At 59.7% G+C, this 57,671-nt stretch carries 44 protein-coding genes (1 of these 44 running past the window's edge); 25 read left to right on the top strand and 19 right to left on the bottom strand.

The annotated features are described in order from the left end of the window. A protein-coding gene (locus tag NZK35_RS01210; RefSeq protein ID WP_259630777.1) for a hypothetical protein crosses the window boundary here: on the top strand, window positions 1–3,551 show its final stretch. It extends 10,582 nt beyond the left edge of the window; 3,551 of the gene's 14,133 nt are visible here — the last part of the coding sequence; the start codon falls outside the window, past its left edge; it ends in the stop codon at window positions 3,549–3,551. After that, window positions 3,542–9,640: a protein kinase domain-containing protein gene (locus NZK35_RS01205; RefSeq protein ID WP_259630776.1), complete on the top strand. Its 6,099-nt coding sequence runs from the start codon at window positions 3,542–3,544 to the stop codon at window positions 9,638–9,640. The genes NZK35_RS01210 and NZK35_RS01205 overlap by 10 nt, the downstream gene beginning before the upstream one ends. A gap of 95 nt (window positions 9,641–9,735) precedes the next feature. Here the strand turns inward: NZK35_RS01205 and NZK35_RS01200 are convergent, their stop codons facing one another. The 5 genes from NZK35_RS01200 to NZK35_RS01180 all read right to left on the bottom strand — a co-directional run bounded on the left by NZK35_RS01200 (window position 9,736) and on the right by NZK35_RS01180 (window position 15,933). Beyond that, a complete protein-coding gene (locus NZK35_RS01200; protein WP_259630775.1) occupies window positions 9,736–10,644 on the bottom strand; it encodes an FHA domain-containing protein in 909 nt (302 codons plus the stop codon). 79 nt (window positions 10,645–10,723) lie between these two features. Further along, window positions 10,724–12,754, bottom strand: a complete 2,031-nt coding sequence (locus NZK35_RS01195; protein ID WP_259630774.1) for a type VI secretion system Vgr family protein — start codon at window positions 12,752–12,754, stop codon at window positions 10,724–10,726. A 235-nt stretch (window positions 12,755–12,989) separates the two neighbouring features. Further along, window positions 12,990–14,309, bottom strand: a complete 1,320-nt coding sequence (locus NZK35_RS01190; protein WP_259630773.1) for a tetratricopeptide repeat protein — start codon at window positions 14,307–14,309, stop codon at window positions 12,990–12,992. 53 nt (window positions 14,310–14,362) lie between these two features. Further along, on the bottom strand, window positions 14,363–14,965 hold the full coding sequence (locus tag NZK35_RS01185; protein WP_259630772.1) for a hypothetical protein: 603 nt from the start codon (window positions 14,963–14,965) through the stop codon (window positions 14,363–14,365). 5 nt (window positions 14,966–14,970) lie between these two features. Continuing rightward, the gene (locus NZK35_RS01180; RefSeq protein WP_259630771.1) at window positions 14,971–15,933 is read right to left on the bottom strand and encodes a hypothetical protein; all 963 of its coding nucleotides are present in this window, start codon (window positions 15,931–15,933) and stop codon (window positions 14,971–14,973) included. 262 nt (window positions 15,934–16,195) lie between these two features. Between NZK35_RS01180 and NZK35_RS01175 the strand changes: the two genes are divergently transcribed. Together NZK35_RS01175 and NZK35_RS01170 are read left to right on the top strand one after the other, a co-directional pair. Further along, window positions 16,196–17,569, top strand: coding sequence for a tetratricopeptide repeat protein (locus tag NZK35_RS01175; RefSeq protein ID WP_259630770.1), 1,374 nt, complete (start codon window positions 16,196–16,198; stop codon window positions 17,567–17,569). A 37-nt stretch (window positions 17,570–17,606) separates the two neighbouring features. After that, window positions 17,607–19,100 carry a class I SAM-dependent methyltransferase gene (locus NZK35_RS01170; protein WP_259630769.1) on the top strand — a complete coding sequence of 498 codons (1,494 nt, stop codon included), beginning with the start codon at window positions 17,607–17,609 and terminating at the stop codon, window positions 19,098–19,100. A gap of 3 nt (window positions 19,101–19,103) precedes the next feature. Here the strand turns inward: NZK35_RS01170 and NZK35_RS01165 are convergent, their stop codons facing one another. Continuing rightward, window positions 19,104–19,520: a hypothetical protein gene (locus NZK35_RS01165; RefSeq protein WP_259630768.1), complete on the bottom strand. Its 417-nt coding sequence runs from the start codon at window positions 19,518–19,520 to the stop codon at window positions 19,104–19,106. A gap of 224 nt (window positions 19,521–19,744) precedes the next feature. Beyond that, window positions 19,745–20,116 (bottom strand): RNA recognition motif domain-containing protein, encoded by a 372-nt coding sequence (locus tag NZK35_RS01160; protein WP_259630767.1) that lies wholly within the window; start codon window positions 20,114–20,116, stop codon window positions 19,745–19,747. A 375-nt stretch (window positions 20,117–20,491) separates the two neighbouring features. Here NZK35_RS01160 and NZK35_RS01155 point away from each other — a divergent pair, with 375 nt between their 5' ends. The 18 genes from NZK35_RS01155 (at window position 20,492) to NZK35_RS01070 (ending at window position 41,080) form a co-directional block, all read left to right on the top strand. Then, a complete protein-coding gene (locus NZK35_RS01155; protein ID WP_259630766.1) occupies window positions 20,492–21,505 on the top strand; it encodes a metal ABC transporter solute-binding protein, Zn/Mn family in 1,014 nt (337 codons plus the stop codon). A 32-nt stretch (window positions 21,506–21,537) separates the two neighbouring features. Continuing rightward, on the top strand, window positions 21,538–22,371 hold the full coding sequence (locus tag NZK35_RS01150; RefSeq protein WP_259630765.1) for a metal ABC transporter ATP-binding protein: 834 nt from the start codon (window positions 21,538–21,540) through the stop codon (window positions 22,369–22,371). Window positions 22,372–22,510: 139 nt separating this feature from the next. Next, a complete protein-coding gene (locus tag NZK35_RS01145; protein WP_259630764.1) occupies window positions 22,511–24,106 on the top strand; it encodes a metal ABC transporter permease in 1,596 nt (531 codons plus the stop codon). Further along, on the top strand, window positions 24,106–25,461 hold the full coding sequence (locus NZK35_RS01140) for a metal ABC transporter permease (protein WP_259630763.1): 1,356 nt from the start codon (window positions 24,106–24,108) through the stop codon (window positions 25,459–25,461). Before NZK35_RS01145 ends, NZK35_RS01140 begins: the two co-directional genes overlap by 1 nt. A 137-nt stretch (window positions 25,462–25,598) precedes the next feature. Then, window positions 25,599–26,075, top strand: coding sequence for a hypothetical protein (locus tag NZK35_RS01135; RefSeq protein WP_259630762.1), 477 nt, complete (start codon window positions 25,599–25,601; stop codon window positions 26,073–26,075). Beyond that, window positions 26,068–26,496, top strand: coding sequence for a TadE/TadG family type IV pilus assembly protein (locus NZK35_RS01130; RefSeq protein WP_259630761.1), 429 nt, complete (start codon window positions 26,068–26,070; stop codon window positions 26,494–26,496). The genes NZK35_RS01135 and NZK35_RS01130 overlap by 8 nt, the downstream gene beginning before the upstream one ends. A 46-nt stretch (window positions 26,497–26,542) precedes the next feature. Further along, complete coding sequence (locus NZK35_RS01125; protein WP_259630760.1) at window positions 26,543–27,571, top strand: VWA domain-containing protein; 1,029 nt, start codon at window positions 26,543–26,545, stop codon at window positions 27,569–27,571. 47 nt (window positions 27,572–27,618) lie between these two features. Next, window positions 27,619–28,125 carry a TadE family protein gene (locus tag NZK35_RS01120; RefSeq protein WP_259630759.1) on the top strand — a complete coding sequence of 169 codons (507 nt, stop codon included), beginning with the start codon at window positions 27,619–27,621 and terminating at the stop codon, window positions 28,123–28,125. A 156-nt stretch (window positions 28,126–28,281) separates the two neighbouring features. Continuing rightward, on the top strand, window positions 28,282–29,175 hold the full coding sequence (locus NZK35_RS01115) for a GYF domain-containing protein (RefSeq protein ID WP_259630758.1): 894 nt from the start codon (window positions 28,282–28,284) through the stop codon (window positions 29,173–29,175). 135 nt (window positions 29,176–29,310) lie between these two features. Next, window positions 29,311–29,886: a hypothetical protein gene (locus NZK35_RS01110; protein WP_259630757.1), complete on the top strand. Its 576-nt coding sequence runs from the start codon at window positions 29,311–29,313 to the stop codon at window positions 29,884–29,886. A 70-nt stretch (window positions 29,887–29,956) separates the two neighbouring features. Continuing rightward, a complete protein-coding gene (locus NZK35_RS01105; RefSeq protein ID WP_259630756.1) occupies window positions 29,957–31,483 on the top strand; it encodes a hypothetical protein in 1,527 nt (508 codons plus the stop codon). Further along, the gene (locus NZK35_RS34530; protein WP_259630755.1) at window positions 31,480–32,253 is read left to right on the top strand and encodes a CPBP family glutamic-type intramembrane protease; all 774 of its coding nucleotides are present in this window, start codon (window positions 31,480–31,482) and stop codon (window positions 32,251–32,253) included. The genes NZK35_RS01105 and NZK35_RS34530 overlap by 4 nt, the downstream gene beginning before the upstream one ends. An 11-nt stretch (window positions 32,254–32,264) precedes the next feature. Beyond that, window positions 32,265–32,981 carry a methyltransferase domain-containing protein gene (locus tag NZK35_RS01095; RefSeq protein WP_259630754.1) on the top strand — a complete coding sequence of 239 codons (717 nt, stop codon included), beginning with the start codon at window positions 32,265–32,267 and terminating at the stop codon, window positions 32,979–32,981. After that, window positions 32,978–34,213: an NAD(P)/FAD-dependent oxidoreductase gene (locus NZK35_RS01090; RefSeq protein ID WP_259630753.1), complete on the top strand. Its 1,236-nt coding sequence runs from the start codon at window positions 32,978–32,980 to the stop codon at window positions 34,211–34,213. The genes NZK35_RS01095 and NZK35_RS01090 overlap by 4 nt, the downstream gene beginning before the upstream one ends. 799 nt (window positions 34,214–35,012) lie before the next feature. Continuing rightward, window positions 35,013–35,930: a rhomboid family intramembrane serine protease gene (locus NZK35_RS01085; RefSeq protein WP_259630752.1), complete on the top strand. Its 918-nt coding sequence runs from the start codon at window positions 35,013–35,015 to the stop codon at window positions 35,928–35,930. A gap of 117 nt (window positions 35,931–36,047) precedes the next feature. Further along, window positions 36,048–36,704, top strand: a complete 657-nt coding sequence (locus NZK35_RS01080; RefSeq protein ID WP_259630751.1) for a redoxin domain-containing protein — start codon at window positions 36,048–36,050, stop codon at window positions 36,702–36,704. Between the two features lie 159 nt (window positions 36,705–36,863). Next, window positions 36,864–37,733: a sugar phosphate nucleotidyltransferase gene (locus NZK35_RS01075; protein ID WP_259630750.1), complete on the top strand. Its 870-nt coding sequence runs from the start codon at window positions 36,864–36,866 to the stop codon at window positions 37,731–37,733. After that, window positions 37,730–41,080 (top strand): UTP--glucose-1-phosphate uridylyltransferase, encoded by a 3,351-nt coding sequence (locus tag NZK35_RS01070; RefSeq protein ID WP_259630749.1) that lies wholly within the window; start codon window positions 37,730–37,732, stop codon window positions 41,078–41,080. Before NZK35_RS01075 ends, NZK35_RS01070 begins: the two co-directional genes overlap by 4 nt. Window positions 41,081–41,247: 167 nt before the next feature. On the opposite strand, the gene NZK35_RS01065 is transcribed toward NZK35_RS01070, so the two are convergent. After that, window positions 41,248–41,754: a hypothetical protein gene (locus NZK35_RS01065; RefSeq protein WP_259630748.1), complete on the bottom strand. Its 507-nt coding sequence runs from the start codon at window positions 41,752–41,754 to the stop codon at window positions 41,248–41,250. Window positions 41,755–41,767: 13 nt separating this feature from the next. Between NZK35_RS01065 and NZK35_RS01060 the strand changes: the two genes are divergently transcribed. Next, window positions 41,768–42,325, top strand: coding sequence for a hypothetical protein (locus tag NZK35_RS01060; protein ID WP_259630747.1), 558 nt, complete (start codon window positions 41,768–41,770; stop codon window positions 42,323–42,325). A gap of 174 nt (window positions 42,326–42,499) precedes the next feature. Here the strand turns inward: NZK35_RS01060 and NZK35_RS01055 are convergent, their stop codons facing one another. Then, window positions 42,500–43,075, bottom strand: coding sequence for a hypothetical protein (locus NZK35_RS01055; protein ID WP_259630746.1), 576 nt, complete (start codon window positions 43,073–43,075; stop codon window positions 42,500–42,502). A gap of 355 nt (window positions 43,076–43,430) precedes the next feature. On the opposite strand from NZK35_RS01055, the gene NZK35_RS01050 reads away from it, so the two are divergent. Together NZK35_RS01050 and NZK35_RS01045 are read left to right on the top strand one after the other, a co-directional pair. After that, complete coding sequence (locus NZK35_RS01050; protein WP_259630745.1) at window positions 43,431–44,324, top strand: universal stress protein; 894 nt, start codon at window positions 43,431–43,433, stop codon at window positions 44,322–44,324. Between the two features lie 31 nt (window positions 44,325–44,355). Next, on the top strand, window positions 44,356–45,321 hold the full coding sequence (locus NZK35_RS01045) for a universal stress protein (RefSeq protein ID WP_259630744.1): 966 nt from the start codon (window positions 44,356–44,358) through the stop codon (window positions 45,319–45,321). On the opposite strand, the gene NZK35_RS01040 is transcribed toward NZK35_RS01045, so the two are convergent. From NZK35_RS01040 to NZK35_RS00995, 10 genes are all read right to left on the bottom strand, one after another. Next, the gene (locus NZK35_RS01040; protein ID WP_259630743.1) at window positions 45,313–45,831 is read right to left on the bottom strand and encodes a helix-turn-helix transcriptional regulator; all 519 of its coding nucleotides are present in this window, start codon (window positions 45,829–45,831) and stop codon (window positions 45,313–45,315) included. The genes NZK35_RS01045 and NZK35_RS01040 overlap by 9 nt on opposite strands. A gap of 507 nt (window positions 45,832–46,338) precedes the next feature. Continuing rightward, on the bottom strand, window positions 46,339–47,232 hold the full coding sequence (locus NZK35_RS01035; RefSeq protein WP_259630742.1) for a hypothetical protein: 894 nt from the start codon (window positions 47,230–47,232) through the stop codon (window positions 46,339–46,341). Then, window positions 47,229–48,092: a hypothetical protein gene (locus NZK35_RS01030; RefSeq protein WP_259630741.1), complete on the bottom strand. Its 864-nt coding sequence runs from the start codon at window positions 48,090–48,092 to the stop codon at window positions 47,229–47,231. Before NZK35_RS01030 ends, NZK35_RS01035 begins: the two co-directional genes overlap by 4 nt. Before the next feature lie 6 nt (window positions 48,093–48,098). Then, window positions 48,099–49,091, bottom strand: coding sequence for a MotA/TolQ/ExbB proton channel family protein (locus NZK35_RS01025; RefSeq protein WP_259630740.1), 993 nt, complete (start codon window positions 49,089–49,091; stop codon window positions 48,099–48,101). Then, window positions 49,088–51,160: a hypothetical protein gene (locus NZK35_RS01020; RefSeq protein ID WP_259630739.1), complete on the bottom strand. Its 2,073-nt coding sequence runs from the start codon at window positions 51,158–51,160 to the stop codon at window positions 49,088–49,090. Before NZK35_RS01020 ends, NZK35_RS01025 begins: the two co-directional genes overlap by 4 nt. A 58-nt stretch (window positions 51,161–51,218) precedes the next feature. Then, window positions 51,219–51,752: a hypothetical protein gene (locus tag NZK35_RS01015; RefSeq protein WP_259630738.1), complete on the bottom strand. Its 534-nt coding sequence runs from the start codon at window positions 51,750–51,752 to the stop codon at window positions 51,219–51,221. An 8-nt stretch (window positions 51,753–51,760) separates the two neighbouring features. Beyond that, a complete protein-coding gene (locus NZK35_RS01010) occupies window positions 51,761–52,936 on the bottom strand; it encodes a redoxin domain-containing protein (RefSeq protein WP_259630737.1) in 1,176 nt (391 codons plus the stop codon). Between the two features lie 382 nt (window positions 52,937–53,318). Continuing rightward, entirely contained in the window at window positions 53,319–54,659 is a 1,341-nt protein-coding gene (gene astB / locus NZK35_RS01005; protein WP_259630736.1) for an N-succinylarginine dihydrolase, read from the bottom strand. A gap of 393 nt (window positions 54,660–55,052) precedes the next feature. After that, window positions 55,053–56,501: a succinylglutamate-semialdehyde dehydrogenase gene (astD, locus tag NZK35_RS01000; RefSeq protein ID WP_259630735.1), complete on the bottom strand. Its 1,449-nt coding sequence runs from the start codon at window positions 56,499–56,501 to the stop codon at window positions 55,053–55,055. Next, window positions 56,498–57,547: an arginine N-succinyltransferase gene (locus NZK35_RS00995; protein WP_259630734.1), complete on the bottom strand. Its 1,050-nt coding sequence runs from the start codon at window positions 57,545–57,547 to the stop codon at window positions 56,498–56,500. Before NZK35_RS00995 ends, astD begins: the two co-directional genes overlap by 4 nt. Window positions 57,548–57,671 lie beyond the last annotated feature (124 nt).

Below are 57,671 nucleotides of genomic sequence, written 5' to 3'. Positions count from 1 at the left end.
TCGAAGCCGACGCGGTCAATCTATCGATCACGACCGCGGGATCCGCCCAAACGGTCATCGCGCGGGTGCTCAACGGAAACCTGACCATCAGCAGTCCGATCGGTGACGCGAATGACGACCTGACCTTGATCACATCCAACGGCGACGTGGTCGGCGGCGGAACCGTGACCGCCGACCTCTTGACGGTCGATTCCAGCGGCGGCATCGGCAACGGCATCCCATTGCAAACGGACGCCAACACGCTCGACCTGACCTCCGCCGGTATCGGCGCGGCGGGCAACATCAGCGTGGTGCAAGCCGACGCGGCCAATCTGTCGATCTCGACCGACGCCTCGGGGCAGATGATTTCCGTGACGCTGACGACCGGCGACTTCACCGTCGGCGGCGCGATCGGTGACGGAAACGATAGCCTGATGTTCGCGGCGAGCGACGGAAACATCATCGGCGGCGCCGGCACCGTGACCGCCAACGACCTGACGCTCAAGGCCGCCGGCGGGATCGGAATCACGACGCCCGTGACCGCCAACGCAGCGACGTACAACTTGGAAACCCAAGGCGTCGATGCGGCCGGCAACATCGAATTGATCAGTGTCAACAGCTTGAACACCGATCAGGTCACGCTGACGACCGACGGGTCAACGCAAACCATTAATTTGACGGTCTCGACAGGCGATTTGATCGTCGGCGGGGCGCTCGGCAATTCGACGGACCATCTGAATTTGAACACCGGCGCCGGGAACGTTGTCGGGGGCGGCGCGACCGTGTCCGCCGCGACGCTGACAATCATCTCCTCCGGCGGCATCGGGATCGGGACGGCGCTGAGCACCGAGGCAGACACGTTGAACCTGACCACCAACGGAGCCGATGCAGCGGGCGACATCAACGTGATTGAAAATGACGCCGTCGATCTGTCCATCGCGACGGCGGCATCGACGCAGACGGCGAATGTCACCGTTAGCAATGGCAATCTCACCGTCGGCGGACCGATCGGCGATTCCAATGACAATCTGATCTTGATCACCAGCAATGGTGATGTGAACGGCGGGTCGACCGTCACGGCCAACAACTTGACGGTCAACGCAAGCGGAGGAATCGGCATCGACGCATTCCTGCTGACCCACGCCAACACGATCGTGCTCACCTCCGCCGGGTTTGGCTCGGCAGGCGACATCACCGTCGAGGACGTCGGCTCGGCTGATTTCATGATCGGGACCGATGCGTCATCACAAACGATCGACCTGACCACTCGCACGGGAGACTTCAACATCGGTGGTGCGATCGGTGATGTGAATGACAATCTGCGTTTCACCGCCATACTGGGTGACATCAACGGCGGCGGTACGGTGACGGCCAACAGTTTGACGCTGTCCGCCGGCCGCGGCATCGGGGCAATTACGGCAGTCAGAGCCGACGCGGCGAGTTACAGTTTGACGTCGTCGGCAGCAGGTACCGCCGGCAACATCTCACTGGTCGACACCGGCCCGCTCAACACCAGTCAAATCACGACGCTGTCGACCCATGGCACCAGCCAAACCGTCACGCTGACGTCGGAGACGGCGAACTTGACGGTCGATAGCTTGATCGGAGATTCCAACGATGACTTGACGCTAATCGCCGCGGCCGGTGACGTGATCGGTGGCGGCGTCGCGACGGCCGGCACCTTGCGTCTGGTCGCCGCCGGCGGCATCGGGATTGGCAGCCCGCTGGCGGCCGATGCGACGACCTATGAACTGTCCACGAGCGGTGTCGACGCCGCCGGCAACATCACGTTGGTCCACCAGGGCGCATTCAACACCAGCCAACTGGCGACGGTATCGACCGATGCATCGACCCAAACGATCCGTCTGACCGCTTCGTCGAGTCATCTGACCGTCGATGCCGCCTTCAATCACCCCGCCGACAATCTTGAATTGATCGCCTCGGGTGGCGCCGTGCAGACCAGCGGAGCGTCGATTACCGCCAATGCGTTGGCGGTCGATGCGATGACGGGGATCGGGCTCAACACCAATGTCACGTCGTTGACGGCGATCAATCGCGTCGGCGGAGACATCCAGGTCAACGAATCCGACGCCGTCACGATTTTGATGGTCGAACAATTCTCCCCGGGCGAGATCTCGATATCGGCCGGCGGCACCATCGACCTGTCCAGCGGCGGACGCATCCCGAGTCGCATCACGTCGAGCAGCGGTTCAATCAGTCTGGAAGCCGTCGGCACGGCGTCGGATTTAAACGTCAATGCCTGGGTCACCTCGGGGACGGGACAGATCACCTTGCGTGCCGACGACGACCTGGCACTGGGCACGGTGGCCCGAGTCACCACCGGCAGCAACGACGCGGTGTCGGTCACGCTCTCGGCCAACGACGACGGTGCCGGGACCGGCGTTCTGACGCTCAATGATTCCGCCATCGTGGCAACCAACAAAGGGCAAATCAGCGGCGTGCTGGTCAACTCGCCCAATCCGATCAGCGGAACCCAAGTCGGTGAATTACTCGGCGGCACCCAGCGAAACGCCCAGATCGACGTGACGGTGAATGATCCATCGGGGCTGGGGTTTGTCGCCGAAGTGGACTGGCTGGAGGGCAACCCGGGTGACAGCGACCCGTCTCGCCGCAACCCGCTGGAAAAGAGCATCAGCAGCGGTGGGGTCGGCGTGAACTTTCAGCACTCTTACGACGTCGCCCCGAATCAGGGTGACATCAACGTAAACGTCTCGCTGACGTCGATCGCCGACGGTTCGATCGTGTTGAGGCAAAACACGACCGACTTACTGGATCGTCCGGAGTTCACCACCACGGTCACGCTGCGGGTCGAAGGCGCGCTGCTGCCGTTCTCGGCGCCGTTGCCCGAAGCCGACAGCGTCGATTTCGTCCGCACGTTCGAGCAGATCGTCGTCACCACTCCAGCCACCCAACGCATCGTTTTCGTGACGCCTCCGTTGCAGTTCAATAATTCGGTCGGTTCCGCCGTCGTGACCAGCCAGCGCTACTATGTGCTGCGAATCGTTTCGTTCGGTGCCGAGTCGGAGGGGGAAGTCAAGCTTTGGGATTCCCAACCGGGACGCGAGGAGTACAGCCTGCCGGATCTGGAAGACCCGAATTCGGGCGAGGGATTTGAACTGAGCCAATTGCCGGAATTGTTCAAGCGATTGCCCGATGATCGTTATCGAATCTATTTGATCGAAGGTCAAACGGAACGTCTGGTGTTGGACTTCATCATTCGCGACGGACAACCGATTGAATCTCAAAGCGACGACCAACCGGTTTTGGAAAGCGAAGCGAACGAGTCCGACGGGGAGACGGACGCCCAGCCGCCGGAGATTCCCGAGGCTGTACCCGCCGCTGGGCCAAACGCTGTGCCGATCGAGCGTCCCAACCTGAGCAGCGTGGAACGGCTGGGCAGCGTTCCGGTGGTCTCAACGGGCGGCATTGTGCTCGCCGCGGGAATGGCCAAACGTGATGGAAGACGTGATGGAACACGGCGCGTGACGTCAGCGCAAACCGAGCGCGATCGAAATAACATGTCAGCGAGGAGACCAGCGTCATGGCGCTAATCTGTTCTTATTGTGGTTCCGAGTGCAGCCAGCGCGATCAGGCCAATGGGCGTTGCGGAAGCTGTGCGTGTTTCTTCACCGGTCACGAAGAAATCGTCCCCGATGCGCCGGCCGAACAGCCGGTTGCGTCGTCCGACGATGCCGCCTCCTCTCCCTTTTCCGCCCCCAAACCGGCCGCCGAGATTGCTGAGTCCGAACCGGAGCAACCAGGTACGGCACCGGACGCCGCGGCCCCGCCGCCGAGTCAGTTTGATCCGACGGCGATTGAGCCCGATAGGCCGCTGCAGGAGCTTGCCAGCAGCGAGGGGTTGATTCAGCCCCGACGTTTGTCGCCCCAATTTCGACGACGCGTCGAACGCACATGGGAGTCGACGTTCGGCGGCGGCGGAGGAGCAGGCTTCACCGCAGAGAGCACGCTCAGTTCCCATCAACCGTCGACCGAAACGAAGGTCGAAAGCCCGACGCTGAGCATCGCGACGCGAAAAATCACCAAGGGAAAAGGCGGTGCCAAAGGCGCCAGCGAAGGTGACTATGAACTGACCGACGTGATCGGCGAAGGCAGCATGGGGCGTGTCTGGTCGGCCCGCCAGACCTCGCTCGACCGTAACGTCGCGGTCAAGGTTCCGATGCCTGAATTGGCCGGCGCCGGGAGCGTCGGCGAAAGCCAATTCATCTCCGAAGTGGTCGTCACGGGACAACTGGAACACCCCAACATCGTTCCGATTTACGAACTCGGACGCGATTCGACCGGGATCCCCTTCTACTCGATGAAGCACGTTCAAGGGCGGCCGTGGAACGAGTTCATTCACGAGAACACGATTCAGGAGAATCTAGAAATCTTGATGAAGGTCTGTGACGCGATCGCCTTTGCCCACGACCGAAACTTCTTGCACCGAGACATCAAGCCACACAACGTGATGGTCGGCGAGTTCGGTGAAGTCTCGGTGATGGACTGGGGCATCGCGGTTTCGATCACCAAGGATCCCAACCAACCCTGGGCGTCGGTCGCAACCGGACCGGCCGGTACGCCGGCTTACATGGCGCCCGAGATGGCGGCCCACAATCCGTCCGAGCTGGGTGTGGTCAGTGACATCTATCTGTTGGGCGCGGTGCTGTATGAGATCGTCACGGGAACACCGCCACACCCCAAAACCGGCGACACCGGGGAAGCCCTGCTCGCCGCGGCAGCCAACGAAATCATTCCGACGACGCGATCGGGAGAGTTGGTGGACATCGCGCGCCGCGCGATGGCGACCAATCTGGACGACCGATACCAATCCGTCCAAGAGTTGCAAGATGCCATTCGAGAATACCAATCCCATCGTGAGAGCATCAAGCTGTCCCAAAGTGCCGACGAACACTTCGCCCGGGCAAAGGAGCAACAAAGCAGCGACGAATTCGCCCGCGCCCGGTTCGCTTATGAGGAAGCCTTGAAACTCTGGGACGGCAACACCGCCGCTGCCATCGGCATGCGGTTATCGACGCTAGAACACGCCAAAAACGCTCTCGCACAAGAGAACTACGAATTAGGGATTTCCGTTCTCGATTCGAATAATCCCGAGCATCGCGATCTGCTTTCCAAGCTGGAAACCAAGCGGGCGGCGCGACGACGCCTGGCATGGTTTTCAAAAATTGCGGCGGGAACGGCGATCGCTGCGATTCTGAGCGTCGTGGTCGTGACCCTTTACTTCTACATGGAGTCGTTGGAAAACGCCGAGTCGCTGGAAGCCGAACGGGATAAGGCTCGTGAACAAGAAGTGGTCGCGACCAATCTCAAAACGAAGGCGGAAGCCGAAAAAGAAAACGCGGAAATCGCTCGAAACGAAGCCTTCCGGGCACAACGGGAAGCACGACGATTGGAAGCCGAAGCCCGGTTGGAAAAACGCCGCGCCGAAGAAGCACCCTATTCCTCCGAAATCGGATTGGCCGCCGAGTCGATCCGACGCAAGCTCCGCGACAAGGCCGAACGCATCCTCGATAAATTGGATCCGACCAAGCCCGATGCCGATCCGGTGATGTCACAGTTGCGGCACATCGAATGGGGGATCCTGAAACACAGTTGGGGCCCGTCCTCGGTGGCGACGCTGACGGGCAAAGATCATGTCGAGGCGGTCGCCAGTTCCGCCGGCGGCGACGTGCTGGCGGCCGGAACCGATAACGGGGACGTGTTGCTGTGGAAGGACATCACCGGTTTGGACAGCGATGCGGATCCGGTGACGATCCCATTCGGAAACAAGATCAGCGCCCTGGCGATCTCCGATGACGGACACTACCTGGCCGCGGCAGGAATTCGCCGACAGGGTCCGGATGGCGATTCGCGGCAAAGTGATTTCGACGTCTGCGTCTGGGAAATCACATCCGATGGAGTCGCCGAAACGCCTCTGCTGCTGCACGGCCACAAAGCAGAAGTCTTGAGCGTCGCCTTTTCCAGCGACGCGACGGAGGTCGTCACCAGCGCCGCCGACCGCACCGCCGTGGTTTGGGATCGGATCACCGGTGAACGCCTCTCCGTGATGGCCGACCATCTGGACCCCAAGGTTTGGAGTGCGAGGCTTTCCCCCAAAGATGATGACTTGGTCGTGACCGCCTGCGAAGACGGCAGGGTCCGAGTCTGGAGAACCACGACGACGTCCGATGGCGTCGGTGAAGCGAAGAAGCTGTACGATTTTCGCGGTCACGACGGTCCGGTCTACGCCGCCGTGTTCAGCCCCGACGGCCAGTCCGTGCTCTCGGGCGGATACGACCGTAGCCTGCTGCGTTGGAAACTCAGTTCGGCACAAGCCGATGTGGTTGCCGCAGGCACCGAACTGTTGAAAAAACGATTGCAAAGACAGGCCGATGCGAAACAGGGGGACGCCAACCAGCGAGATGAGATCGGCTCGCCCGGCGATCGTCATACCGCCAGCATCCGCAGCATCGCGGTAGGCCGACTGGGCGATCAACAGGTCATCGTCACCGGCGGAAACGACAACACCGTGCGGGTGTGGCGGCCGACCGAAGACAGCTGGAAACTGGACAAGGTGCTTAGCGGACACGGGCGTTGGGTCCGGTCGTGCGTGTTTTCCAATCACGGCAAATACGTCTTGTCGGGCGCCGACGACGGTTTGAAACTCTGGGCCTGGCAGGATTATTCGATGCCCCGGGATCTGATTCCGGATCCGGAGGTTCGCTTGAGCCGCCAACCGAGTGAACGCGGGCTGTCCAGTGCGCTCAAATCCATCTATTCCCGAGACGGTCGTTGGATCGCAACGGTCTATGCCAACGGCACGGTCGAAGTCTGGGACCTCCAAGACCCCGGCCGCGCGACCGGGGAGATGTTGGTCCAGGGCCACGCCATGTTGGCGGCCACCGGCGTGGTCGATCAGCAAGGCGAACGGTTAATGACATCCGCCGGCGACAACACCACGCGTCTGTGGAACGTCACTCGCGGGACTCACACATTGAAGCTTGATGGGACCGGCTATCGAGGCGCCGCAGACGTGGCGTGGCAGCACGATCAGGGGGACGCCCTGGTGGTCACCGGCAGCGATGAACACATGACGCCGGCATGGTTCTGGCGTGTCGACGCAGACGGCAAGGTGTTCAAGACGGCCTTGCTGGGCGACTATGCCCGTGCACAGTTGACCCGGCAAGCCGAAGCGGAGACCAAACGCCGCGGCGCGACTTATTCGGCCGTCTCGCTTCGTACAACGGACGACGGCATTGACGCGATCGATCGTCTGCGACGGCGAATTCCCGATGTGACGATGACCAAGTTCTCACCCGATGGCGGGCGGTTCATGGTCGGCGATTCCTCCGGGCATTGTTTCGTTTTCCAGGTCGACGCCGAATCAAAACGCCCGCGCCAATTGGTCCGTTTTCGGGCACACCGGTCCGCCATCCGTAGCGCCGCGTTTTTGCCTTCGGGACGGTCATTGATCACCGCCGGTGTGGATGGTGAAGTCATCATGTGGAATGCAACGGACGGAACACAGGAAAACAAACTGCCCTGGTCGGGACCGGTGACGGCATTGGATGTTTCCGCCAGTGGCGAGCGGCTGCTGGTCGGACACGCCCCGTTGGAAGGCACCGATTTCCCCCTCGCCGAACTGTTCCGCCTGGAGGGTGAGGAGATTCGACCGGAAGCCAGCTTCTTGCTCACCGATGATGCGGGCCATCGCGATTGGACCGACAACCGGCCGACGGTTCGGTCCGCACGATTCGTGCCGGGAACCGACCGGGCTTTGCTGAGTCTGTTTTTTCCGGCCAAGTCAGGCTCGGAGCGCGGCGCCCCGTCGGGCACCAGCCGCCCCTCACGTTATCGGATCGGCTATTGGAGGTGGAACCATCAGAGCACTGATTTTGCTGAAATGCGTTCATCGCAAATCGGTGAAGTTTCAACCGCATTCATCGTGGGCGACGACTCGCCCCAAACCCAGCTCTTGGTGGTCGGCGGCAAGGGTGCTCGACTGTTGGCCGCCGATGATCAGCGGCCGTTGAGTTTTACGACGCTCAAGAAGAGTTTTCGCCCCGCATCCAAAATCGTTGCCGCCGATTTTTCGTACGATCCCGCCAACGGTCAAAGCAATCGATTGGTGGTCGGCGACAGCGAGGGAAACGTACGCGTTTGGGAACTGGACGCGGGGCGTTGGAGCGAAAACACTAACGCCGCGGTTCACTTGGCGGGCCGGCATGACGGACCGATCGTGTCGACCTATTTCGATCCGAATGATCCGAACCGAATGATCACTGCGGAGCGAAATGGAACCTGGAAACTTTGGCGGTTCGATGCCGAGCAGTGGCACAGTCCACTTGAATCGCCCCCGGATGATGATCGTCGGACATTAAATTTTGCAATGTTTTCGCCCGATGGAAAACGCATCTTGGCCGGGACCGACAGCGGCGCGGCGGTTTGGCAACTCGACGGTGACGGAACCTTGCAGCGTGTGTTGGAAACGTGGCAACCGGGAAAAGTGCAGACGGCCGTGTATGCCGACGACGGCAGTTGGATCGTGACCGGTGACGGGGACCGCGTCGTGGCGTTCTGGGATGTGCGCGGAAATCTGCTTGCACAGATGGATCAGGAAGACGCCAGTGGAACCACCGCGATCGCGCTTTCCTACGACCGACGACGACTGGTCACCGGCCAGGGCAAAGGCATCGGCATCTGGGACACCAGCCGCATCTTAGAGGCCATCGTTGCGAAAGATCCGTCGCAAGGGGAAACCGATGCCGCCTCAGAAACGATCGCGTCGAGCGGTTTGATCAAAGAACTATTCACGCTGAACAAGAAACTGTTCCGGCTGGATGCCGAAAGCGAAGTTAACTCGGAAAGTGATGTCACCTCCATTTCGATTTCGCCCGACGGCCAGAACCTGTTGTCGTCCGGGATGAATGGTCAAACGACAATCTGGGAGGGCGCGCCTCTGTATCCGATCGCGTTTGCGTTTTCGAATGATCAGTTCACGGTGCGACGCAACGCATCATTCAAGCATATCGGCAGATCTGCTTTTCTGAGCGATCCCAGTCGGCTGGCCCGATTTGACGGTGCGGAATTGAAGGTGACGATTCAGGGTGAACGGCTTGCCGGTGAGGCGTTGGCGATTCGACCGATGACCGACTTGTTGGGCGCAACGATCGTGACCGACACGCGGCAAGGACGCACCATGCTTTACCACCGCGCCCATCACCTTGCCGAACCGAAGCTGATCGGAGAACTCGCTTCGGCCGAGGGGCCGGCGGATCGTTTGAGTATCCGATTCAGTGATGCGGTCGATGTCCGGTCGGTGCAAGCGTTGATCGCGGCATTGGCCTACCGGGTCGAATCGTCCACCGCCGATGCAGCAAGCGGCCGCGACGCTGCGAAGGATTCGGAGCAGGATGCCGAAGTCGCTGAAGTGGCCGTGATCACGCGGACCGTCCAGGTCACCTTGTCCGGTTTTCAATACCAGATCGTTGACCCGAGCGGGGCAACGGAGGGGTTGCCAGGGGAATCCCTTCCCAAGCAGTCGCTCAGCGAGACGATCACGATTGAAGTGGAACCGGATCACAATCAAGAGTCCGGGCAAGAAACGCCACTTGCGGAAAGCTTGGCGGCCGGTGCCTGGTGATTCAGATCTCGGTGATCGTGGGGAAGAATGGCAGAATGATTCGGGGCAGAATGATTCGGGGCTGAATGATCGGGGGCGAATGATGAAGCCGACTGCTACGAGGGCAGCGGAACGTCACCGGCGAGAAACTCTTTTCCGATCTCGGTAATTTTTCGGAAGCGATCATTGATCGATGGCACCTCGCCGGTGGTCGCGGTCATCGACATCGCTGCGGCGGCCATTTGGGCGGTCAGTTTTGGATCGGGCGGGACTTCTTCGAACTCAGCCGGCGCCATGCTGCCTTCGCTCCAACACGCCGCCGCGGCGACCAAGCTGGCGGCATTGGCGAATTCTAGGTTTTCGGCAGTCGCCATCGCCGCGCGGCGGTTTTCTTCGCTGGGATCCTTCAGCCAAGTCATCGTCACGTCGAGCGCGGCTCGCTCCTCGCCGGTCAAATCTCTTGAAAAGACTTCGTCGACGGCGCGATAGGCCCAATAAATGGCTTGTCGCTTGGGGAGGTACAGCGAGAGGATTCGGATCGCGTCGGCGAACAAATTGTTCTCCGTCAGAACCTGAAAAAACTCTTCCGGCGAATGACTGGGACGAAAGAGCTGCAACGACTCTTCCTCCAGATCAGTCATTTGACACAGTTCGACGGCGGAGCGTTTCGGCTCGACGGGCTCATCGGTCTGCGGCTCTTCGGGCGTGTGCTGTGGATCACCGGGGCGTTCCTTGACCACGGTTCGAAGTATCGTTTGCCCGGCGACGATCTGATCGCCGTCATCGATCGACGCTTCTGTAACGGGTTCGTTATTGACGAATGTCCCGGCGGAACCCGACAGATCGCGAACCAGGCATTGTTCGGATTGACAATCCAGTTCGAAATGCACTTCGGCCATCTCTCCATCTTCTGGAAAACAGACATCGGCAACGTCACTTCTTCCGAACCGTGCCCGTTCGCCGGACTGCAGCGGGATTTGGCGACCCAGTGCCGGTCCTGCGGTGACCTGAAGAATGACTCTCATGACTGGAGATCCGGAAAGAAAGAAAATGGATCGATGACTAGGAAGCGGATGGACGACGAGACGAAACGTGCAGGACGGATCAGTTAATTTGCACCAGGCTACCCTTTACAGTCACCATGCTGCCGGAGACGCTTGCCATGGGAGCTTTGAGGGTCGCCGACGTATTTCCTTGGACCAGCACCTGAGGCGCCTTGATTGTGATGCCCGAGTTGTCGATTTTGATGCTGCTTCCTCCGACTTTCAGCAGGATCGACTTTGCCGCTTCGGTCTTGTGTGCACCGGCTTTGACCTGCAGCGTGTCGTTACCCTGTGTGATCACGGACGTGCGGTTTCCCGTTTTGATGGTCAAGGCCTCGTCGCCATAGACCGTTGTCGAACGTTTTCCTTTTTCGATGGCGATCGTTGCGTCGCCTTTGCTGACCGTTTGGGTGAAGTTCTTGAGGATCGTGATGGTCTGACTGCCGTCTTTGGCGTCGGCATCACCGATCACGACTTTTTGGTTGTTGAAAATTTCGATCAGCTGATCGCCTTCGTCTTTCTTTTCGAACCCGACTTTCAGGGTGTCGTTGTTTTCGACGACTCGTTCGAAATCTTTTTCGGCGTGAAAGTAGACCTGTTCTTCACCCTTCTTGTCTTCGAAGCGAAGCTCGTTGAAGTTTTGGTCGGTTCCCTCGGATGAACTATGGGTTTTGATGCCACTTTGGGTTCGGTTGTCCGGCAACTTGTAGGGCGGCATCTCATCGGCGTTGTAGACCCGACCGGTGATGATCGGCCGGTCCGGATCGCCTTCGAGAAATTCGACAATCACTTCCTGGCCGATTCGCGGAATGTGAATCGACCCCCAGCGTTTGCCGGCCCAGGACTGGGCGACCCGGACCCAGCAAGAACTGTTCTCGTCCGATTTCCCTTCGCGATCCCAATGGAATTGAACTTTGACGCGTCCATACTTGTCAGTGTAGATCTCCTCACCCTGTCTCCCAACAACGACCGCCGTCTGGGGACCACGAATCCTGGGCAAGGGCGTTTGCCGCTGCGAGCGAAAAACTTGGCTGCTCTTGATTGCCTCGAATGAGCATTCGGGCAAGATTTGGGTTTCGGATTCTCCCGCCGCGTAGTCGCTGGTGCTCAACTCCAAATTGGTCGCAACGGTCAAATACTCCGCGTTTTGATCGTTGCGATAATGACCGGCCAGCGTGAACAACGATCCGGTTTCGAAACCGAGTGCGTTGGAATTGCCTCGTACCCGCTCGAATCTGGCCTCTTGTTCTTCGATGCGACGCTGGGAGTAGCTCGTTCCGTCTGTCGATTTGGTGTATTCCCCCGGGTAGTCAAACATCTCAAAATTCGACATCTCGTGCTTGAGAATCGTCTTTGACTTCGCCAACAGGTCCGCCTTGGGGCTTTCAAAATTATAGTCGTTGAGGACATACGCACCGGTTTGGACTTCTTTGCAGGCAGACCAATGATGGACGTGCTCGATTTCCCGCAACCGCCCTTCATCGGGCGGAAAAAACGGGACGGTCGCGTAGCCGTCGGCCGGCGAATGCGCCGTGACACCATCGGCCAAAACCATTTCGTGTTTTGAGTCATCGTGCGTGAAGTAATAGTAAATCCCTTCCTGTTCCATCAAACGATTGACGAAATCGAAATCGGATTCGCGGTACTGAACGCAATAGTTCCAGCGTCGGTAGGTTTCACCGAACCGTTCGACAAAGTCGGTGAACCCATGATCGCGAAACACGGTCGTGATGATCTCGGGGACCGTCTTTTCCTGAAAGATTCGGCAGTTGGTGTTGCGTGTCAAGAACCACAGCCAAGGCACCAGGGTGGCGCGGTACACCGAGAGTTCGCCGTGGCTTCCCGCCCACGAAAAACGGTTGATCAGGCCGTGGAAGTGACGCGTCGAACCATTCGGACGCAACACCGAGACGCAAGCCGGTGTGCCGAGCAGATCATCGAGGACAATGTTGTGATCGGCCGACAAAAGATCCAACGAAAACTCGAACGGACTTCCGAGCCGTTCGAAGGCAGACATGCGATGGAACAGCAGCTTGTCCGGCCCGGCCTGTGTGGTGACTGCAATCCCGCGGTTGATCTGGGACGAACTCATAATTCAGCTAATCTCAATGCGCCAGAGCAGGGACAATCTGTGTTGGCCGGATTGTACAGCATCAGAGGACTACAGCACCAGACTGCGACGTGCGCGGCCCGCTGGTTCCACGAGGACGTGTCGATCGACTGTGCAACGAAATCAGCTTCCCTCGTTGATGTGTTCGGGCCAATACTGTTCGTGTTGAAATTGAAACATCGATTCAATATCAACCGCCCGTTCCCGCGCGGCGGGTTCAGGTTTCTTTGATCGCCGTCACCACGAAACCGTGCACGGGGCGTTTCAGTTCCAGACGAAGGGTCACCGGCTCAATCGCACGAACGCCGAGAGAGGCTCGGTTGATGCAATCGGTGAGATAATCTTGACGATGGCTGTATCTGCCGTGGGGATGGAGCAGGTAGGGCGGCACGTCGTCTGCATCGGAAAGACTTTCGACGGTGAACAACAGCCTCCCTCCCGGACGCAACGCCTTGGCCGCCGCGCCGATCGCCGCTTCGAGTGCTCCAAAATAAATCAGCGTGTCGCAAGAGACGATCAGATCGTAGTGGTCGGCGTGTTCGGACAAGTACTCAACCAGGTCGGCCTCGATCAATTCATCGTACACCCCGCGCGCCGCCGCCTTGATCATCATCTTGGGGGACAGATCGATCCCGACCAGCCGCTTCGCGTAGGATCGCAAATCCTCGCCGCACAACCCGGTGCCACAACCGGCATCGAGCACCTGCATGTCTCCCTGCGGCGTCGCGACATCCGAGAGGGCGTCGGCAATCTGGGCGGGCGCCCGATAATCCAACCGTCCCAGCACTTCGTCGAAACTGGACGCAAACGCATCAAACGATTCTCGGACGAACGCTTCGGAACAACGGTCGGGAACTTCATTTCCCTCGCACGCAGCCAGCATGTGCTTGGCGATCGGATTGTCTGGGGCAATCGCCAGCCACTGACGATAGACGATGATCGCTTCATCGATTCTGCCGAACGCATACAGCGCCCGCCCCAAGTTCAAGCGGGACGTGCTGCGGTTCGGATCGATTTCGACCGCCTTTCGAAAGGCCATCAAAGCCTCCTCCTGTCGCCCGCCGGCCTTCAACGCATTGCCGAGATTTTGGTGGGCGTCGGCGTGTCGAGGTTGTAACTCGATGGCTGCCTCAAATGAAGCGATCGCCTCATCGTTCCGTTTGAGCGCGCGCAGCACGGCCCCGAGATTGTTGTGCGCGTCGGCGTGCTTGGGATCCGCCTCGATCACCTTTCGGTACTCGGCCTCTGCCTCGACAAACCGTTCGGACTCTTTCAGCACGTTTCCCAAGTTGTTGCGGGCACCGTGATAGCGGGGATTGCCGCGGAGCGATCGCCGAATCAACCGCACCGCCTCGTCAGAGCTGCCCTGTTGGTGCCGCAGCACACCCAAAAAGTGCAGCGCATCGACGTTCTCGGGCTCCCGCTCCAACGCACGCTGGTAAAGCCCTTCGGCTTCGGACACATGCCCACCTTGGTGAAGCGAAACGGCCAACGAAACGACGTCCGCGACGGGTGGGAGTTGGGGTCGAGATGCCATGCAGACGTGTGACGGGTGGAGGGAAAGTTTGAGTCAATCAACGGGATCGGTGCTCAACCGACGGTCGAAACGCGCCAAAAACCGGAGGAAACAAGGTAGGGACGGATCCGTGGCGTCCAGACGTGATCCACGAAGGCGCGCTGGACGTCGGTCAGCTCACCGCCCGGCAAGTTTTCTTGGGGCGTGCGTTTGGGGTCGTAGTAATCTTCCAACGTTGCGATTTTCGCCTGCTCCGAAACACTCAAGCTCGACGCGATCGAATCAAACAGATAACGGGGCGGAAGCGGAACGGCGGGACGATCAGGCGGATTCGATTCGTCCTGCCCAGCGGCAGCGTTTTCGTCATCGGCAACACCATCGGACTGGCGCGGGTCGCAGGTCGCCCCCTGGAACGCGTGCCGCAATTGAGTGATCGTTTGCTCGATCCGCACATCCTTGGGTGGAATCAGGGACAGGTCACTGATCCGCGCAGGAGCCGTCGGGGCGCAGAACACGTCGTAGATCGCGATCGCGCTGACCGCTTGGGGACGCAGCTGGTATTCGCCAACGCAATACAAAAAGAGGACGTCGGTGTTAAACGAAAACACACAATGTGTGAGCAATTCGATCAACTCCCGACCGCCGCGTTGCATGATGGTTTTGGTGCAAACCGGCACGTTGTTCAAGCCTCCGAGGGTGTGATGATGTCGTCGTCGCCGCGTTCGACTAATTCCACGAACGGATAGCGTGTCACGTTTTGGGCGTCAATGACAGCCACCCGGGTGGACGGGCAGGATGGATCACCGGAGTCGTCTCGATCGTCGTCGCTGACCGAAATCACAAAAACCTCCGGTGATGAATCCTGCAGCTGATCGAGGATCTCGTCGAGACCTTTGCAGAGATAGCCGTTACAGACCTTGGATCGCATGTCTCGTGGCAACGTGCATCCGGTCTCGGCATGGTAGACACAGGAATCTTCGTAGGCTTTGGGCCCGATGCGCGACACGTAAGCCTCCAAGACATCACGCGGTCGCTGGTCCGGATGGCGTTGCATGTATCCGAGCACGGTGTCTACATAGAGGAATGCATGGCCGCGGCCCTGGAAACAACAGTGGCCGCGACACACCGCACATCCGTTGCCCAAGATCGCGAGTTGGGATTGCGACAAGTTGACGGGTGTCTTGTAGCCGACACCGTCATCTTCCAATGTCGCATTGCCGAAGCGAATGGCGGCTGCCCGGCTGATGACGCCCATCAAACGATCGATGAACGGCCGCAGCTCGCGTTTGGAAATCCCGACCAGCCGGCGCTGATTGGAAGGCAGCACACTGAGCAGGCGATCGGCCCGGGCTGGAATCGAATTCGACTCAATGAGCGCTTGTTCGGCCATCACGACACGGTCACGCAACTTTTTTTGGCGAAGAACTTCTGCCTGGGCTTGCTGCCGCACCCGACGCGTTTTGCATTGGCCGCGCGAGCAGATGTTCCCGACCGCCTGTTCGGAAACCGTCAAAACATTTCCGCAGACGACACATCGGGGCGCCCCATACGCCCGAAACTGTCCCGGCTGTTCCTGGCCGCCGCCTGGTGATCGCACGTCGGCAGATTGCGACGGTCGATTGATCAAACGATCGGGGCGCGACATGGTGCGGATCAAAAGATAAATGCGAGGCAGTCGGATAGATCAATAGCGTCCGACGTTCATGGTAAGGTTTCGCTGTCCCGCTGCCTACAGAGGTCGTCGGATCGATCGCATCGCCGCAAGTCAACAGCAGCACGAGCAGCGGCGATCACAGTGCCACAGCAGTTGGCCAGCCGATCTGCCGCTGGGCCTGATTGCCGTCGTCCGTTAAACTCGCTTTTCAGAAGATCGCCCGCGACGAACGGGCGGTGCAGTTATTGTTGCTTTGTCCAATTGCATCCGGCGGAAGACCGACATCATGGCGAGTGAGGCATCGACCGAATCAAAAGAACTGTTGAAACAGGCCATCGCGTTGCATCGCGATGGGGATTTGACCCAGTCGGAGTCTCTGTACAACAAAGTTTTAGAACTCGATCCGAAGCAGACCGATGCGATGCAATTGCTCGGTGTCATCGCGGCCCAGTTGGGGAACACTCCCCTGGCGATTGAACGCGTCAACCAGTCGATCGCGATCAATCCCAATCAGCCAGGTGCACTCAACAACCTCGGCAACATGCTGGTCCGCGAGAAACGGTACGAAGAGGCCTTGGACGCCTTCGAGCGGGCGATCCATTTCGCCCCCGACGATGCCCAGTCGCACTTGCATTTGGGTCACGTGTTCGATTACCTGCACCGTCATCTGGATGCCTTTTCGGCCTACACCCGAGCCACCGAATTAAATCCAGAGGACGCAACGGCGTGGCATTCGCTGGGTGCCGCACTTGAAAAACTCGGCCGACTCGATGACGCCGTCCAAGCCTACCAAAAGTCGATCGCGATCTCCCCAGAGTACATCGCGCCCCGAGACGGCCTGGGAAGGGCATTGCGGCTAGCCGGGCGTCTCGACGAAGCCTTGGAAATCTATCAACAATGGCTGGCGATGGATCCGGGAAACCCGATTGCGGAGCACTTTGTGCTGGTCTGTGGTGCCCCCGAGAACGTTCCCGAGCGAGCTTCACAGGACTATGTCAAACAAACGTTTGATGGATTCGCCGAAACGTTTGACTCGCTGCTGTCCAGACTCGACTACTGCGTCCCCGAACGGTTGGGAAAGATCGCCGACTCGCTTGTCGCCGGTGAAGATCGCGGCACGATGCGGATCGTCGACCTGGGCTGCGGAACCGGACTCTGCGCCCCGTACCTGAGAGATTTGGCAAGCCATCTCGTCGGCGTGGACCTGTCGCCGATGATGCTGGCCAAGGCGAAAGAACGAAACCAGTATGACGAATTGGTCGAAGCGGAGCTGACGCAATACCTGATCGACTGCTCCGAGCCCTTCGATTTGATCGTCTCGGCCGACACCCTGATTTACATCGGTGACTTGCGTCCGACCTTCAATGCCGCCGCAGCCGCACTCCGGCCCGGCGGAGCGTTGGTGTTTAGCATCGAAAAATTGGCATCGCAAACGGCGTCAGCCGATCTGGATGATTTTCGACTAGGAACGAGCGGCCGCTACCAACACACCGAGGCTTGCATTCGAAATTGGCTGCACGCACGCGGGTTCTCCGTCAACGAGGCCACCGAAACGGAAGTCCGCAAAGAAGGCCACGACAGCGTGACGGGATACCTGTTCACCGCCACACGAAACTCAACCGATTGATACCGATTCGTCATCCCCCCTGAAGGACTCTGATCCCGTGTTCTCCGTTAAAACGCCGACTCCCCTGGGAGCGGAGGAAGCGAAGCTCTTTCGTGACGTTTGCCATGCCGCCGGCTATACCTCGCCCCGACTGGAGGAATGCTTCGGATTGCTGGTGCCGCCGCCGAGCGACCGATTGCCAGCCGCACAAAGGGCAACGCTGGATGGCAGACTGAATCAAAACGCAACGCCCTTCGACGTGCTGGCCCATGCGTTCTTCCTGGGGACGGCGGTCGATGCCGAGACGGCAAACGCACTGCTGCCAGAGGGCTTCATTCGCTCGTGCCTGCAGTGCGGCTTGCTGATCAAAGACGGAACCGACTACCGCCCGACCGCCCTCGTCGCCCCCGTCGGCACGGCGCTGCTGGCCTCCGATCTGCAGCGAATCGAGTACCAGGACGAGAAACAATTCGTGCCCGCGCTGTGCGACGCGGCGCTGCACCTCAATGCCGTTGCGATCCGCCAACCCGTCGGCAAAACGCTCGACCTGTGCAGCGGATTCGCTCTGCACGGCGTTCTGTCCTGCCCACACAGTGAAACCGTGGTGGCGTCCGACTTGAATCCGAGGGCAGAAGCGTTCGCCCGCTTCAACGCCGCGCTGAACGGTTTCGACAACTTGCGCGCCGTCACGGGAGAACTCTTCGACGTCGTGAAAGGCGAACGATTCAACCTGATCCTCGCCAATCCACCATTCGTCATTTCGCCCGACGCGATGACGACGTATCGATTCAGTCCGATCGAATTGGACGGATTTGTCCGGCAGATGCTCTCGCAAGCGGCCGACCACCTAGAAGAAGGCGGCATCTTGCAGACGATCTGCGAATGGGTCGAAGTACAAGGCCAGGACTGGCAAGATCGACTCCGCAGCTGGCTGGCAGATTCCGGTTGTGATGCCTGGATCCTGCCGGCCAATCGACAGCTTCCGGCCAGCTATGCCCGCAACACATTGGCCCAAACGATTTCCGACGAAGCGGAATTGGCAACGCAACAGGCGAAGTGGGAAAACTACTTTCGAGAGCAGCGGGTCGAAGCCATCCAAGGCGGCTTTGTCTTCATCCGACGTCGAAGCGGCAAGAACTGGTTCGACGTGACACAACTGACCAAACCGATCCGCCAACCGATCGGCGACGCAATCGCCCGCGGCTTCTCCAATCGAGACCTGGCCCTGAGTGACGACGGCGACGCGTTGCTGGCCAGCCGATTGACCGTCGCCAATGGGTTGCGTCAGGTCGAGACGTCGCACTGGAAAGAGTTTCGTTGGCAACGCGATTCGATCGTGCTCCACCTCGACGATGGATTACCCGTCTCGATCGGCATCGACGAATACGTGCGCACGCTGCTTGAAATGTTTGATGGCAGCCGGCCCGTCCTGGAGTGTCTGGACCGATTCGCCAATCAAGTGGGGCTGGCCATTGAAACCGGGCGGAAACAGGGCACCGCCATGGTGCGCTCGCTGCTGAAAAACGGAATCCTGGTCGCGACGGACCGCTGACGTTTATCGGTCGGCGCGAAACTGCTGGATCAGTTCACGGAGCGTCATCTCGTTGGCGTAATACTCTCGCTCCACCTCGTTTTGCCCGTGCCAACGCAAGAACTCCAACAGCTCGGATTGCTTCAATTCCTGGACCAACGTCGGATTGATCGGATACTGATAGCCGTGCTCCCGAATCTTTTCGCACACCTGAATCAACTCGGAAGGATCCAGCAAGTTCGCGGCACCGGCATCGACCAATGCGTGGACACCGAACGGCGTGGGTGCAGGATTCCGGGTCAAGAATCGATCGACAACCTGCCAGACCGTAGCGACCTGCAACGTCTGCCGCAGATCGTCCGCCGGCGGAACACGCGTGCCCTGCGAGGGTGCAGCGGAGGGCTTGGAACGGGTGACGATCTTGTTGAGCCATGCGAACATGAAACAAGCATAGCAACACGGTCGGCATCGAGGCCAGACGGAGCAGGACCGATGCGGCCGGGAAACAGAAGTCGCGGGGAACGCCGCCCGTCACCGCGATCAAAGACGGGGGAAGCCAAAAACAAACGCGACCCGGTCTGTTTCGACTCGGGTCGCGTTCATGAATTCGTTGAGTGTGGGCCGGCAACGACCCACATGACTTAAGCACGATGGCTCAAGGTGACTTACCAGCCGCCGCGGCCACCACCGCCGCCACCGCCGTAACCTCCGCCGCCGCCGCCGCCGCGGTTTCCACCGCCGCCGCCGCCGCCACGGTAACCACCGCCGCCGCCGCCGCCACCACCGCCGCCACGCGGCGCTCGCTCTTGGGCTTCGTTGACCCGCAGCGGTCGGCCTTCGAAGTCTTGTCCGTCGAGAGCATCGATTGCTTCCTTGGCAGCTTCGTCGGGCATCGTCACAAAGCCGAAGCCACGGCTTCGACCAGTTTCGCGATCGGTCAAAACAATCGCATCATCGACCTGACCGTACTGGCCAAAAATCTCTTCCAGCTTTTCCGTCGTTACGGCCCAAGCCAGATTTCCCACATACATCTTCATCGCTACTACAGCTCCAAATTCCGGAAGGCCTCATCACTCGGAGCTGTCCGCGACGCACAATAGGCGTCCATTTCGTTCTGAGAGTCTCGGTCTTCGATCTAGCCGGACAACGACAACCGCCGTCCGCACACGCGGTAAGTGTAACACGATTTCCAGGTCGCTTGGGAGTGATTCTTTCGGGGATTACAAGTGGATACCCAAAAATATGGGTGCCATTTTGTTCACTCCCGTGCTCTGGGGAGACGAAAGGTGGGGGGCAAAGCAGCCATTCTGCCCGTCATAGAGCGGTTTTTGTTCGTTTCCTCCGCTGGGCTTGGGGCCACAATGGGCGTAGATTGCGGTCCGCTAGACGAAGACAAGCAAGGAAAAAAGTTCATGAAAATCTGCCAGATTGGTCTTTTGATGGTCGCCGGATTGAGCCTCGGATGCGGTTCCGGCAAGCCGACCGGGGTGTCAGGCGGTGACGGAACCGGCGCCGCGGAGAAGCTGCAAGTGGTGGTGACCGTCGGGATGGTCGGCGATTTGGTCCGCAACGTGGGCGGCGATCAGATCGAGGTGATACAGATCTGCGGCGCCGGGGTCGACCCGCATCTCTACATGCCGACGCGTGACGACGTCCAGGACATCATGGAGTCGGACGCCGTCTTCTACTGCGGTTTGATGTTGGAGGGAAAGATGGCCGACACCCTGAAGAAAGTGGGGCGGCGCAAACCGGTGTTTGCGGTGACCGACGCGATCGACCGCAGCCGCTTGATGTCCGGTGACGCGAGTCAACCGACGGGCCAAAGCGAGGCGCACGGTGACCCCCATGTCTGGAACGACATCTCGATGTGGAGCCAATGCGTGGACCTGATCCGAGATAAACTGACCGAGTTGGCGCCCGAACACGGAGCTCAATTTGCGGAGAACGCCGCGGCCTATCAAGCCGAGTTGGAGCGGTTGCACGCCTATGGGTTGCGGGTCATCGCCACCATCCCCGAAGCAAGTCGCTTGCTGATCACCTCCCATGATGCGTTCAATTACTTCGGGCGCGCCTACGGGGTGGACGTGCGGGGCATTCAGGGGATCTCGACGGAGTCCGAAGCCGGTCTGCAACAGATCAACGCGCTGGTTGATCTGTTGATCCGTCGCAACGTCAAAGCCGTCTTCGTCGAAAGCAGCGTGTCGCCGAAAAATGTCGAGGCCTTGATCGAAGGCGCGGCGAGCCAAGGGCACACGGTGACCAAGGGCGGCACCTTGTTTAGTGATGCGATGGGCCGCGAAGGCAGCTATGAGGGAACCTACATCGGCATGCTGGACCACAACTTGACGACCACCGCACGCGCGCTCGGCGGCCAGGCAGATCCCGGCGGATTTCAAGGCAAGCTGAGCGGCCAAACGGAGCATTGACGGCGTGTCGCCAGCGGCGGCCGGATCCAACCATGCTGAACCCACCAGAACGAAATGATGACGCGAACCTTCCGACGGCGGCCCGGGACGATGGAGCGGGCGCAGACGTGCCGTTGTCGGTCTACGATTTGACCGTGGCTTACCACCGCAAGCCGGTGATCTGGGATGTCGGCTTCGATCTTCCCGCCGGTCAATTGATCGGAATCGTCGGCCCCAACGGGGCCGGCAAAAGCACCTTGCTCAAAGCCGTGATGGATCTGATTCCGCGGGCATCCGGTCGCGTCCGTGTGTTCGGCGATACCTACCGAGAAAACCGGCACCGGGTCGGTTACGTGCCGCAGCGTGAAAGTGTCGATTGGCAATTCCCGGTCAGCGCCCTGGATGTCGTCGCGATGGGGCTGTACGACAAAATCGGTTGGTGCCGACCGGTTCGCAAGAAACATCGCCAACAGGCCCGCGAAGCACTCGGCCGGGTCGGGATCGGCGACTTGGCGGATCGTCAAATCAGCCAGCTTTCCGGCGGCCAACAGCAACGCACGTTTTTGGCACGGGCCCTGGTGCAAGACGCCGACCTGTACCTGATGGACGAACCCTTCGCCGCCGTCGACGCCGCCACCGAGCGGGCGATCGTCGAAATCCTGCGAGATTTGAAAGAGCGTGGCAAGACCGCGGCGGTCATCCATCACGACCTGCAAACCGTTCCCGAATACTTCGACTACGTGGTGCTGTTGAACATGCGCGTCGTCGCACAAGGCCCGGTCTCGCAAACCTTCACGCAAGACAATCTGCAAAAGACCTACGGAGGACGATTGACGCTCTTGGACGAAGTCACCGAGGCAATGCGGCGACGGGAAAGTTCGCTTTGAGCTATTAGCTATTAGCTATTAGCTATTAGCTATTAGCTATTAGCGGTTAGCGGTTAGCGGTTAGCGGTTAGCGGTTAGCTATTAGATTTGAGATTTGAGATTGGGTGACCCGACGATGTGGCATGCGAAGACGAGCAGGATGAACGCGTTGGCCGGGATCGCTTCGGGCGATCGGGGTGTGCGGCTGTCTCGTGGCCTGTTGTTGCTGGCCTTGTTGACGGTCTCGGCGACCGTCTGTCACGCGCGGGGCAGACCGTCGCCAGATGCTTCATCGCAATCCTCCGCATTCCAGTGGACCGATACGCAATGGGGCCGCGTGTTGCTGATGAAGGATTACAACACGCGGATCGTGATCTTCGGCGTCGCGGTGCTCGGCGGGGCCTCGGGATTGGTCGGCAGTTTCACGCTGTTGCGCAAGCGTGCACTGATGGGCGATGCGCTCAGCCACGCCAGTTTGCCGGGGATCGCGATCGCGTTCATCGCCGCCAATTGGTTCGGCGGGGACGAAAAATCCTTGCCTTGGTTGCTGGTCGGCGCGACCGCCAGCGGGTTGCTGGGTGTTGCGGTGATTCTGGTGATCCGCAACCAAACACGGCTGAAGGAGGACGCGGCGCTCGGCATCGTGCTCAGTGTCTTTTTCGGCGCCGGCGTCGCGTTGTTGGGTGTGATCCAACAGATGGACACGGGACACGCGGCGGGTTTGGAAGGCTTTATCTATGGAAAAACCGCTTCGATGCGGGCGGCCGATGCGCGATTGATCGCCGTCACCTCGCTGATCGTCATCGCCGGCTGCCTGGTTCTGTTCAAAGAACTCAAACTGTTGTGTTTTGACGAAGGGTTTGCGGGGGCGCAGGGGTTTCCCGTGATTGCACTCGACGCCGGCTTGATGACGATGGTGGTCCTGGTGACGATCGTCGGTCTGCAGGCGGTGGGGCTGGTGTTGATGATCGCGTTGCTGGTGATTCCGGCGGCGGCGGCGCGATTCTGGACCGAAACGATGTGGCGGATGATGCTGTGGGCGGCGTTGCTGGGGACCGGCGGCAGCATTGTCGGTGGATTGGTCAGCGCGTTATTCCCGGGACTGCCCTCGGGTGCGATGATCGTCCTGGTGTGTTCGCTGTTTTTCTTTGTCAGCATGATGCTGGGGACGCGACGCGGCGTGATCATTCGGTTGATTCGCCGGATGCGGCTGAACCGTCGAATCGATCGCCAGCATTTGCTGCGGGCGATGTATGAACAACTCGAAAAATCATCCGGCGGGTTAGACGACTCGGGCCTGGCCGAGCGCGCCAAGCGACGCATCTCCGTCAGTCTTGGCAAGTTGCTTTCGATGCGCAGCTGGTCGCGGCGACGCTTGAGCCGGGCGATCGAGCGGGCAGTCGAAGACGAGCTGCTGCGGATTCAAGACGGCGCCTGCAAATTGACCCAAGCCGGATTCACCGAGGCGGCGCGGCTGACCCGTCAGCACCGTCTGTGGGAAATGTATCTGATCGCCTACGCGGACGTCGCGACGGCCAACGTGGACCGCGACGCCGACAAGATCGAGCACGTGTTGGCGCCGGAAGTGATCGATCAGCTGGAGGACTTGCTGGATGAACAGGGCATGACGATCCCGGTGCCGCAAAGCCCTCACGGACCACTCGGCTCCGGCGAAGCAATTGGCGTCCTGGGAACCGACGCCGAGGGACACGCCGGCGTGGAGCCGCCACACGACGACTCGGGGGGACACCAGTGATGACCGGCGAACCGTTCGTTGCATGGATCGGACAGATGCTTCCCCTGGGGTTTTCGTGGAACTGGGGTCTGGACGGCTGGATCGTGGTGATCGGCGGCTTGGCGGCCGTCGCGTCATCGTTGCTGGGAAATTTTTTGGTGCTCCGCAAGATGAGCATGTTGGGCGACGCGATCACACACGCCGTACTGCCGGGGATCGCGGTGGCCTTTTTGTTGACCCAGACCCGCAGCAGTCCGGCGATGTTTGTCGGTGCTGTGATCGTCGGCCTGTTGACGGCTGTGTTTACCGAGTGGATTCGCGGCGCCGGGGGTGTCGACGAAGGCGCTTCGATGGGCGTCGTGTTCACCTCACTCTTTGCGCTCGGGCTGGTGATCTTGGTTCAAACCGCCGACGCGGTGGACTTGGATCCGAACTGCGTGCTGTATGGATCGATCGAGTTGACTCCGCTCGATACGGTCTCGGTCGGCGGTCGCGACGTGCCCCGAGCGGCGGTGGTCCTTGCGGTGGTGACCGTCGTCAACGCGTTGTTCGTCTTACTCTTTTTCAAGGAACTGCGTCTGACCTCGTTCGATCCGGCGCTGGCGACGACGATGGGGTTTTCGTCTAAGTGGATGCACTACGGGTTGATGATTCTCGTCTCGGTGACGGCCGTCGCGTGCTTCGAAAGTGTGGGCAGCATTTTGGTGGTCGCGATGTTCATCGTGCCCGCCGCGGCGGCTTACATGTTGACCGATCGGTTGGGCCTGATGATTGCAATCAGCGTCGCGTTGGCGATCGTGTCGGCGGTACTCGGCCATGTTTTGGCGCTCAGCGTTCCGGCTTGGATGGGATACCGCAGCACGACGACGTCGGGCATGATCGCGGTGGCCGCCGGTGGCCTGTTTTTTACTGCCGCGACGCTCGGGCCCAGACACGGCGTGTTGGTGAAACTGGTCCGACGCCAATTGCTGTCGCTTCGCATCCTCTGCGATGACATCGTTGCGTCGCTCTTTCGGGGCGAAGAACTGGAACAACAGCCGCCCACGGCGACCTGGTTGGCCGGGGAGTTGTTCGCGTCCCATTGGTCGATGAAGGCCGCCCTGGCGATGCTGCGCAGACGCGGTGAAGTCGCCGATCAGCACGATCGATTGCAATTGACCCACGTCGGACGCGAACGGGGACAACGGTTGGTCCGGTCACACCGATTGTGGGAACAATACCTGGTCGACCGGGCGGGCAGCGGCGCCGAGAGGATTCATGACCAAGCGGAACGATTCGAGCACTTCACCGACCGCAATCTGCGCGACGAGCTTGCCAAAGAGACCGACACACCGGTCGAAGACCCGCACGGCCGGCCAATTCCCGACGAGAGTTAAAAAGTCCCCGCTGATGGCCTAATTCGTGGCCTACGGTTTTCCTAGTGCTTTTTCAACTTCGAATTTGACGGAGTACGAGGGCGTGCCTGCGAGAGTCCGCGGGCCACCGATCAACCACGAATCAATCAGATAGGACGATGGCTACAATTCCCGCTAAACGCAGCAGAACGCTTGTTGATTCGGAGGTCCAGGGCAGCCTGGTCCGCCGCGTGGCGTTGCACTGGATTGTGTTCTTTGTTTGCAACACGATCGCACTCACGTTCTGGATCCGATTGTTTGAGCAACCCGATGCCGACTGGGGACAGACATTCGGCGACACCGTTCGTCGGTTCTTGCCGTTCTTCGTGATCACGGTCGCCTTGATCCCGGCGTTTGTCTGGGACACGTTGAAGCTGAGCCATCGCTTTGCCGGCCCAATCCTGCGATTGCGCAACACGCTCAAGGACATCAAGGCGGGCCGCGCGGTTGCCCCGCTGAAGTTCCGCGACAACGATTTTTGGCAAGAGATGGCGTGCCACTTCAACGACGTCATGCGGCTCCGAGATGCCGACGGTCAAACGAACCCGGTTGAGTCCGAAACCGACGAGGCAGGAAAGGAACCGTCCAATGCATAACCCCTTCAAACGCAGTTCGATTCTCGGCGTGCAAAAGGGACGCCGGAAACGAGACGGGGTTGCTGCGGTTGAATTCGCGGTTTGCTTGCCCGTGATCGTGCTGCTGGTTTTCGGATCGATTGAGGCGTCCAGCTTCATCTTTCTCAAACAGTCCCTCAGCGTCGCCTGTTACGAGGCCGCTCGAGAAGCCTCGCAATCGGGCAGCACCGAGGCAGAAGCGGACGCGCGCGGATTGGCGATCCTGGAATCCCGAAGCGTCAATGACTTCGAGATTCGATTTCCCAGCGGCGTGGACGAGCTGCAACGTGGCGAACAGGTTGTCTGTGAAGTCTCGGCCCCGACACGAACCAACAGTCCGATCGCGGGCGAATTTGTCACCAACCGAACGCTGGTCGCCCGCGTCGTGATGTTGAAGGAATAGATCAACCGTGCCCCATCCCACTGATAAACCAAATCGTTTCAATCCCATGGTCAAGCACCGTTTGACGCGTCGCCGGCAACGCCGGGGTGCGATGCTGGTTTTGATCCTCGTGATGCTGATCGGGTTTCTCGCCACGGTCGCCTTTTCGGTTGACATCGCACACATGCACCTCTCGAGAACGGAATTGCGCTCGGCCACCGACGCGGCATCCCAAGCGGCTTCACAAGAACTGTCCAAGACCTTTGACACGTCGCTGGCGATTCGCAAAGGCCAGGAGATCGCGCTGCTCAATCGAGTCAACGGACAACCGCTGCAATTGGAATCCGGTGATTTCCAATTCGGTCGCAGCGATCTCGATGCCGACGGACGCTTCGTCTTTCGCCAAGGCGCGACTCCGCTGAACACCGTCCGCGTGACCGGCCGGCGCACCAGCGGCTCCGCGTCCGGAGCCATCCCGTTGTTGTTCGGAAACGTCTTAGGGTTCAGCACGTTTGAACCCGAGATGACCGCGGCGGCAACGTACATCGAACGCGACGTCATCCTGGTGGTCGACCGCAGCGGTTCCATGAGTGGAACCAAGTTCGCCGATCTGCAAACAGCGATCGGTGTGTTCGTCGCCACACTCGGCACCACCCCGGTCAACGAGCAAGTCGGCTTGGCATCCTACAGCGAGTTTGCCACCGAAGATGTCCCATTGACCGCCAACCTCGTCGAAGTGACCAATGGATTGTCCGCCCTGGTCACCAGCGGTCGCACCAGCATCAGCCGCGGCATGAGAGCCGGTGAGGCGATCATGAAGGACGGACGCGACCGAGCGTTCGTGGAACGGACGATGATCGTGATGACCGACGGGTTGCACAACGAAGGCCCCGAGCCGAGCACCGTGGCCACGGACTTGGCCGCCGATCGGATCCAAATCCATACCATCACCTTCGGCAGCGGCGCCGACCAAGACCGCATGCGGACGGTCGCGCAAATCGGCGGAGGCAAACACTTTCACGCGCTCAGTGCCGCCGAACTGACCGAGGCCTATCGTGAAATCGCTCTCACCCTGGGAACGGTGATCACAGAATGACAGCCACAAACCATGCAGCGATGGCGACAAACCGGAGTGACAACCACGTGAACGCCCCAACGACGGATTTCCAAACCAACGCGGGTTTCCAATCCGATCGCCGACCGCGTGGCTCGGTGCAGACCGGCAATCGAGTCAGCCGGCGGCGAGTCAACCGCCGCCGCGGGCGTCGCCGACGCGGTGCGGCGATGGTCGAGTTCGCAATCGTCGCCCCGCTGTTGTTTTTCTTTTTCTTCGCGGCCTTTGAATTCTGTCGCGTCTCGATGATTCGACACACCGTCGATAACGCCGTGTACGAAGGGTGTCGCAAAGCGATCGTCCCTGGGGGAACCGCGTCGGACGCGCGGGCGGCAGCCAACAACGTGCTGGGAACCTTGGGACTGCAGAAGGCCACGGTCAACGTTTCCCCCGGCACGATCAACAACCAGACGCCCGAATTGACCATGACCATCGAGGTCTCGTTGGATGCCAACACGTTTGTGCCGCCACAGTTCACCGGCGGCAGAAAGATCATCCGAACGCTGACGATGAAGCGGGAAACCGCCAATCTGTAGATCCGACGTGGCGCAAGCTTCCTGCGAACGCCACGACGACGACGCAAGCCGGAAGCTTACGCGACGACGGCAATGAGCTACACTGGTCGCTTCTCCCACTCGCGGTCGCCGGATTGCGAATCGGGATCTCCGCTCCAGTCTTTTCAATGCAGTCCGATGGGTATCCGCTTTTCGTGTCACGGTTGTGGGAAACCGCTGAATATCAAAACCGAGTTGGCGGGCCGTCGTGGACTCTGCCCCGAGTGCGGTACCAAGTTTCGCATCCCGCTGACCGACACTGAATTTTCCACGCCGATCGCCCCGACCGGCGTTGGGGCGGGAACAGCAGCCACCCCGAACGAACCGGCCGCCGCCGCACCGCAACCGGCGACGTCCAAAACAGCGGTCAAGCAAAACGGTGCCCCCCGGCCGTCCGAAGAGGTATCGCCGTCAGAAGAGGTATCGCCGTCCGCAGCGAATGCTCCGCAAACCGAGCAGCTTCCCGGCGGCCAGCAACCGGTAGCGAGAAAACCGGCGACAAGCAGACCGACAGCCAACCAACCGGCGACCCCAGACGCGGCGAGCACGGCCGCGGCGAACTCCACGGTCCCATCGGCCGGGGCGGAACCGGAATTGCTGTCCAGCGAATCGACCGCCACCTGGTACGTCCGTCCACCCAGCGGGGGACAATACGGGCCGGCCACCTCGGCGATGTTGAAGGTTTGGATCGACGAGGGACGCGTGGCGAGGACCGCATTGCTGTGGAAAGACGGCTGGCCGCAGTGGCGTGAAGCGTCCGAAGCGCTGCCCGAAATCGCCGATTCCCTGCCGGGTTCGATGTCACTGGAAACCGCTGATCCGTTCTCCGACGGCCCCAGCGGGTCGAAATTGACGACGCCGATCGCCCATGAAAAGACCAGCCGGATCCACTCTGAATTCGCCGGTGACGCAAAAATTGGTGCCGTCCGGCGCAAACGCTCGTCACGGCGGATCACCTTGGTCGCCATTCTTGCGGCCCTCGTCGTCGGCCTGATCGTCACCCTATTCCTGGTGGCCTCCACCAGTGGTTGACGCGAGATTTGGTTCGTAACCGTGCCCGACGACTTTCGTACTCTTTGCCTGATCGGCTAAAGTGTTCCAAGATTGAACACTGTCTGATTGAGCACTGTCTTCCCGTTTTCACCTAACCATCGCGGAGTCCCCAAGATGCGAAACCGATATCCAGCCCTTCGACCTGTCGTCCTGATCGCAGCGTTCCTTTCGTCGGCCTTCCTTGTCGACGACAGCCCGGCCACTGCCGCAGAGACGGAGAAAGCTCCGGAGTCGGTCAGTGTGTTTGACAAAGCCGAGTTGAAGGTTCCCGCGGAATTCGAACGGACGCAACCGGCTTCGCGGATCGTTCAGCATGAGTTCAAGGTCGGCGAAGGCGAGTCGACGGCGCGATTGACGATGATGGCTGCCGGCGGTAGCGTCGACGCCAACATCAAGCGTTGGAAAGGTCAGTTTTCCGGCGGCGACGAAGCGGACCAAAAAAGCGAAAAGATGGACATCGGCAAATGGACGGTCCACATCGTCGACGTCAGCGGCGCCTATGCCGAGCGGATGGGCGGTGGACCGTTCGCCGGAGGCAAAGTCGTCCAACGCGAAAACTACGCCATGGCTGGCGCGATCTTGATCGAGCCGGAAGGACGCCAATTCTTCATCAAGATGATCGGGCCGGCCGACGTGGTGAAGGGCAACCGTAAAAAGTTTGTGGCGATGGTCAAGTCGATCGGTCAGTGAGACCGAGACGTCACGGTATGGGTTTCAAGCACCGCTCTTGAGTTTCTGAGCACGAGGCAATGATTCGAATATGAATATCCAGAGTTTGCTTGAGCACCACGGGATCATCCGCAATCCGTTTGCCGAAGAAGACGCCCAGACGGATCAGGTGTTCAAGGAACACTGCATTGCCAACGCCTACCATCCCGTCTGGGACAAGGTTTACGGCGATCCCCAAGAACCGTCGACCGCGATCGTGTTCGGCCCCAAAGGATCCGGCAAGACCGCGATGCGGTTGCAGATCCGGCGGCACCTCCAGAAGTTCAATCAAGAACACCCCGCCGAACGGGTCTACACGATCGCCTACGACGACTTCAATCCGTTCCTGGATCATTTCAGTGAACGATTGAGCCGACGCACCAATCGCAAGCCGGAACGGGTGCTCAAGGAATGGAAGCTCTGGGACCACATGGATTCGATTCTGTGCCTGGGCGTCACCAAGCTGGTCGATCAGATCTTAAAAGCCGACCACGTCGAAGACGGGATCGATCGCCAGGCACTCTCGAAGCTGGACCGAACGGCATCGCGTGACTTGCTGCTGTTGGCCGCCTGTTACGACCAATCCAGCGACGGCTCCTTCGTCGATCGTTGGAATGACCTGCGACGTCACCTCGGTTACAACAACGTGGTCGCAAAAATCAGCTGCTGGTTCGCCTGCGTCTGGAGCGTGATCGTTGCCTGCGGATTCGTCTACCTGATGTTCACCTCATCCGGTGGCGGGGATGCCGCTGCGGCCGAAGGCGGCGAAGTGGTGGCGACCAAGACGGTTTGGGATTACCTCTGGTTGGCGCCTCTTTTGATGTTGATCGGGTCGGCGCCCTACTTGCTGCGTCTGCTGAAAACGTGGTGGGCGGCGTTTCGCATTCGTCGACACATGCGAGTCGGAAAACGGGAAATCGGAACCACGCGCAAGCTGCTGCATTGGATTCCCACCAAGGAACTGGCCAGCCAACCCCTGCCGCGCTACGACCGGACCGACGACCGCTACGAATTGCTGAACAAGTTCCAGTCGGTGATCGATCGACTCGGCTATTCCGGCATGATCGTGCTGATGGACCGCGTCGACGAACCCCACATGACCGGGGGCAAGACCGAACTGATGCGGCTGTTTGTTTGGCCGCTGTTGGACAACAAGCTACTCAAGCATCCGGGGATCGGATTCAAATTGATGCTGCCCCAGGATTTGCACCGAGACATGGAACGCGAGTCACGTGATTTTCACGAGCGCGCCCGACTGGACAAACAAAACGTGATTCCGTCGTTTCAATGGACCGGCGAATCCCTCTACGATCTGGCCCGCGCCCGAATGATGGCCTGTGCGGCGCCTGGGCAATCCCCCGAGCCGAAGGACCTGTTTGCGGATTTGGATTACGCACGGATCATCTCCGCATTCAACTCATTGCGCGTGCCCCGGCATCTGTTTCGATTCCTGTATCGGGTCTTGGTCGATCACTGCAATCGATACACCGACTCCAATCCCGAATACAAGATTCGCTCGGAGACGTTTGAAACCGTCCTGGCCGTCTACAGTCGTGAAGTCGACTCCAACACGCTGTGAGCGATCCAGTGCAGCGTCCGGTCCACGATCCGGCGCAAGGCTCGGGCGGTCCGACCGTGGCGACGTGGCAAAGCAAAGCGGCCATGATCGTGCCGCTGCTGATGTTCTTTGTGCTGGCCGCAGCGATCGACACCAGCCCGGTCCGCGACGGCGAAACCATCAACGCCCAGGCGTACTTGATTTCCGTCATCGCTCGGGTCGTGGCGATGTCGGCGATGATGCTTTGGTTCGGTAAAGAGATCGTCCGTCAGTTTCCGTTGGCGATCGATCGCTGGGGATGGATCGTCGGCATCGTCGGCGCGGCGGTTTGGATCGGAGTCTGTTCGCTCGATCTGGAACGCCAACTCATCGAGACCGTGGGACTGTCGGGCGATTGGTTGCCCCAACGCGAAGGGGTCAATCCATTTGCGACGTACCCACCGGGATTCGAATTGATTGGTTTTCTGATGGTGCGTTTCACCTTGCTGGCTGTTTGCGTCCCGATCGCGGAAGAATTGTTTTTGCGTGGGTTTGTGATGCGGGCCTTCGAAGCGGAAAACTGGCCCGCGCTGTCGCTGCATGAAATCGGCCGCAACGGTTTGATCATCGGTACGGTGTACGGAATCGCGACGCACCCGGCCGAGTTCATCGCCGCGGCGTTGTGGTTTTCGCTGGTCAGCTGGCTGATGGTGAAAACGGGAAAGTTTTGGAATTGTGTGATCGCTCACGGTGTCACAAACTTGATCCTGGGCATTTATGTTTGCCTGACCGGCACCTGGCATCTTTGGTAGTGATCAACGCCATGCACTTAAAGACCCGCGACCGCCAAGACGAATGGATGGACGAACCGGACATCGATTCGACCTTACACGCCAATGCCTTGCGGGGACTCTCACGCGTCAATCGGCTCAGCGGCGCGGTGCGTTCGATTTGGAATCCGATTGCCGAGGTGGCGCGGAAGCGGACCGAGGGTCCGATCCGCGTGCTCGATGTCGCATCCGGCGGCGGTGACGTCGCCATCGGGATCAAGCAACTGGCCGATCGCAAGGGTTTGGCGATGGATGTCGTCGGCTGTGACATCAGCCAGACCGCGGTGGAATTTGCCGGGCAGAACGCCAAACGTCGAGGCACGGACGTTACGTTTGTCCAGCAAGACGTGCTCGGCCAAAATTTGCCACCGGACTTCGACGTCGTCTATAGTTCATTGTTCCTTCATCACCTCGATTCGGCCGATGTGGTTCGTCTGCTGGGATCGATGCGGACCGCGGCACGACGCCGAGTGGTGATCAGTGACTTGTTGCGTTCTCAGCTGGGCTACGTGTTGGCCAAGTGGGGCATCCGGCTGCTGACGACCAGCAAGGTCTGTCACGTCGATGGTCCGTTGAGCGTGCGTGCGGCGTTGACGATGCCAGAAGCGATCGAATTGGCGTCGCAAGCCGGGCTGACACCGATCCGCATCAAACGAAGATGGCCGGAACGTTTTTTGATGGTTTACGACATTCAAACCACCTCGCAATGATCCAAACACTGGCCGCGACGACGACCCGACAGCAAGCGTCTCAAGAACGCTGGGACGCGGTGATCGTGGGCGCGGGGATCGCGGGTTCGTTGGCCGCGTTGGGGCTGGCCCGGCAGGGCCGCAAGGTTTTGCTGATCGAGAGGACGACGTTTCCGCGGCACAAGGTTTGCGGCGCCTGTCTCAACGGCGATGCCATCGCCGGTCTTCGCAGCGCCGGGGTCTGGGATTCGATCGAAGCACTCGGCGGGCATTGGCTGAGCCAATACAGCATTCGCAGCGGATTGAACCGGGCGAATTTAGAACTCCCCGGCGGACATGCGGTCTCACGATTCGCGATGGACCGCGTGTTGGCCGAGTCCGCGATCGCTGCCGGCGCACAATTTTTAAGCGACACGGCGGTGACGATCGGCAGCGACGCGGCCGACAGTCCGACACGCTCGCTGCATGACAATGACGGCCATCGCTATCATGCTTCCGTTGTGATCGCGGCCAACGGCTTGGCCAGCAAACCGGCCTCGGGTGATCCCGACGATCGGCTGGTCGTGCCGGCCGACTCGCGCATCGGCTTGGGCGCCCATTGGACGCAATCGGACGACCCGCGGGGCCCCATGCACTTGTCCGGCGGTGTGATCTACATGGCCATTGCGGAAACCGGATATGTCGGATTGGTGGTCACCGAGAATCAGGTGGTCAATCTGGCCGCGGCGGTGGATCGGTCTGCGGTCCAAACTTCCGGGCCGGCCGAGGTTTGTCATCAAATCCTGCTCTCTTGTGGCTGGGATCTGGCCAAACAGCTTCAAACGACGCATTTCCGAGGCACGCCCACCCTGACGCGCCGCCGCAAGATCGCGGGGGGCCAGCGTCTGTTCTATGTCGGTGATTCGTCCGGTTACGTCGAGCCGTTCACCGGCGAAGGCATGGCGTGGGCGATCCGCGCGGGGTTGGCGGTCGTGCCACGAGTCGACGCCGCGATCGACCGCTGGACACCGGAGCTTCCCCAGCAATGGACCGACGATTTGAAACAGACCCTGGGAAAACAGCAGCGGCGCTGCCGCATGATCTCCAGGTTGCTCCGCCACCCCGTGCTGGTGCGACACACCGTGGGTGCCCTGTCTCGCTTCCCGCGATTTGGCCGATTTGCCGTCCAGCAGATCCATCGAGACCGTCGGCAAGTGCTGCAGGAGCTTGACTCCGATACTCGCCAGTCGGGGGCAAGTGGGGATGCTGCGTGAGCCGTGGCAGCTTCAGTTTGGCTCAATTGCAGGCTCTTTTGGCCGGCGCAGGGTCCGACAGGCCATTTTCGGCTTGCCCGCGGTGGTGAATTTGCTAGGCTTTGGGGCTCGAAGTTGGCCGAGCCGAAGCGCCGGCCGAAACATCCATTCACAATTTTCTTAAGGCCGATCAAGTCGGCGCAAACTTTTGGAGAACCGACTAGGTGGGTACCAAGAAGACCGGTAAAGGGCGACGAAAAGTAGGACGAAAGAAACGACGCATGCGCAGCAAGATTCGGCATCGCAAGAAGTAAACGCCTGCGGTGATGACAAGTGAACAAACGGCCTCGACCGCCATCGGGGCCGTTTTTTCGTGCGCGGTCGGGTGGTCGGCGTGAGATTTCAGATTTGACCACTCTCCCACTGGGCATTGGTGTCTACACCTCTTCAGTAACCCTCTCTGGCAGGGAGGGTCGAGCGCAACGAGGGGAGGGTCAGGCGCAGCGAGGGGAGGGTCGAGCGGTCGTCGCTGAGCGATTCCCAGCCACAGAGACCCTCCCCGCTCCGAGCGTAAACTCCTCCGCGACCGTCCCATCAGCTTGGTCGTGGCCGGCCCGCCTGGCCCTTCCCGGCTGTAATCGGTTTGACTTCAGTTGGGCGTCGGACGCTGCAGCTCCCAACCGATCTTGACCGATTCCTCGCCCAACCTCGTCTCGACCAGATGATTGGCGATCTTGTAGGATGAGCCCTGTCGGCGTTGCGATTGCTCGAATCGCGACGCCCCTTTTTTCCCTTGTTACAAGAGACTGGTTCTACCCGGATGGGATTGTACGAACGTGATTACGGCCGCGAGGATGAATCGCCCTGGGATCGGCACCTGCGATCACAGTCCCAGATGCCCAAGAGCATGACGATCATCTTGGTGATCATCACGGTGGCGGTCTTTCTGGTCGACGTGTTCACGGCCAAAGCGGTCGGGCAAGGCGAAACGGTCAGCCGGTTGATGCCCTGGTTCGGCTGCTGGAAACAAACGCTGCTGCAGCCCTGGATGTGGCACCAGTTCCTTTCCTACGGATTTCTGCACTCGTTGGAGACGCCGTTTCATGTCGGATTCAACATGTTTGGTCTGTTCATCTTCGGCCGCTCGGTCGAAGAGCGGATGGGGCGCTACGAGTTTCTGCGGGTTTATCTGGTTTCGATGTTTCTCGGCGGCATTGCGGGCTGTCTGACCTACTGGGTGATGGGCGTGCCGGTGGGCGTCGTCATCGGTGCCAGCGGCGCGGTCAGCGCCGTGACGATCCTGTTCGCCTGCTACTACCCCGACGCGAACATCCTGTTGATGTTTATTTTTCCCGTCAAAGCTTGGGTGGTCGCCGTTTTTTTTGTGATCAGCAATCTGTTCGGTTCGTTGTCGATGCTGTCCGGGCCGGTGGGCCAAGACAGCGGCGGGACCGCCTTCACCGTCCACCTGGCCGGAATCGCGTTTGCATTGGCCTATCACTACCAACGCTGGAATCTGAGCTGGCTGGATGTTTCCAAGTACCGAAATCGCGTGGGCCGATCGGTCAAACGAACCAAGTTAAAAATTCACGACCCCGACGCCAAATTGCGGCGGGAAGAGGATGACGTGGACCGAATCCTGGCCAAGATCCACGCTTCCGGCGAAGCCAGCCTGACGCGGGCCGAGCGACGGACCCTGGAACGACACAGTCGCCGGAAACGCGAGAGCCGCAAGTGAGACCGGTGCGTTGCCGTCGTCTGGTTTCACGGTCGGGTCAGGATCTATCCTGGCGAGATTGATCATGCAGGACGAGTTCCTGAACTACACACCACCACGTCACCATAAGGGTTTCCGATGAGTTCACCGCCCGTTTCGTTCAGGCTTGCTCGTTCCACTCGCACACGCTCTGGCGTGGCACTCGTCGTCGCACTGCTGGCTGTCCTGCTGGGCGGCCTGCTCGTTGGCCTGCTGAGTGCCTCGCCGGTGTCGGCGGCAGACGCTGACCAACCACTTGCCGTCGGTGACAAGGCGCCCGATTTCGAATTGCCGGTCCAAGGAAAAAACGGATTCGTGACGCTCTCGCAGCTGAACGAGCAGGGTCCGGTGGTGGTCGTCGTCCTGCGGGGCTACCCGGGATATCAGTGTTCGACCTGCAAGCGACAAGTCGGCAACATCATCAATCGAGCCAAGGCACTCGCCGCAGCGTTGGGTGACCAACCGAACCGTGTGTTGCTGGTCTATCCCGGTAACGAATCCAGCGCCGAACTGGATCGACTTGCCACACAATTCATCGGTGGGCGGAGGATGCCCGATCCGCTGGTGATGGTCTGCGACCCGGGGATGGAGATGGTCAAATCGTGGGGACTTCGTTGGGACGCACCTCGCGAGACCGCTTATCCGGCGGCGTACGTGATCGGTGCGGGACGTCGCGTCGAGTGGGCCAAGGTCAGCGATTCACACGCCGGTCGCGCCTCGGTCGAAGACATCTTGAAGGCGCTCAAGAACCTTTAGTGCTCCGTCAATGCTTTAATTGAGGGTGCCGCGGAAAAGGGGTCAGGTACCAAAAATGCGAAGCACCCGTTGGGCCATTTGGTTTTTGGTACCTGACCCCGTTTCCGCTTCGCTCGTGTCTGTCATTTCCCGTTCCATTCCAATCACCCGGCGACCGCCATGCAGGTTCGAAAAGCAGTCATCACAGCTGCGGCCCCCAACCAAAATCGCATTCCAACCCAGCAGCTGGTCGATTGCCAGGGGAAAGACAAATCGGCGCTGCAGCTGATCCTTGAAGAGGTTCTGTCCTGCGGCGTCGAAGAGATCTGTTTGGTGATCCGGCCTGGCGATCAACGGTCCTTCGAACAGGCCGCCGGTGATCTGGTCGGCAGCCTGCAATTTGTCGAACAACCCGAGCCGGTCGGATACGCCGACGCGATCTTGCGTGCCAAGGAGTTCGTCGCCGGAGAACCGTTTCTGCACCTGGTCGGCGATCACCTGTATTTAAGCGCGTCGAACCTCTCGTGTGCGATGCAGTTGGTCAACGTGGCCTCGGAGTTTTCGTGCTCCGTCTCGGCCGTCCAATCAACGCGTGAAAACAATCTGCCCTACTTCGGAATCGTCTCAGGGACCCGCGTAGCGCGAAAGGAGGGTGTGTTTGAAGTCCAACGGGTGGTGGAAAAACCGACTCCGACACGCGCGGAGCAAGAATTGGTCACGCCGGGACTTCGATCCGGTCACTACCTGGGCTTCTTCGGCATGCATGTGCTGACCAACGACGTCATCGCCGCGCTCGAACAAGTCGTCGCGGATCAATCGGTCAGCAAGCCGACGCTGTCCGATGCGCTGGACGTGCTTCGTTCGCGGCACAAGTACATGGCCTATGAAGTTCACGGGACACGCTACAACTTGGGCATTCCCTATGGGTTGCTGATCTCGCAATTGGCGATCGCACTCTCGGGGCGCGATCGCGATCGAATCCTGACCGAGTTGGTGGACTTGTTGGCACAACGCAATGCCGCTGCCGTCGACGGGGGCCGGAACACATGAGCAATCGATTGATTGACATCATTCGGTCGGAAGACGATTCGCTTCGGCACCGTTCCTTGGAATCGGTCGTCGCCGACGCCAACACGCAACAACTGCTCGAGCATTGCCGACAGCTGGACGCCTACCGACGGACCGAGGACAACCTTTATTGTCGTGTGCGAGCCTTGTTTTTTCTCTCGTCGATCCACCGCTATCAGCTGCCGGATCGACTCGAGCAGGAGCTTGCCGATTCGGCCTCGCAACGCTCGGACGGATTGATCCCCTTTAGCGGTTATGAGCATCTGCTTTCGCGTCGGTTCGGCGAGGCGATCGAAGAGTTTCTTCAGACCCAGGAAACGTCCGGCCCCAGCGATGCGATCAGCAGCGCCTTGGCCCAAGCGTATCACCAACTGGGTTTTCAGACGCTGGCCGACCAGGTTCGCAAGAGTGTCCGCACGGTTCGCGGCAATCAGTGGATGTTTCGACTGGGGCACCCCATCGACCATCCGCTGCGGCTGCGTCGTGAAATGCTCGACGGCGATCAACAACACGGCGTGATGCCGTTGCTGTGTGAAACGACCGCCGTCCGCATGGACCTTTCTCACAGCGCCTGGAGCGACATCTTTTTTTTGGGGATGGATTACCCCGAAGGCGCGCGGGTGTTGAACATCTCGGTCGATCTGGGTGTGCGTGGTCGAGACGATCATCCCAGCCCGCCGATTGAAACCTACCTGCGGGTGATCGACGAACCGGTGTTTCGATTGGCCAGCGTCGACTTGGCGGCAACCGCCGATGTGACGACGATCGGCGAGATGTTCGATTTTGCCCGTGATTATTTAGGCTTGTTGAAAGCGGCCGTGATCGCCGCCGGCATCGTTCCGCCGGGGCTGGAAGGCTGTGGTCGACCGATCAGCGAATTGTTGACCCAACTGGTCGGTCCCGGCAAGGGTCTGGAATTGGTCTCCAAGATCAACGACATTCCCAAGGGGTCGCGGTTGGCCGTGTCGACCAACCTGCTCGGCTCGCTGATCTCGATCCTGATGCGTGCGACCGGACAGATCGAATCCCTGACCGGCGGATTGACCGAATCCGAGCGTCGATTGGTGGCGGCCAGGGCGATTCTGGGTGAATGGATCGGCGGCAGCGGCGGCGGCTGGCAGGATTCCGGTGGGGTCTGGCCGGGCATCAAACTGATTTGTGGCACCGATGCCGCCGAGGGTGATCCCGAGTACGGCGTCAGTCGCGGGCGATTGATGCCGGTCCACGAAGTCTTTGATCGCAAACGGGCGACCGAGCAAACCCGTCAGAAATTGCAGGACTCGCTCGTCTTGGTGCACGGCGGCATGGCGCAAAACGTCGGCCCGATCTTGGAAATGGTGACCGAGCGTTACCTGCTGCGCAGCGAAGCGGAATGGATCGCCCGCGGTGAAGCGATGTCGATTCTCGATGAAGTCGTCGCGGCGATCGAGTCGGGCGACATCCGCAAGATCGGCCAAGCCACCACGCGCAATTTCAAAGGCCCGTTGCAGACCATCATTCCCTGGGCGACCAACCGTTTCACCGATCGACTGATCGATGCCTGTCGCGGCCAATACGGCGACCAGTTCTGGGGCTTCGTCATGTTGGGCGGCATGTCCGGCGGCGGCATGGGGTTTCTGTTTGATCCGTCAATCAAAGCGAAGGCGAGCGATTGGCTTCAATCGGAAATGATCGAGGTCAAGACACAGTTGCAGACCGCGTTACCATTCGCCATGAACCCGGTCGTTTATGACTTTTCGATCAACGATCATGGCACCTGGGCAGAACTGCGAACCGGCGGCGAGGCGTTCATGCCCGATCGCTATTACCAATTGGTCTTGCCGGGACTGCTGCGAACGGCGCCGCGTGACTTGTCACCCAACCGACGATCGGAGCTGCAGTCGATCGCGCGGCGATGCGCCGAAGGAAAGATCGCGACAACCGCCTCGTCGAAATTGTTGCAAAGCGTCCTGCCACACGACGAATCCCAACAGCGGTCCGGCGCCTCCTTGCACGAACTGTTGCACTCCATCGGATTCGACTCCGAACAACACGAACAAATTCGTGCCGATCTGAAAAACGGACGAATCGGATTGGCACAGAACCGGCTTTCGTCGAGCACCACGATTCGCGATGTCGGCCCGGAGCACGTCACCGACGTCCGCCAAGGCTGCTCGGCGAAAGACATTCAGGCGGGGAAACAGGCGATTGCCGACGGACAGGTCGCGGTTGTGACGTTGGCGGCGGGCGTGGGAAGCCGCTGGACCGAAGGCGCCGGCGTCTGCAAGGCACTGCACCCCTTCAATCGGTTTGCCGGCCGTCACCGAAGTTTTCTGGAAGTCCATCTGGCAAAGACGCGTGCGACCACACGCGCGTTCGGCGGACGAATCCCACACGTCTTCACGACCAGCTATTTGACCGACGCCCCGATTCGACAACACCTTCAGCAGAACGATGATTTCGGATTCGAGTCGGGTGTTGAAGTTTCCACCGGTAAGAGTGTCGGTTTGCGAATGGTGCCGACCGTCCGCGATCTCCATTTTCTTTGGGAGGAGACGGCCAGCCAGGTCTTGGATCAACAGCAGCAAAAGGTTCGCGAGAGTGTTCGCGCGGCGCTGATGAATTGGGCCAAGACGACCGGCGAAGCGAGTGATTATACCGACAACCTCCCCAACCAGTGTCTGCATCCGGTCGGTCACTGGTACGAAGTTCCCAACTTGCTGCGAAACGGAATGCTGCACCAATTGCTGCAAGATCAACCGTCGCTTCGCTATCTGCTGCTTCACAACATCGACACGTTGGGTGCGAACGTCGACCCCGGGCTGCTGGGGGTGCACATGCGGAGCGGCGCCGAGCTCAGTTTCGAAGTCATCCCCCGTCGCTTGGAAGATCGCGGCGGTGGCCTGGCGCTGGTCGCCGGCCGGCCCCGATTGGTCGAAGGACTCGCGATGCCGGACGAACGCGTCGAATTCGAGTTGTCGTATTACAACTCGATGACGACTTGGATCGATCTCGACAAGTTGCTGCAAACGTTCGGGCTGACACGCGCGGATTTGGTCGATCAAACCAAGGTCGATGCGGCGGTTCGCAAGTTGGCAAAACGTTTACCCACCTACGTCACGCTGAAAGATGTCAAAAAGCGCTGGGGGCACGCTCAGGAAGACATCTACCCCGTTGCCCAGTTCGAAAAACTGTGGGGCGACATGACAGCACTGCCGGAAGTGGAGTGTCAGTTCTTGGTTGTCCCCAAGCGGCGCGGACAACAGCTCAAGGAACAGGCTCAGCTCGATCCATGGAAACGCGACGGTTCGGCCGACGCGATCGATTCGCTCTGCGATTGGAATGATTGAGTCGCCGCGGGGCCGTCAGATGGCAGGACAATCGATGGCAGAATGATAGGCGCGTCAACGTCCGCCCGGCGTCGCAACACCCCATCATTCTGCCACCCCATCATTCTGCCAAAACCTCTCTTCATCGTTTTGCCCCCATCGTTTTGCCCCCATCGTTTTGCCCCCCCTCACGCCGACGGCCCGCCGGCCACTCCCATCGCCTCCTTCCAATCCGCGATCCAGCCTCGGACGCGGCGGGCGAAATCCCGCGGTGTTGCACCGACGGTTTGCAAGGTTGCCTGATTTCCGTCAAACACCATCTGCTCGAGCGTGGCGTCAATTTGTTGCAAGCGGTCAGAAAGCCGTTGTAGAATTGCGGCTTCGTCGTCTTCGGAGATCGGTTCGGTCAGCAGCCGTAACCGTTCGACGGATTGATTGATGGATTCGTGTGGCTGACGCAGGCGGACCAGTTTTCCGTTTTCTGCTTTCAAGCGACACGAATCGATGAAGACGCGTCGGAGCCGGCAAGACTCATCGAATTGAAACACCGGATCTTGGTCCCAATACAGACTCAGCTGCCCGCGGGATCGGAAACCGATCACGACTTCGGCTCGGTCCACCCACAACCTGCCGCGAACCGGCATTGCGGTCCCATCGCGGAGCAAATCTTCACGGTCGTCGGTTTGCTTTGCCATCAGGAACGAGAGAATGACGAATCAAATTCAAATGCAGCCGACGTTTCGTGTCCAGCTTCCTTGGGAACGGGAGGAGGCCAAACAACGGCTTCGCCGCGCGATTCAATCGGACGAACTGTCGGCCCACGCGGAATCGGCCGGGTGGGTGTTCGATTTCCAAATCGAATCAGCGGACAAGCGGTTCTGGTCGCCTCACCTATCGGTCCAATTGAACTGTATGGACGAGCCGCAGTCTAGCGAGGCATTTTGTCGATTTTCGCCACGGCCCGAAATTTGGACGATGGTGATGGCGATTTATCTGGTCGCGGCCTGCTGTTTCTTCGCCGCGTTGATTTTCGGATTCGTGCAGTGGTCGATGGGCAATCCGCCGTGGTCGCTGGTCGTGGTGCCGATCGCGATCGCCGTAATCGCCGGGTTGCATCTGGCCAGCCTGATCGGTCAGGGCTGGAGCCGCGACCAAATGGACCTGCTTCGCGCCCGCTGGGACCGCACGCTGGAATTGGCGCGGGACCTGACGGTCGTTGGGTGTCAAAGGAGAGAGTCAGCGAATCCGGTATCCCGTTCGGGGTAGGCCGCCGACATTCGGTTTAAGGTGTTAGCGGAACGGCGCGAGCCGTCCGGTTTGACCGTGAAAGACCGGAGGGCTCGCGCCCTGCCGCTAACAAAAGCCCCCCGTTTGCTGCAACCATCGGTGGGGCATGGGGCTCGCGCCCTGCCGCGAAACAATGCTTCACAGCGCGAGCCACTACGCCCGTTCGGCTTGCTCATGCATGATCGTCAGCAGCCGATTGATCATCGTGCTCTCCTTGTGAGAAACCTTTCCCACTCCCAGATGCCCGCCGGACGCTTTGGCAACCGTGATCATTTGTTTCTCGGTCAAGTGGATCAATCGATTCGCGGCGTTACGTGACATCTTTTTCAGAATCCCGTGCGTGTACCGTTTCCAAGCATCGATGCCCAATCCCGGCGGCTGTTTTTGCAACCACGTTTCCAGCACCAGCCATGCGGTGGAGTCTTCGCGAATCCCCAGCTTGGCTGCCTGCGTTTGAATCACCTCGCGTTCTTCCGAGTCGGCGTGGTCTTCGGCCCACGCGACCAACACCAGCGGAATGAATCGCAGGCAGATCAATTCGTCGGCGGTGATTCCCAGCTTGGAAAGCTCTTCGATCAATTTTGCGTCCTCGACACCGGTGCTGCGAACCAACGCGGCGCGGGACGCCTCCGAGCCGGCTTCGGCGTGGAGTCGCTGGACGATCCTGGCCTCCAACTCGGCGAAGTAGTGGGCCGCTTGTGACTTCGGGGTCGCTGGTTCGTCGCTCATGGTGGCTCTCGATTCAACTCGTTGGCGGGGGGGAAGACGTTGATCACACGTTCGCGACAAGCGGGCTGTCGATTGAATCAATGTTCCGAAATCAATCGGCGATGATCTCCGCCTGAAGGTGCAACTGGAGGGCCAAACGGGAGCGGCAGGATGGTTTTGCCCGTGTGATTGGAACGCGTTGTCATGATGTCACACATCGACGCACGACCAATCGAGACAAATGGCACACAGTGGGCCAATTCGCACGCTCGATGGAAATTCAAACGATCCAGAGGGGCGATCTGACAGTCCTCGCCGGTTCTGGCATTCGATTTGCTTGACTGCTGGCTGATCACCACCCTGGAGAATTTTTGCTATGCATAACGTCTTACTTGCCATCGACGGATCGACCCCTTCGATCGAAGCCGCCAAACTGCTCGCCCACCTTCCCCATCCGGACAGCTTGGACCTGACGGTGTTGAGTGTCGTCCAACGTCCCTTCATTCACAGCAGTTACGCGACGGGCGAATTGCTGGAGAAGGCGTTTGAGCGAGACAAAGCCTTTGCCAATGAGACGTTCAGGCAGGTGGCAGAGATGTTCGACGGGGCCAACGTGACGATCAAACATGCGATGCGTGAAGGCCCGGTCGGTGAATCCATCGTCGAGCTCGCCGGATCACTGAAGCGGGATTTGGTGGTCGTCGGTGCCAAGGGGCATTCGCAAATCACGCGTTTGTTGCTGGGCAGCGTCAGCGATCACGTCGCCACCCACGCCCCCTGCAGCACGTTGGTGGTCCGTCCCACGGGGCTGCATGAAACGGCACGTCCGATCCGGGTCTGCTTGGCGTACGAGAGCAGCGACTCGGCGTCCTTGGCGTTGGAAGAGATCGCGGAAGTCCCTTGGAAAACGGGAACCGATTTTCATCTGCTGACGGTCGAAACCTATCTCTCGGATTTCATCGGTCAACGGATCGCGGACGAAGGCATTGAGATTTCGTCGCACTACCTCGAAGGTCTCTCCGACGCCAAAGCGCGACTGGCCGACGTGGCCCCGCACGCCAAAACGCATCTGGTCAAAGGGGATCATATCGGCGAAAGCATCGTCACCTTTGCCGAAGACAACGCCATCGACTTGCTGATTGTCGGCGAAACGCCGCGGAGCGCCGTGAATCGCTTCCTGTTGGGCAGCACATCGCGGTATGTGTTGCGTCACGCACCGTGCAGCGTCTGGGTGACGCGCAATCGAGCGGTCGAAAACATGGACTCTTAACCACAACATCTTTTCTCTGGAGCGTGAGACGATGAAAGTCTTGCTAGCGACCGATTGTTCTCAGCAGGCGGCAGCGGCCGCAAAATTCCTGCGCTCGCTGAAATTCACCGCGCCGATGAGCTTGACGATCATCACCGCGCTCGGCGACCCCTACGGGTCAAGCCCGGAGTCGACACAGCATTGGTTTCCCGAACTGCTTCGACAAGAACGTGCGCGGGCGGAAGATCACCAGGCCGAGATGGCAAAGTTATTGCGGGAGCGTTGCACACGCATCGACACGATCTGTCGTCCGGGCCATCCGGTCAAAGTCGTCTTGGGCGAAGCCAAGGATTTAGACTGTGATCTAATCGTCATCGGCGCCCGCGGCCACTCGTTCTTCGGCCGTTTGTTGATCGGCAGCGTCTCGGACAGCATCGCCACGCACGCCAAGTGCTCGGTGTTGGTCGTCCGCCCGCCGGAAGAGGAGGATGACAAACGCGACGCCGATGCGTCCAACGCAAATCGAATCTTGATCGGTTACGACAGCTCGAAAGCGTCTCGCGATGCCGTCGAAGAGATCATGGCACTCGATTGGCAGCCCGACACCGAGGTCGAATTGCTGAGCGTGGCTCCGATCTACGATTATCTGCTCGGCAACGGATTGTCGACGGCCGCGATCGCCAACGAAGAGGAGATTTTCAAGGAGATGAAGCAGGGTGGCGATCAGATGAAGGACTGCTTGACCGACAAATTGCCCAAGACAAAATCGGTGATCATTCACGACCAGAGGGTCGGAGACGCGATTGCCGATCTGGCGGAAAAAAGTGATTCCGATTTGGTCGTCGTCGGCGACTCCGGTCACAGCTTGCTGGACGACTTCCTGCTCGGCAGCACCACGAAATACGTGTTGCGTCATGCCCCCTGTAGCGTCTGGATCTCTAGGCACCACCGCACCAACCCCGAGCCAGACACGTCCGCGACCACGGCCGACGCGGTCCCCAAGGGTGCTTCAGAATGAGATCGACTGCAGCGGGGCCGCGTTGGGGTGACAGTAGCGGGCGGCAAAGCCCGTGAGTGATTCGACACTGGGCAGCGCGAGCTTTTGTCGCGCTCGCCTCAAGTGCGTGTGAACGGTGCTCGCGCTGACGTCCAAACGCTCGGCGATTTCACGGGTCGGACAGCCCAACGCCACCCATCCCAGAATCTCTCGCTCTCGATCGGTCAGCGTTTTCAGTTCGCTCGGGATCAACACCGACAACACGCACACGGCGACCTCCGGACGGTCCAGCGGCCACAACCATTCTCGTGAATGTTGGCCGCGTTTGTTCTCCAGCTCAAGCGTCGCCTTTTCACCGAGCGTGACGACCTTGGAAAAAGCCAACTTGGCCCGTTCGGTCGATTCACCGGTCAAGTGCTTCCATGCCAAATCACCAGGTTTCCAGGACGGCTTTCGATCGCTACGCCAAATCACTTGGCCTCGCCAGTCGCAGATCGTGACATTTATTCCATCCAGCATCACATCAGACATTAGGAATCGCCATCATATTGCTCGTATTGCGATGTTTCACGGTGCCCAACTCCCGTACAACTTGGCCTTCTTGATTCGGACATTGTTCGTCGCAAATCCACCTCCAGGCGAGACCGGGGCAATCTCGCCGGGAGGCTTCGAAGCAATGCCGGACATAATGGATCTACTCCATTGCGACTTTTCGACGCGGCGAGTTCTGATTAGTTCCACGTCATGGTGAACAAAGGCGTTCCGATCGTAGTCGTTGTGCGTCTTGTAGCACCGTCGCTGACGGGGTTGGCCGCCATTTCATCAGTTGCTGATCGACCGCTGCGCAAGAAAAAGCTTCTCCGCCGTGCCGGCTCGCGAGACGGGTTCGCCAAGCGGTTTTGACCACGTCGTCCGTCTAGCACGCGTCGTTTGATGGCGAATACCGTAACGCCCTGCGACAAAGAGTGGAGCGAACGCTGCAAGTGTCATCGCTGGGCAACACATCGCAGCGGCCATCCAGCTCGAATCGTCCCTGCATCACTGCACATACGCTTCGGCCGCGTATTGATTGCTCAGTCGCGTGCTGCTGTCGCACGGCAGCGTACGATAGGTGTACCCGGCCGCCTTGACCGCGTCTTTGACCGGATTGAACTCCGAAAACGAATCATCCCAAACGGCGATCAAGACATGAAATTGCCCGGGCTGAAATTCGGCCTTCAAACCCGTGACCAATTCGGACAGCGATTGCTCGGTCACCGGCGATCCGCGGTGTGGCTTCGGCGTCACACGCGTCAACGAGCGACTGTGCTGAAGCACAAAGAAATCGTCGCGATTGACGCCTTCGCTGGGGCCGGTTTGCAACAGGTACCAACGCCCGTACCGCAGCAACACGACCGCTTCATCGGTCATGCTACGACTTAAGGGGCGGAATTCAACGGACCGTTCGGACTGGGTTCGGATCGCACTGGCGCTGGCCGCTTGGTCGGCGATTTGTTGCTTCACGTCCGCGATTTGCTGTTCCAGTTCGGACTGGTTCGCCAATTGATCCCGCAGCGCTCGCTGTTGTTCTTCCTTCAGGTGATCGGTCCGGCCGGCGTGGCGTCGCGCCAGCGAGAGCGTCTGCTCCAGGGATCGCAACCGATCCGATTTGGCCATCACGTCGCCGCCGGGGTCCAGTTGCTGCATGATTTCTTGCTGAGCCTGGATCGCGGCGGCGGCCTGCCGGATCTTTGCCTCCACCAGCGCCGTGCTGACCGGCACCGGCGGCTCGTCGAGCGCGTCCTCGGGTTCCGCCGGCGCAGTCCCACGGGCGATGATCAACAACGCCGCCAGCAGCGTCAAAAACATCACGCCCCCAAACACATTCGACACCGTGTCCAGCAGCAGTTCCAGTGAATCGTCTTCGTTGCTGTTTGTCCTCCGCCGGCTCATCGTGCGTCTCCTTCGATCGGCACGTCACCCTGAACCGTGATCTCGGAATCCTCGTCCAACAACTCCAACGCCAGATTGAATCCGGCCTGACGAAAATCAGACAACAAGACGGCACCGGCACCTGCCACCGAAGGACGCAGCACCAGGATGAGGGATCGCGTCTGAGTCTTCTCCGCTAACACGTCACGGATTTGGGCAACCGTCTGCATCGGGATCTGTTTGCGGTCGTACGACACGGTGGTCACGTCGGTGGGGTGGAGCACATCGAACAGTTCCGCGTAGCTGTCTCGCAAATCGACGACCCACATCGGACGCGTTGGGCTTGCGGTGGTCTTGAATGCGACCAGTTTGCCACTGCGGTGGAGCACTTGCTCTTGTTTCAGAGACTCTAACTTTTCCCGAAGTCGCTCCCGCAACTCGAGAATCTCTTTGCGCTGCTGGCTCATCTGCTGGGATGCCACTTGCTGCTGCAACTTCTCTGCCTGCGCCTTCGCCTGGTCGGCCTGACGAACCAGTCCGGCGAGTTCCGATTGAGCGGCCTGGATGTCACCGTCCAGGTCGCGTGCGGTTGCATCGAGCAATTCTTGGTTGTCGCGACGCAGTTGTTTTAGCTGCTGTTCCAGCTGTTCCAAGTCCTGGAAGGGATCTTCAATCGCCTCGTCCGGCGGCGGCGTGGCAGCGGCGGCGTTGGAGGAATCATCGGCCAGCTTTTCCTGCAACTCTGCCGCTCGGGTCGCCAATCGCAGACTCAGCTGCACCACCAACAGCAACAGAATAAACAACATCACACCGGCGACACCGGTGATGATGTCTTGAAAGGCAAACAGATTGACGGTTTGCTCGCGTCGTCGACGTCTCATCGTGCATCACTCCGACACGATCGGGCCATCGATCACGACCGCGTCCGCTTCGCCTTCCTGAATCACTTCGACCGGTGCGAAACCCGATTCGTCGTCCTGAATCGATCCGGCCGCGGCCGGTTGTGGTTTCGTCTCGGTCGTCACATCGCCCGCGTCGGAATGTGCGATTCGGCTCAGCACCTCGCGCTGACAATACTCCGTGCATTCATCAAGAAACTCTTCTTCCTGTTTCTTCTGAAAGGTCATCGTCATCTGGACCAACAACGCAGCCATCAGGGCCAGCAGTGTCGTTTCGAAGGCCGTTGCCAGACCGCCCGTCACACCTTGGAGCGCACCGATCAATTTCGACGGGTCTTCGGTCTGACTGAGCACTCGGCCGAATCCGCCGATCGCAATCGACAGTCCCGAGACCGTCCCAATGAAACCGAGAATCGGAATCGCCCACACCAACCCGCGAATCAAATTGAAACTGGTTTCCATCACCGATTCGTCGTGCTCGGATTGCGTCCGCAAAATCTCGCCCAGATCCACCACACGGCTCAAGTTCCGTGCGTTAGACAGTCCGACTTCGATTCGATGCAGAAGCACAAACCGTTTGGGATCGTCACAGACTTCGTACAAGCGATGCAACACTTCGCTCACCCGGTCGACCGATAAGACAAAGTCGATTTGGTCCGGCATCACACGCAGCCGAAGCGTCTTTTGTTGCAGCTTCAGTTTCGCGCGTTTGAACCACAGGATCAGCATTGACCAGACGGAAAAGAAGACGATCACCGGCGGCGTCCAACCGCGTCGAATGAACATGTCCACGATCGGGTTGGAACCGATCGCGACGAACGATCCGAACAGGGCCACCGTGATCGCCGCGGCGATCAGGCCGGGCAACACGCTGCCCACGCGCGTGTAGCGTGCGCCCGCGAACCCGAAACGGCGTTCGATGTCGCGTCGCATCCAGACGAGTCGATCGTTACTGACCGGCGATGCATCCACCTTGTTCATTTCCTGGTCGTTGAGGGGGTTGAAGCGACAGAGCGTGGTGAGACGACACAGAGGATCGCGCCGCACTGCTGGGCGTCCGGATCGGTCACCCGGAGTGCCATTGACGTCTGCAGCGCGCCGATGTCGACGCGTTTCGTCTGCCCGGTTTGCGGATCGACCGGAAAAACAACCAGCGGATGGGAATCGGTCGGCTCGCTGAGGACCGCTTCGTAGTTTTCACCGTCCAGGGAGACCCAGCCGATCCAGCGCGGGGCCGGCGGACGGGGACTGCGGAACGCTTTGAATTCGGCAAGCATCCGTTCGACTCGATGGTTCCAGTCGTCCACACCCTCGAGCAACCGTCTTGCCTGCGTCACTTTGACCAGACGATCCACGTCTTCGGGCTCAGACGCCAACCAGTTGGTGTCCCAGTCGAAACCGGACGATTGCAAGGATTCGAGCCAATCACCAAAGGCCAACTTGATCGGAACGCTTCCCCGGACGGCAATCTCCAACACGCGGCGCATCCAAATCAGTCGATAGATCGGATCAAATTCCGGCTCGCTCTGAAACGTTCGCAACTCGCTGATCAAACGATACGCGACGGGAGTGAAGTCGGTCACCGTGACGTCGGTAACGCTCGGAACCATCTTGGCGGCGAATTGGCTGTGGCCCGACAATGCGACCTTGGGTAGCACTTCCTCACGAAACCGCAAGCCAAAGTTTTTCGTTTCACGCTCCAGCGAGAGATCCAACAGAACCGAAACAAGGTGCGCCCTTGGCGACTGTCGATCCGGTGCCTGTTCCGAATAGAACACGCTGCCACTGGGATCGGGATAGACATAGATGCGATGGACCAGCGGCGACCGAAACGCCGCACGCAGTTCTTGGATCGCCTCGTCACAGTCGGCAAGCGTTTGATACGTTGCCCGCCATCGGGTCGCCGGGATCGACAACGGATGCCCAGGCTCCAGCGATTCGGCGTGCTCGAGAGTCGCCAACCAGGCTTTCGCCAGCTCACCATCGACTGATTGCGGCTGTTGATAGGCGGGATGGCTCAACACATCGATCCAGGCCAGGGTGGCATCGATGGCGTCGGCACCCGGGGCGTCTCGCTGCAGCCGCTGGGCCAACGCGTCTCGGGGCCAATCGTCGACGAATTCCTGGATCGCTCGCCTGTACCGCTGGGCGTTCCCCACCGATCGCGTGATCGCCTGGACGCGTTTGTCGCGGTCGGTCTGTTTCTTTTCCTGCTGGGCGGACGCGGCAAGCATTTTGGCTGCCTGCTTGGCTGCCTCGCTCAGTTCCGGATTCCCCAATTGGTGATCGGCGGCAAATCGCCCCAATTCCTGTTGCAACTCAAAACGTCGTGCCGCCCGCCCGTCTTCATCAAGTTCGTCGGATTCAACACGAAGAAACCGCTCGACCTTGTCTTGCAGCGTCTCAAAGGCATGTGTCTGGTCGTTCGCCCGGGCGGCTTCTCGTTGCAACCGTTGCTCTTCCACTTTGGCAAGCATTTCGCTGGCGAACTGCCGCTCCTCGTCGCTGCGCGCCAACGTGTTCAATCGTTTGACGTCATCCGCATCGATGTCGGTCGTGGCAGACGATCGCATCTGATCGGCCAAGCGTTTGAATTCAGCCTTCCGTTCGGCTTCGCGGGTGATCGCCTGGTCGACCATTTCACGGCCGCGAACAAACGCGGGTTCGGATCGCGTGTCCTCGTCGAGCTGATCGAGAAAGTTGGATGCTTCGTCCCAGGCTTCCGCGACGACCAACTTGTCAAACTCGGCCTCGTGATCGACCAGCGTTCGCATGCGGTCCAGGGTGGTCAAGCCGAACGCGCCGACGACGGTCGCAAACAGGCACACGACACAGGCGACGGCGAACATCAGCCGACGCCGTTCCAGCATCCGTTCGGCCTGGACGTACTCTTCGGCGCGGTACCGCAACAGCGGCGAGAACTCCTCGCCCGACTGTTCGGCCGCCGACTCCGCCGCGGCCAACGCTTCGGCGACCTCTTCACGCGACGCACCGGTTTCCAGTGCACGCTGCAAGCGGTGGAGGACAGGGTCGACGTTTCGCTGAATCAAAAGGACACCGCAGGCTTGGAAGACAACACCAACCGCCGCGCAATCACGCCGCGTTGGCTCACTGAATCTCGATCAAATCCCGCTCCAAGCTTAGTTCGCTGGTGGTCCGCCCGGTACTCCCTTCCAGCCGTTCGAGCAAGGCTTCCAGCTCTTTTCGCATTTGACGGACCTCCGCATTGGTCACGCTCGCCCCGGTCGCGGCGATTTGACCTTCGTCTTCCGAACCGGATTCGGCCGATGCATCCTCCGAGCCGCCCGCTGGTTCTCCCCGCAGGTCGGCCAATTCGGTTTCCAAGTCAAAATCCTTGCCCGGCGGCGGCATCAATCGTGCGGCATCCAGCGCCTGCTCCAGCGCCGCTTGCGATTGCCCCCAACGACGATTGGACTGGGCCTGCTCGAGCAATTCTTTGGCCGCATCGACACGGCTCCGCCAATTCATCTCGCCCGACTCATCGCGGAACGCCAATTCCTCTTCACGATCGGCGATCGCCTGGGCCTGACGCTTTTGAGCCGATGCCGGTGACGAAGCAGGTGGCGGGAAACAGCCACCGCAAATCAGCAGCATGCAAACAATCAAGGATGGTTTGATCATCACCGTACTCATTCCAGATAGGTTTCTTTCATCTCGGCCAACAACGCATCGAGCAGTTCCGTTTCGCCGATCATCCCATTGTGACGAAAGACAATCTTGCCGCCCGGCGCGACCAAGACGGTGTGCGGTTCAGGGCCTTCCCACTGGGGATCCAAGGCCGCAATCAACGCATCCACATCCGGGTCGGTGAACAGATAATTGTTCGACGTTCGGCCTTCGGATTCGAGCGAGGGTTTCAATCGCGCCGGCAGGGCCGCTCGGTTTGCCGACAGAAAGGCGAGCACGCGGTCACGGTTTTTGGGCAGATCGGTGCTGATGGTGATTAATTCAAATTTTCGCAATCCCATCCGCCGCGAGACACGCGTCAGCCCCGGAAACTCTTCGACACAAGGCGCACACGTCGTGGACCAGACATTGAACAATCGATACTTGTCGGTATTGTTTTCGACCAACTTGGCCAGCCCCGCGGCGTCGATCTCATCGAGCGTCACTTCCGCCGATTGCCAACGCGTCTCGTCTTCTTCCACGTTGACGATCTTTTCACGCCACTTCGTCGAACAGCCGAACGGTTTGGTCACCGGTACAGGCACGGGGTTGCCGTTCAAGAGTGCGAGAACGGCGTCACGTGTTTCGCGTGACTTGACCGTCGCAGGATCTGGATAGCGGGAGTTGTCCAGACGCCCCTTGTATCGCAACTTTCGATCGGCATCAAAAACGAAAACATGGGGCGTTGCCAAACAGCCATAGCGCTTCGCCGTCGCTTGCGTGGCCCCGTCGTACAAATAGGGAAACGTGAATCCATGTTCTTTCGCATAGGGCGTCATGTCTTCGAAACTGTCGTCGTACTTGGAGTAGCCCAATTCGTCGGGCCGAAGTCCGTCTCCGGAATTGGGATTGATCGCGACGACCCTCACACCCCGGCCTTCGACTTCCCGAACCAAATCCATGAAACGCGGATCGTGGGCGTGACAGACCGGACAATGGTTGGACGTGAAATAAACGATCAACACTTTTCCGTCGGCAAAATCGTCGAGCGTCCAATCACGCCCGTCGATCCCCGGCAATTTGAAATCGGGTGCTCGATCACCGATTTCAAGCGTTTGCATACCGGGAGGAAAATCAGCGGCCAATGACCCTGTCGAAACACAACACAGGGCCAACAACGCGAGCAAGGCTTTGGGCATCAGGATCACTCGGGGAAAAGTGGCGAAATCGAATCGGGTTCCGGAGCCCCTGATTGTAACGAAATGCGGCGCGGGTTTCGTTGCGCGAAGCCGCCAATGTCACTTACGTTGACGCCAAGCGGAGTTTTTTTGTTAGCGGCAGGGCGCGAGCCCTCCGGTCTGTCACGGTGTTATTGAAGCGCAACCGGACGGCTCGCGCCATTCCGCTAACACCTTCAGAGCCAATGCCACTTGCGTTGACGCCAAGCGGAGGGTTTTTGTTAGCGGCAGGGCGCGAGCCCTCCGGTCTGTCACGGTGTTATTGAAGCGCAACCGGACGGCTCGCGCCGTTCCGCTAACTCCTTCAGAGCCAAAGTAAGTGGCATTGGGCGGGCGCCGCGGTTCACCGCTGAAACTCGTAAACACTCCCCAATTCGAGAAGTTCGGTCAGTTCGTCCAGGGCGGTGTAGGACTCGGTCATTAAGGCTGGGTCGGCCAGGTCGGCTGCGGTCAGCGAGTCTCGGTAGTGCCGATCGATCCAACCTTCCAATTGTCCTTCGAGCCGATCGGTCAACCAAACGCCTGGTGCGACCGCCGCCTGTTCCTCGGGCGTCAAAACGACCCGCAACCGCAGACAAGCCGGGCCGCCGCCGTTGTCCATGCTCTCTCGTAGGTCCACGAATTCGACTCGGTCAAACGTCTTGCCCTCGACCAACTCACCGAGCAACGTGTTCACGCCGGCGTGTTGTCGACAATCCTCCGGGGCGATCAAAACGGTTTCTCCAGTTTCCGTCGTGACGATCTGGCTGTTAAACAGGTACGTTGACACGGCATCGTCCAGGCTGACGCGTTGCTGGGGAACCTGGACGACTTGGATCGCGTCGTTGGTCGTCCGCCGCAAGTCTTCCATGACTCGCGCCGGTTGCTCAAAGGCTTGTTCATGACAAAGTAGCAGCTGACGATGCCCCACTGCGATGACATCGTTGTGGAACACGCCCGCATCGATGGCCCGCGGATTTTGTTTTGCGAACACCACTCGGTCCGGATCGAGATGATGCAAACGGGAAATCACTTCGCCGGCCGCTTTCGATTGGCGGGCCACAAACCGTTTGGGCCCCGACGCGTCATCGCCGCGACTGTCTGATCCGTAGACAAACATCTGCACGCCGGGGTCACCGAACGTGTCACAGAATCGCGTGTGATTGGCGGCACCTTCATCCCCCATGTCCGTCGAACTCGGCACCGCATCGTGATGCACAAAGAACCGTGGATCGGGAAAGATCCGTTTCAGCAGCGTCGCCGTCACGTCGGTTTCGCTGGCACGGTGCAAACTGGTGACCAGATTGGCCGGAGTGAAATGAACTCGTCGGTCGCCTGCATCGGCCGACGGACAAACCGTTGCGGCGTTCGCGGTCCACATACTGGAACTGGACATGGCGGTCGCCAGTAAATGTGGCGAGTGCTTCTGTGCGGTTGCCAACACCGCCGCGTCGTCACCGCTAAAACCCAACCGTCGCAACAGGGCCAGGTTGGGACGCGGTTGGGGAGGCAACAAAGCTTGGGGCACCTCCAACGCGCGCAGCCGCACCATTTTCGCGAGCCCCTGACGAGCCGCAGCGCGAGGATTGCTTGGTGCACGACGATGCGACCACGAGGCAAGGTTTCCCGGCCCCAGGCCGGCGAAGTTGTGCGTCGGTCCGATCAGACCATCGAAGTTGACTTCGACGGTGGTTGAATAAATCATGTTCGGCAGAGGGACTAAGCCAGAGAAACACCTGACGCTGGAAATGCTGGTTGTTGAGTCGTTGATTCGAATGGGTTATTGTCACGCTCCCATTGAGTGTCGATTGTAGCATTGATGAAATGGGAGAAACCCAATGGCGAGCTGAGACGATTCCACTGCTGCAGTTCCCTTACTCCAAGGCGGGGCCCTCCAAGGGAATGAAGAAACGGGCTTACGTGTTGGTGTCCAGCCTTTAGNNGACGCTTAACTTAGCGGTATTGGCCTTTAGGCGTCTCCCAACGACGCCGTCGGCGTCCGACGCGTGCGCGAAGATCGGCTAAAGCCTAGACACCAACACGTCTGCTGACCGCGTCGCATGGAGACACACTTTGAACGTCGAAGTCGAGCAACGATTCATTGCACCGTGATCTCAATCCCCGGCATGATCGTCGCAGGCATCGACAGCGAGTCCGACTCCAGCATCGCGGACGCATCGCTGCAGTAGTCGGCCGCGAAATAGCCGCTGGGGCGATGATTCCCCGACGCGCCCAGACCGCCGAACGGTAGACGACCGCTGGCACCGATCGTCGCTTGGTTCCAATTGACGACGCCGGCACGAATGCGGTTTCGAAAGACGTCGAACCTCTCGCGATCATCGGACAACAACGACGCCGACAATCCGTACGTGGTTCGATTCGCTTCTTCGATCGCCGCATCAAAGTCAGCGACACGGACGACTTGAAGCAGCGGTCCAAACACCTCTTCATCGATTCGATCGCCCATGCCGGTCACGTCGATCAGACCGGGGCGAATCAGCGCCGGATTACGGGGATCACGTTGTGCCGCAACCAAAGCCGTCGCGCCACCACACAGCAGTTTGTCTTGGGCGTCGAGTACCCGGTCGGCCGCGGCGGTCGAGATCAACGGCCCCATAAACGGTTCCGGATCCTCGCCGGGCAATCCAACACGCAAGGTCCTGCAATGTGCGGTGAGCCTTTCCAGCAACGGTTCCGCATTGGCGTCGTCCACCAAGACCAACCGCCGCGCACAGGTGCAGCGCTGGCCGGCGGTGACAAACGCCGAAACGGCGGTCAGATAGGCCGCGGCGCCGAGATCGTTGGCCCGATGAACGACCATCGGGTTGTTGCCGCCCATCTCCAACGCCAGCAACACCTGGGGCCGGCCCGCCAACGACCGATGGATCGCGCAACCGGCGGAGTAGCTGCCGGTGAACAGGACACCGTCGACCGCTTGCGACACCAGCGTGGCGCCGACCTTGCCGTCTCCCTGGACGGTCTGCAGCACGCCCGGTGGCAACCCGGCGGCTTGCCAAAGCTGGGCCAGCAACTCTCCCGTGCCCGGTGTCATTTCGCTGGGCTTGAACACGACCGTGTTCCCCGCGATCAACGCCGGAACGATGTGCCCGTTGGGCAAGTGTGCGGGAAAATTAAACGGCCCGAGCACCGCCATGACGCCGACGCCACGATAGACGACGCGTCCGATGCCTTGCGGCAGATCGAGCTGCTGTGGACCGCTGCGTTCGCGATAGGCTTGAATGGCCAACTTGACTTTCGCCGGAATCAGCTTCGCCTCGCCGACGGCTTCCCAATTGGGTTTACCGGTTTCGCGACTGATCTGTTGCGTGATCTGGTCCTGGCGCTGGGTCGCCGCCGCGGCAAATCGTTCCGCCACGGCGATGCGTTCCTCCACCGGCGTGGTCTGCCATGACGTCAGCGCGGACCGAGCGTTTGAGACTGCGTCGGCGACGTCTCTCTCTGTCGCGACAGTTCCTTCCCAAACCACTTCATCGGTTCCCGGAAAGCAGGCCACTAATGGCGGCGTTGACTCGGATGGTGCGGTCATGACGGTTTCCTCTCGTTAGACGGTGCGCCGCCCCAGAATACTTTGGCTGTTCCCTTCAGCGGCGAGACGATCAACGAATCCCCGATCGAAACGCCCAGGCTTTCTGCATCCTGTTGCTGCAGTTGGATTCCAGCGGTTGACCGCCGCGTCGCACAACCGATGCACCGAAAGGGACCGTCGGCGGTCGCCACCAGAGTGTCCATCACGCATTCGTTGCTCTCGGAGAACACACCCGCCAGCTCAACGTGACTCGATTCAACAATCGTCCGAATCGCCTTGCGGTCGCATCGAATGCACGGCCCGCCGTCGAAGATGTCGACCATTTGTGCCTCGTGGAAGCCCTCGGATTCGAGCAATCGTAACGCGGGCTCGGTGTTGGTGTGCACCTTGCCGATCACCTCGCGGGCCTGCTGGGGAAGCAGCGGTACATAAATCGGATGGCTCGGCATCAACTCCGCAATGAACCGTTTGTCTCGAAAGGACTGGGTGTCGGCAATCGGGAAATCGACCTGAAAAAAGTGGCGGCCGACGGCGTCCCAAAACGGAGATCGCCCGTCCTGGTCGATCACGCCCCTCATTTCCGCGATGACTTGACGATCGTAACGCTCAGGGTCGCGGGCGATCAACATGAATCGCGACAGCGACAACACGCGGCCTTTTCCACCACCGCGAAATTGCGGGTGTAAAAACAACGTCCCCAGCTCGGTCGGGCCGTCAAAGATCTTGGCCAAGTGCAACGTGTCGACCTCGGTCCGAACGTTCAACGCATCCGATCGATGGATGCTGCGTTCCAATCGAAACGCATAAAACGGCTCCCCTTTCTCGGAATCGCCGACGTGGGTGAACAAGCCCGCGGTCCCGATCACGCGTTGCTCGGCAGCTTCGACCCACACCAGCAACGGTGACTGGCCACACTCCGATTCTTCAATCCGCTTGGCCAGCCGCTCGCGGTCCGGCGTCAGGGTGGTCAGCCCGAACGTCGACTGGCCGGCCAAATCGAACAAAGTATCCAGGTCTTGCGGTCGGACGAGCCGGATGTGGTGCATCGATGGGATCCTAGGGAAAGCAAGGCGATGTTGACCGTCAATCAGGAGTCGCTGCTCGCTGCAAGAAACGTCGATTCTGTTACTGCAGGATTTGGCAACCGACTTCGTTTCTCTCCCTCTGGGA

This window comes from Stieleria sedimenti, from assembly GCF_025060895.1.
Taxonomy (GTDB): Bacteria; Planctomycetota; Planctomycetia; order Pirellulales; family Pirellulaceae; genus Stieleria; species Stieleria sedimenti.
This window is presented reverse-complemented; position numbering and strand designations above follow the sequence as displayed.

Bases quoted from the DNA above. Each gene is read 5' to 3' on its own strand.
- NZK35_RS01195 (WP_259630774.1), bottom strand. From the start codon at position 12,754: ATGAGTTCGTCCCAGATCAACCGCGGGATTGCAGTCACCACACAGGCC.
- NZK35_RS01155 (WP_259630766.1), top strand. From the start codon at position 20,492: ATGAAAATCTGCCAGATTGGTCTTTTGATGGTCGCCGGATTGAGCCTC.
- NZK35_RS01125 (WP_259630760.1), top strand. From the start codon at position 26,543: ATGGTCAAGCACCGTTTGACGCGTCGCCGGCAACGCCGGGGTGCGATG.
- astB (WP_259630736.1), bottom strand. From the start codon at position 54,659: ATGATTTATTCAACCACCGTCGAAGTCAACTTCGATGGTCTGATCGGA.
- NZK35_RS01015 (WP_259630738.1), bottom strand. From the start codon at position 51,752: ATGATCAAACCATCCTTGATTGTTTGCATGCTGCTGATTTGCGGTGGC.
- NZK35_RS01040 (WP_259630743.1), bottom strand. From the start codon at position 45,831: ATGTCTGATGTGATGCTGGATGGAATAAATGTCACGATCTGCGACTGG.
- NZK35_RS01080 (WP_259630751.1), top strand. From the start codon at position 36,048: ATGAGTTCACCGCCCGTTTCGTTCAGGCTTGCTCGTTCCACTCGCACA.
- NZK35_RS01115 (WP_259630758.1), top strand. From the start codon at position 28,282: ATGGGTATCCGCTTTTCGTGTCACGGTTGTGGGAAACCGCTGAATATC.
- NZK35_RS01045 (WP_259630744.1), top strand. From the start codon at position 44,356: ATGAAAGTCTTGCTAGCGACCGATTGTTCTCAGCAGGCGGCAGCGGCC.
- NZK35_RS01090 (WP_259630753.1), top strand. From the start codon at position 32,978: ATGATCCAAACACTGGCCGCGACGACGACCCGACAGCAAGCGTCTCAA.
- NZK35_RS01105 (WP_259630756.1), top strand. From the start codon at position 29,957: ATGAATATCCAGAGTTTGCTTGAGCACCACGGGATCATCCGCAATCCG.
- NZK35_RS01030 (WP_259630741.1), bottom strand. From the start codon at position 48,092: ATGAGACGTCGACGACGCGAGCAAACCGTCAATCTGTTTGCCTTTCAA.
- NZK35_RS01140 (WP_259630763.1), top strand. From the start codon at position 24,106: ATGACCGGCGAACCGTTCGTTGCATGGATCGGACAGATGCTTCCCCTG.
- NZK35_RS01055 (WP_259630746.1), bottom strand. From the start codon at position 43,075: ATGAGCGACGAACCAGCGACCCCGAAGTCACAAGCGGCCCACTACTTC.
- NZK35_RS01135 (WP_259630762.1), top strand. From the start codon at position 25,599: ATGGCTACAATTCCCGCTAAACGCAGCAGAACGCTTGTTGATTCGGAG.
- NZK35_RS01075 (WP_259630750.1), top strand. From the start codon at position 36,864: ATGCAGGTTCGAAAAGCAGTCATCACAGCTGCGGCCCCCAACCAAAAT.
- NZK35_RS01035 (WP_259630742.1), bottom strand. From the start codon at position 47,232: ATGAGCCGGCGGAGGACAAACAGCAACGAAGACGATTCACTGGAACTG.
- NZK35_RS01200 (WP_259630775.1), bottom strand. From the start codon at position 10,644: ATGAGAGTCATTCTTCAGGTCACCGCAGGACCGGCACTGGGTCGCCAA.
- NZK35_RS01050 (WP_259630745.1), top strand. From the start codon at position 43,431: ATGCATAACGTCTTACTTGCCATCGACGGATCGACCCCTTCGATCGAA.
- NZK35_RS01060 (WP_259630747.1), top strand. From the start codon at position 41,768: ATGACGAATCAAATTCAAATGCAGCCGACGTTTCGTGTCCAGCTTCCT.
- NZK35_RS01110 (WP_259630757.1), top strand. From the start codon at position 29,311: ATGCGAAACCGATATCCAGCCCTTCGACCTGTCGTCCTGATCGCAGCG.
- NZK35_RS01010 (WP_259630737.1), bottom strand. From the start codon at position 52,936: ATGCCCAAAGCCTTGCTCGCGTTGTTGGCCCTGTGTTGTGTTTCGACA.
- astD (WP_259630735.1), bottom strand. From the start codon at position 56,501: ATGACCGCACCATCCGAGTCAACGCCGCCATTAGTGGCCTGCTTTCCG.
- NZK35_RS00995 (WP_259630734.1), bottom strand. From the start codon at position 57,547: ATGCACCACATCCGGCTCGTCCGACCGCAAGACCTGGATACTTTGTTC.
- NZK35_RS01180 (WP_259630771.1), bottom strand. From the start codon at position 15,933: ATGTCGCGCCCCGATCGTTTGATCAATCGACCGTCGCAATCTGCCGAC.
- NZK35_RS01095 (WP_259630754.1), top strand. From the start codon at position 32,265: ATGCACTTAAAGACCCGCGACCGCCAAGACGAATGGATGGACGAACCG.
- NZK35_RS01085 (WP_259630752.1), top strand. From the start codon at position 35,013: ATGGGATTGTACGAACGTGATTACGGCCGCGAGGATGAATCGCCCTGG.
- NZK35_RS01065 (WP_259630748.1), bottom strand. From the start codon at position 41,754: ATGGCAAAGCAAACCGACGACCGTGAAGATTTGCTCCGCGATGGGACC.
- NZK35_RS01165 (WP_259630768.1), bottom strand. From the start codon at position 19,520: ATGTTCGCATGGCTCAACAAGATCGTCACCCGTTCCAAGCCCTCCGCT.
- NZK35_RS01070 (WP_259630749.1), top strand. From the start codon at position 37,730: ATGAGCAATCGATTGATTGACATCATTCGGTCGGAAGACGATTCGCTT.
- NZK35_RS01205 (WP_259630776.1), top strand. From the start codon at position 3,542: ATGGCGCTAATCTGTTCTTATTGTGGTTCCGAGTGCAGCCAGCGCGAT.
- NZK35_RS01160 (WP_259630767.1), bottom strand. From the start codon at position 20,116: ATGAAGATGTATGTGGGAAATCTGGCTTGGGCCGTAACGACGGAAAAG.
- NZK35_RS01150 (WP_259630765.1), top strand. From the start codon at position 21,538: ATGCTGAACCCACCAGAACGAAATGATGACGCGAACCTTCCGACGGCG.
- NZK35_RS01025 (WP_259630740.1), bottom strand. From the start codon at position 49,091: ATGAACAAGGTGGATGCATCGCCGGTCAGTAACGATCGACTCGTCTGG.
- NZK35_RS01130 (WP_259630761.1), top strand. From the start codon at position 26,068: ATGCATAACCCCTTCAAACGCAGTTCGATTCTCGGCGTGCAAAAGGGA.
- NZK35_RS01145 (WP_259630764.1), top strand. From the start codon at position 22,511: ATGAACGCGTTGGCCGGGATCGCTTCGGGCGATCGGGGTGTGCGGCTG.
- NZK35_RS01190 (WP_259630773.1), bottom strand. From the start codon at position 14,309: ATGGCATCTCGACCCCAACTCCCACCCGTCGCGGACGTCGTTTCGTTG.